The organism is Siphonobacter sp. BAB-5405 (assembly GCF_002872335.1).
Taxonomy (GTDB): domain Bacteria; phylum Bacteroidota; class Bacteroidia; order Cytophagales; family Spirosomataceae; genus Siphonobacter.
In genome coordinates this window covers 115,343-173,013 of sequence record NZ_NJAG01000011.1, presented here as the reverse complement: position 1 = coordinate 173,013, position 57,671 = coordinate 115,343, and the positions used below count along the sequence as shown (strand labels likewise).

Sequence of the window (57,671 nt, the reverse complement as noted above, 5' to 3'; positions counted from 1 at the left end):
GACGCAGGAGTTTGAAATAGCATTAGCGGATTTGCCCATTGCGGGTACCCACAATGCGTTGAATGCAAGTTGTGCTGTTTTGGCCGCTCTTTCGCTGGAGGTCTCCAATGAAGCAATTCGCGAAGGCCTGCGGACGTTTCAAAATGCTCCGCACCGCCTAGAGCCCGTAGGAGAATTGAAAGGTATCCGTTTCATAAATGATTCGAAAGCGACCAATGTTGATTCCGTATTCTTTGCTTTGGGCAGTTATACGGAACCGCTGATTCTAATCATGGGAGGTGTCGATAAAGGCAACGATTACACGCAAATTGAAAGTCTGGTGGTCGAAAAAGTTAAAGTGCTGATTTGTCTGGGTACCGACAATACGAAACTCCAGACATTCTTTAACGGGAAAATACCCTTCATTCTGGAGACGCAACACATCGAACAGGCCGTTGCGTGGGGATATGAATACGGCACTGCTGGCGATGTGGTACTCTTATCACCCGCCTGTGCCAGTTTCGACTTATTTAAAAATTACGAAGATCGGGGTAACCAGTTCCGCTCGCAGGTACAGCAACTGATTCAGAAAAATAGCTAGAAACAATGAAAACATACGGCTGGATTTTCGCCTGCATTTGGGCTGTCCCGGTCTGGGGGCAGGTAAACACCAATCAATTCGGAACTAATCAAATTGAAGGCGGTAACCAGATTGCGGTGGGAGCCTATACCGAGTACGAAAATCAGCCGTATCTACTGGAAGACTGGTCCAAAGGCTACCTGAAGGCAACGACAGGAAAGTGGTATGCGGCTGAAAAGCTGAATTATAATGTATCTACCAATCAGCCGGAGTTTCAGCAGGGAGAAAAGCGGTTCAATCCTAAACTTGATTTAGCCGCTTTTACGCTCGGAGATACCGCCAGTGGCGTATACTTTCAGAATGGCTTTCCAGCCATCGACCAGCAGACAGCGAAGAGTTTCTATCAGGTATTAAGCAAAGGCTCCGTAAAGCTGCTGAAATACACCAAAGCTGCGTTGCTAGACGTAACGAGCTTTAATTCAGCTACAAAAAAGAAACGCTTTGATTTTAATGAGGCGTACTACGTGTACCGACCCGACCAGAAAATCATACGCGTTAAGAAAGATAAAAAATCAGTACTGGAAGCCTTGCCTGAGCAGGCCACCCGAATTGAGGAAATAGCTGGTCAGCGAAAATTGAAACTGAAAAACTGGGAAGAGATTCGGCAGGTGCTGGCCGAACTGTAAACCTGCGTTCGTATCAATAAAATAAACCCCGGCTTGATAAGGCCGGGGTTTTCTATGTAAAGCATACGGGTGTTGTTACAAATTCTTTACCTGAACGACGTAAGCTCCAAATACACCCAGACCATTCTTGATGTTGGAATAAACGGGTACCGCTTCAGCAAACGGATTATCGCCTACTTCTCGCTGTAATTTAACGGTACGGAAGAATTCGTAGTAGTTACGATCTACGTGGTATACAAACGAGTACATAGGGGCCGAACTCGTGATCTTTGGATCAGTTTTGCTGGTGGATTTACCGAGCAGGAAACGCATTGTGCCCGTCGTAAAGTGCTGATCCGTGGTCTTTGAATCATCCAGAAACGCAATGACAGCGGCATTTTTCAAACGAACGCAGGTAGAGTCACCTGCAAGTGTTTTAATTTTAACGTTGGTGCCTTCGCCACTACCCACCATGTAATAATTCGTCTTGTTAGCTTCCGTATTGGTCCAGCTTAAGCTTCTTTTACGATAAACATTATACGTTGAAGCGTCAGCCAGTTCATAACTCAGGTCGCTGTCTGTTGCATCCAGCGTACGGATCATCTTCGGGATTGTGCAGGTAGCTTCCGTTGCAGGCAGTCCCGGAGCCGTTACTTTTAACGTGTATGTACGTCCAGCGACCAGCATAAAGTCTTTAGCCTGAATCTTATACGTACTATTTTTATTATTCGTAAGCTTTACTTCCCTGTTTCCATCGGATAGCAGAACCGTAGCATCCAGTACAGGATTGCTGATACTGCGACTGCCGCTACCTTCACCCGTAATCGGACGATTTTCATTCACAATAGCCGTAATCTCAGTATCTGTAGGGTTTAGGTAGCATTCTACGATCAATTTGGGATCGCTCGTAATCGTAATATCGTCAGATTGTTTAACGCAGGAGGTAAGTCCGAAGACAAGTAGAAGGGCGGACAGGACGGAGAAAGCTTTCATGATTCTGTTTCGACAAATCGTTAACAATGAGCGGTTAGGCACTAGTATTCCTGACAGACTTGTAGGGGAAGTCTGGAGAGTTTTAAATGATTATGAATGACTTGGCGGAATACGCGATCAGCTTCAGTGGTCAGACTGAGGCCGAAACACAACTAGTAGCGAGAGCGTAGCGGTCTCTGGCAGGTAGCAGTTGTTTTTAATCGAAATAAAGCATGGGCATGACTCGCACCGAGACCGTCAGGTCCCTCAGGGGAATCATCACTTGGCGGAGTGTTTGTCGCTTAGTTGGGTGGGATCACCCTGGCGGAGAAAAAAGCGAACGATTTCAAATAATGTGACGCTTCATACTATAGTCTTGAAACGTCCTGACATGGCATCGGTACTGTAGCGGTTACCAATTATCTACTTTAAAAATAGTTGTTGTCGTTTGACATTACAAATATGGCAGATTGTTATGTTTTATATTTTTCAATTCGATCAAGTGTAAAATATAGTCTGTATTTGGTAAATGTATAAGGTTGTTTGAACTTGATATTTATCAAAACTGCCCTGAATGGCTTCAAATGCCCTTTTTTTAACAGGAAAGGAGTAGTGAAAAGTAGAAGTAATACTACACGAGAATTCAAGTATTACTACAAAACTGAGCTATGTTAAGGGCGGATTTGGAGAAGCAGCGAAAAGGTACTACTCGTACCTACGAGTGCTGGATACGTATAAAAACAAAAAAAAGAGAGTGGAATATCCTCTCCCTTTTCCGTAATCTGCTCTATTATTATGAAACTGCTTTTATTAGAATTTGAAGTTGTAGGAAACGCTCGGCAATGCCGGGAACAGCGTAACCTGCTTCAGTGTGTTTACCGTTTTCTTCGCCCCGGCTACGGTAGATGTATTCGTAGCGTCGAAGTAGTAGAAAAAAGGGTTTTGGTGGTTTGTAGCGTTGTACAGGCTAATTTCCCAGATACGCTCGTGGCCGTTTTTAGCTTTATGAAATTGTACGCCTACGTCTAAACGCTGGTAGGCAGCTGCCCGAAAATTATTCCGTTGACCGTATTCATTAAACACCCGTCCGGTGTAGTAATTTTTTGTATCGCCTAACGTTTTCACCGACGAATTTCCCTGAATCCAGTACTGCCCCTGAGGCAACGTCAGAGCCTGACCGGTTCCATAAACGTAGGTAGCGGATACAGTTACCTTACTGTTCAGGTGATAAATTCCTACCAGCGAAACGTCGTGGCGGCGGTCATAGCGAGCCCAGAATTTTTTGCCAAAATTGAGTTCGTCAAATTGCTGCTGCGTCCACGAGAGGGTATATCCTGCCCAGCCCGTAAAACGTCCGGTTTTTTCTGCAGTAAAAACTCAGCACCGTAGCTCCAGCCTTTTCCCTGGGTAATCTGATTTGCCCAGTTTCCTGCATTTGCTGTACCGAACGAAAGCGAGCTGGCTCCTTCTTTGTACGCAACCATATGATCCATGGTTTTATAAAAGCCTTCGGCCGTAAAGCTCAGACCTGAACGCATATCTTTCGCCACACCCAAAGCAACCTGTTGCGAAAACTGAGGAGCGATGTGATCGGAAGCCGGAACCCACAAATCCGTGGGAAGTCCAATTCCTGAGTTTGTCAGCAAATGAACATACTGACTCATGCTGGCGTAGGAGGCTTTTACCGCCCAGTTACGGGGCATGGTATAGGCAATGGCCAGACGGGGTTCGGGCTGTACGTACGTTTTACTTTCACCCTGGAAGCCGCTTACGCGTAACCCTGCATTTATTTTCAGTGCTGGAATGGGGCTGTAGGTGTCTTCTACATAAACGGCCCCTTCTGTACCATTCAGCTGGACGGCGTTTCCAATGATGGGGTCATTTTGGGTGCCTACCGTCGTTTTACTGGAGGGCGTAAACAGGTGGGAAGTCGCCGTTATTCCCGTTTTGATTACGTGTTGAGCACTGGGAATCCAGGTTAGGTCCGATTTAAAAATCAGATCCCGAATATCAGACTGATTATTGAGATGGTACGTCGTGGTTTCCTCGTCATTGACTAGATCCCGATTCATGCGGGCCAGTGAACGGTACTGGGAGTATACCGCCGATGTCGTCAGGGAAAGACCTGGATTGAACCGGTGTTTCCAGCGTAAGGTAGCTGCGGTGTTGCCCCAGTTCAGGCTTCCGCTTTCGTTAGAAAGCTTGCTGTTGGTTTTGTATTTGAAATGATCGTTTCCAGTGTAAGCACTGATGCTTACGTAATCATCGGGCGTTACGTCGAAACTGGCTTTCAGGTTTAGATCGTAGAAATAACCCGTATTGTTTTTCATTTCACTAATGAACGGGCTCAGCACCAGGTCCGCGTAGGTACGGCGTCCGGATACCAGAAAAGAAGATTTTCCTTTTTTGATTGGTCCGTCAAAGGTAAATCGGCTGGAAATCAAACCAATGCCGCCTTCACCGTGTAACTTATGCTGATCACCATCTTTCATTTCCATTTCAATGATGGAAGATAACCGACCGCCCTGATGAGCGGCAAATCCACCTTTGGTCAGGTTAACGGATTTAATGGCATCGCCGTTAAACAGCGAGAAAAAACCAAACAAGTGGGAAGTGTTATAAATCGGAGCGTCGTCGAGCAAAATCAGATTTTGATCGGGTCCGCCACCGCGTACATACATACCCGTCGAACCCTCCGCACCTTTCTGTACACCCGGCATTAATTGCAGGGTTTTAATAATATCTTTTTCGCCTAAAAGCGTAGGAATCTCTTTGATCTGCTGAATGGGTACGGAAACGGAGGACATTTGTACCGATTCAGAAATTTTGCCTGAAGTGCCGGATTGGCTTTTTACAACTACTTCCTTCAAAGTGGTATTTTGAGGCTGCATTTCAATGTTCAAATCCACGTTGGAAGTAATATCGGTAGCCATGCTTTCGGTTTTGTAACCAATAAAGGAGAAAGCGATTTTTACGAACGGCCGACCGGGTAAGGCGATGGAATAATAACCATTCATGTCCGTAATGGTACCGAGGCCTAAGTTGGCAATGGATACCGTTACGCCGGGTAAAGCCGATCCTGTTTGAGCTTCCCGCACGTAGCCCCGAAGCGTCCGCATGTTTCTATCGGTTGAGGCTAATTGCTGTGCGTAAGCAACTCCCATACCAATCCATACAAATAGAGCTATACTTCCAATATGAATACTTGATTGCAGCGGTTTCATAAAAACGATAGAGCAAATGAGCGGTAAAAACGATTGCGTGACTCGTATTTTGACCTTGCGGCCCGGAACGATTTCGCCTGTAAAAGCCGGTGGGGTTCTTGCCGTTTGACTGTACAAAGATGAAGGCAAAATGAAGGGTAGGGGGGCGTAATTCGATCAACCGTACTAAACAGCGGCTGACCTGCAAAAGCAGCGGGATTTTGAAAAAACGGCGTTCGGGAAAGTATTTCTGGACGTTTCTATTTTACGTTTTTTTCGGAAAAAAGGCGGAACAGATCTACGAAGAATGAGCATAAACGGTACCGGTTCAAAACGGAAGATGGGAAAGGAATGGAGCAAAAAAAAGAGGAGCCTTGAAAGGCTCCTCTGGGAGTGGTTAGCAAGCTTTGTGTTTACACATCACAAATCAGGACACCCTGCTTGAGGGACTCCAGCATGCCGGCTTTATCCTTCGGCGTTGGAACGAATTCCTGACCAATATATCCTTTATAACCCGTCGCCACGAGTGCTTTGACGATGGCGGGGTAATAAATTTCCTGTCGATCATCAATTTCCGTACGGTTGGGCATGCCACCCGTGTGGTAATGGCTAATGTACTGTCCGTACCGCTGAATGTTACGAATGTGATCACCGTGCATGGATTGCATGTGGAAGATATCGTAGAGCAGTTTAAAACGCTCGGAACCTACGGCTTCGCATAAGGCCGACCCCCACTGGACGGTATCGCACTGGTAATCCGGGTGGGAGTGGCGGGAACTGAGCAACTCCATGGTAAGGGTGACCCCATTTTTTTCCGCCGTCGGCATGATCCGCTTGAGTACTTTCTGGCAATTCAGAATGCCCTGGTAATCATCCAGACCATTCCGGTTTCCTGAAAAACAGATCAGGTTGGTAACGCCAGCTGCCTTTGCTTCGGGAATAAGCTTTTCGTACAAATCAACCAGCTTATCGTGGTTTCTGAGGTTATTAAAAAAGCTCGTCAGTCCTGTACCGTCGGGCCATTTGTCGGCTTGGCCTAAGGCAGAAGTCAAGCCGTATTTGGCCAGTGTAGGCCATTCACTTGGGCCAGTCAGTTCAATGGATTCAATACCAATGTTTTTACAGGCCTGAGCGAATTCATCGAGTGGAATGGAGCCAAAGCACCACCGCGATACCGAATGTTTAATATTGCCTTTTAACTTAAGCAGGGGTGAGGCCGCTGCCTCCAGAGAAGTACCCAAAGTAGGAAGGGCTGCTACCGTGGCTGCTGAAGCCGTTTTCTTCAGCATGGAACGTCTATTCATAAACAGGTTTTATACAAGAGAGACGACGAATATACAGAAAACCCTAAACAGACCATAGGGTAAGGTAGAAACGATTAGACATCGGCTTGCCGGAAGGGTTTAATTTCAACCCGATCCCAGACTTTCTCCAGTAGGTAAGGTTCAGTTTCCAGCCATTTCATCAACATGAATTCTTCCGGGAAGTCCATAATTACCACCGATCCGATCATTTGCCCGGTATCGGATAAAATGGCTCCACCCATAATGAAGTGACCCGCTTGTTTTAATTCCCGCATGCGTTGCAAATGGGCCGGCCGGGCCTGCATGCGGCGATTGAGGGCGTTTTCGTCCGTAAAGTCATACGCCTGAATGTAGTACTGCATAGCTCACACATTAGCTCTGATGCGACTGGCCGTAGCAGCCAGTTCATCCGGGGAGAACTGTAGTTTGGGGTTCGAAAAATTCATGTCCCGCATGGACTGCATGGGAATCAGGTGGACGTGGGTATGCGGCACTTCCAGCCCAATGACGCTTACGCCAATCCGCAGACAGGGACAGGCTTTCTGAATGGCTGGAGCCAGTTTTTTAGCAACCAGCATCAGGCCCGTCAGTGTGTCATCGTCCAGGTCAAAAATGTAATCCACTTCTTTCTTGGGTACCACCAGGGTATGTCCTTCGGTGAGCGGCGAAATATCCAGAAAGGCCAGATACTGATCGTCTTCGTATACTTTATGAGCGGGAATTTCGCCCTGAATGATTCGCGTGAAGATAGAAGCCATGGTAACGAGGTTTACGTAAAATAGAATAGGTATGCCGTTCAAAAATAAACAGAACAGCGTAAAGTAGCCAAAGGTGACGGTTTGACAAGGGGCGAAGGGCATAAAAAAACGAGGTTTGATACCAGATCAAACCTCGTTTGCAGTAAAAATCAAGTTTTACCTAGCGGGAAATTTCGAGTACTTCAAATTCCGCTTTTCCATTGGGTAATACTACTTCGGCCATTTCGCCCACTTGTTTACCCAGCAAGCCTTTGCCAATCGGTGATTGTACGGAAATCTTACCCGTTTTCACGTCAGCTTCTGTTTCAGCTACTAATGTATAGGTTGCAATCATGTTGTTCCGCTTGTTTTTAATTTTCACAGTTGACATAATCGCTACTTTCGAGCTATCAATAATGGACTCGTCGAGAATACGGGCATTAGCCAGCAATTGCTCAAGTTTTGCAATTTTCAATTCGTGCAAACCCTGAGCTTCTTTCGCTGCGTCATATTCTGCATTTTCGGACAAATCACCCTTATCACGGGCTTCCGCAATCTGATGAGCAATATGCGAACGGCCTTTGGTTTTCAGTTCGTGTAATTCGGCTTTCAGCTTATTGAGACCTTCTTCCGTGTAATAGGCTATATTTCCCATAATCAGTAATCTAATTTTATAGGTTTAACGTTTTTTACTAGCTCTCTGCCAAGAGGCTACTGGTTGAGTTAGAACGAGTAAGCACAGGATAAAAATCAGGCAGTGTAGTGAATAACGGCCTGATCTTCAGTATGCCTGTGCTTGTGACTTCTAACGTAACGACAAAAAAAAAGAACGGTGACAAGATCGTTCTGCTGACAAACCCCCTGGGTTTACTTTACAGAGTCAATCTTCTCGCCGAAGTTCCAACAGCAACCGCTTCTATCTACTACCTAGCAGCTGCTTTGTTATTGGATGAACAAAATTAGCACTTTTATCGCCAAAAGCAAGTGAAATCGTAAGTCTTTTCGGAAGAGGAAGCGGCCCAATAGCGATGCGAAAGCCTGAAGCGGTCCGTTTAAAAGTGCTTATGTTTGTGCAGAAAAAAAGTGTTTTATGCCGACAGGATACCGATTGTCGGGCACTCTTTTAGCTTTTTTGTACTTAGACTTTAAAGACGTACGCACGCATGAGAATTATATTTCTGGGAACGCCCGAATTTGCCGTCGAAAGCTTACGCACCCTGGTGGAAAACCAGTGCGAAGTAGTGGCGGTCGTGACGGCTCCCGACAAGCCCGCCGGGCGGGGCCAGCAATTACAACAATCGCCCGTGAAGCAATACGCCGTATCGGTGGGATTGCCCGTGTTGCAACCCGAGAAGCTGAAAAACCCGGAATTTCTGGAAGAACTCAAAAGCTATCAGGCCGACCTTCAGGTCATCGTTGCTTTTCGGATGTTACCCGAAGTGGTATGGAATATGCCGCCCAAAGGTACGTTTAACCTACACGCCTCGTTATTACCGCAATACCGCGGAGCTGCTCCGATTAACTGGGCCTTGATGAACGGTGAAACGGAAACGGGCGTAACGACGTTCTTCCTTCAACACGAAATCGATACGGGTCCACTGATTTTTCAGGAAAAAGAACCCATTAGCGAGGACGATACGGTGGGATTGGTGTACGAGCGACTGATGAAACGGGGAGGTCAGTTGGTACTGAAAACCGTTCGGGCCATTGAAGCCGGCGAGTATCCGCAGATTCCGCAGCCGGAAGTTGAAGAAATCAAGATGGCTCCGAAGATTTTTAAGGAAACCTGCGAGATCAACTGGCAGCAATCCGCTGCTTCCGTTCGGAATCACATCCGGGGTTTGTCGCCGTACCCGGCGGCCTGGACCACGCTTCTCGGCAAAAACTGTAAAGTATACCGGGCTTCCTTTGCTGAACCAACGGAAGAAGCCGAACTCGGCAGCTACCGTACCGACCACAAAACGTATTTGCAATTCCGGTGCAGCGATGGCTGGCTGGCGATCGACGAGCTACAACTGGAAGGCAAAAAACGCATGGGCATTGAAGAGTTTCTCCGGGGGATGCAGGGCAAGCTTTAGTTTCGGATTCGTACGCAGTTTTACACGTTCTATACTACTTCATCGACATACCTGACGGTATATATGATTACCACCTCTGTATTTGACCTATTTAAAGTAGGACCGGGCCCTTCGAGTTCGCACACGATTGGTCCCATGAAAGCAGCGTACGATTTTCTTCAGGAAATCCGGAAAGAAGAACAGTCCGGAACTTCCGTAGAAATTCATTTATACGGGTCCCTCTCGGCGACGGGCAAAGGACACGGTACGGATCGGGCCATTCTGGGCGGATTGCTGGGCTGGCTGCCCGATACCTGCGATCCGAAAGCCCTGCTGGAACTAATGACCAAGCCGGACCAGACGTATACTTTGCCCGTACCCGGCGAAATTCGGGTAGGGGAAGCCGACTTTATCTACCACCGGGGAAAAACGGACTTTCCGCACCCGAATACGATGATCCTTAAACTGACGGATGCTTCACAGCAGGTGTTGCTGGAACATGAGTACTATTCGGTGGGCGGCGGCTTCATTCAGCGAAAAGGGCAACCGATGGAAGGGACGCGGGAAACCGAAGCCCGTTTTCCCTACGAGCATATGGAAGGCTTGAAAGCACACCTTCGTACGTCGGGATTAACGCTGGCATCGCTGATGATTCAGAATGAAAAATCACTGACGGGGCTAACCGAAAAGGAAATCAACCGGAAACTGGATTTCATTATTGAAGCGATGGAAAAGGCCGTGAAACGCGGCTTACGGGCGAAAGGAACGCTACCCGGAAAAATCAAACTTCAGCGGAAAGCTCCACTGGTGTACGAACAGGCCAAAAAACACTCCCTGACTTCCGATAGCTTTCTAATGTTTCTGAACGCCTATTGTCTGGCGGCTTCGGAGGAGAATGCGGCGGGGAGTATTGTCGTCACGGCTCCTACGTCGGGAGCTTCCGGCGTATTCCCCGGATTGACGTATCTGATGAAACATCACTTTCATTATTCGCCCCAGAAAATGCGGGAAGGCTTACTGGCCGCCGCCGCCATTGGCTTTCTGGTGAAGCACAATGCGAGTATCTCCGGAGCAGAAATGGGTTGTATGGGCGAAATCGGGACGGCTTCGGCGATGGGTGCTGCGATGTTGGTATACGCGGCGGGTGGCAGTATCGGTCAGGTAGAGGCCGCCGCCGAAATTGGGATCGAACACCACCTGGGCATGACCTGCGACCCGATTGGCGGGTACGTACAAATTCCCTGTATTGAACGCAACGCGATGGGAGCCGTAAAGGCTTACAATGCGTATTTGCTAGCGATGGCCAGTGATCCTTCGTACCAGAAAATATCCCTGGATAGCGTACTGAAAGTGATGCGGGCCACGGGCCGCGACATGTCGCAGAAATACAAGGAAACTTCAGAAGCCGGTCTGGCCCTGAGTATGACGGAATGCTGATTGTCGTTGATGGTTTTTAGTTGTTCGTTGATGGAGTATAAGAGAAAGGTATCACAATCTAAAACCAACAACTAAAAACCATCAACCAACAACTAAAAACAAAAATGATACACCTCGTCGTAGCGGTGGCTGAAAATGGAGCCATTGGAAAAGATAATCAACTGTTATGGCATCTGCCGGATGATTTGAAGCAGTTTAAAAAACTCACTTCGGGCCATACCGTGGTGATGGGTCGGAAAACGTATGAATCCATCGGAAAACCGTTGCCCAATCGTACCAATGTGATTATTACCCGGAATGAAAACTACGAGGCATCGGGCTGTATCGTCGTCTCTTCCTTGGAACAGGCGATTCGCACGGAATCCGACGTGTACATCATTGGCGGAGCCGAAATCTATCAGCAGGCGTTACCGTTCACCGATCGGATTCATTTGACGGAAGTACAGGCATCGGTTGAAGGTGATACCTTCTTCCCTAAACTGGATTCAGCGGAATGGCATGAACTCAGCCGGGAGACGCATCCCACGGATGAAAAACATACATACGCCTTTGATTTCGTTGAACTGGAACGGAGTACCATCGAAAAAATAGAGGCTTAGCCAAGCGGCTATTCCCGGAATAAGGCAAAGGCAAATCAACCTTTGTCCCGGAGAATGTCTACTTTTGCAGGCGTACAAATTTCCCCGAAAAAGGGAAGTTTGCTGAACAGTGAAAAACCGTAAAAACAGAAAACAATAGATTATGCCAGGTACCGAACTATACGGAGCAGAAGAACGCCAGGAAATTAATGATGTACTGGAAACCGGAATGTTCTTCCGTTACAACCACGACGCTCAACGCAATAACATCTGGAAAGCCCGCGAATTTGAAGCGGAGGTATGTAAACTCGTCGGAGCCAGGTACGCTCATGCCGTATCTTCCGGCTCAACGGCCGTACAATGTGCCCTGGCGGCGGCGGGTATCGGTGCGGGTGACGAAGTAATCGTTCCGCCCTTTACGTACATCGCCACGGTGGAAGCCGTACTGATTGCCGGAGCTATTCCCGTGTTCGCTGAGGTGGATGAAACGCTGTGTATGAGTGCAGAAGGCATCCGTAAGGCTCTGACGCCGAATACGAAAGCCATTTGTCTGGTACATATGTGTGGTCAGATGGCCGATATGGATTCCATCATGGAAGTGGTAAAAGAGCACAACCTGATTCTGGTGGAAGACGCCGGACAGGCCATGGCCGCCAGCTACAAAGGTGTATCGACGGGCCTGTGGGGGGTAGCCGGAGCCTATTCCTACGACTTCTTCAAAATCGCGACGGCCGCCGAAGGTGGCGTGATGGTCACGAACGATGAGCGGATTTATAAGCTGGCCGACAGCTACTCCGACCATGGTCACGATCACATTGGCAACAACCGGGGGATGGAACAACATCCGGTGATTGGTTTCAACTTCCGCATTTCGGAGTTACACGCCGCCATCGGAAAAGTACAAACCCAGCGGGTACCTTACGTACGCGAAAAAAATAACGAGTACAAAAAATACCTGATGGAGAAACTGGGACAGGTTCCCGGCGTATCCTTCGCCACCATTCCGGACCCTTCGGGCGATTCAGCGACGTTCCTGAACCTGCTGCTGCCCGATACGGAAACGGCGGGCAAAGTAGTGGCTGAACTGAACGCCGCGGGCGTGGGAGGCTTTAACTACTGGTATACCAATATGTACCACTTTATCAACCAGTGGGATCACCTGAAAGAAATGCGTACGGCGGCTCGTCTGGGCGTGGAGAAATTCGGTGCTCCGCAGGACTACGCAAATCTGGACATTCCCAAATCACAGGAAGTCATTGGTCGGCTGATTTCGTTCGGAATCCGCGTTACCTGGACTTACGCAGAAATCGACACGCTGATTGAAAAGGTGTCTGCAGCGGTACAAAAAGTACAGCAGGTAGAAGCCTAAGCAGTGAAGAGTTAGCAACGGAAAGGCATTTAAAGCATATTACGATGTTAAGTACAACCTTGTTATCCGAAATCCGATCCCTCAGTCCTGAATTACAGCAGGAGGTGGAGCACTTTGTCCAGTTTTTGAAAACGAAAATGGACCGGGAGTCTACGCTAAACGAACGGGAGTATGGTTATGCGAAAGGTAAAGTACACCTGAGTAACGACTTTGATGACCCCCTGGAAGCGTTCGAAGAATATTGCTAAAAATGGATGTATTACTGGATACGCATGCTTTACTCTGGTTTTATGGCGGTGATGAATCGTTGCCAGTAAAACTGAGAGAACAAATCAAAAGCTTTGACAACCGATGCTATTTGAGTATGGCAAGCCTCTGGGAAATTACCATTAAGCTGAGTTTGGGAAAGCTTGAGTTAGGCACCAGTCTACGGGAATTTTTCGATTTCATCGATCGGAATAATTTTCAGATCATTCCCATCGAATTTGAACATTTGCTGACTCTTCAACAACTGCCTCTTTTTCATAAAGACCCTTTCGACCGCATCATTATTGCTCAGGCGTTGACTGAACAGCTAACGGTAGCTTCGAAAGATCGTTTTTTCCAGGATTATGCTTTACCTATGGTTTGGGAATAACTTCCCTGAAGCCAGTCCTGAATGATAATTGAACAATAGTACCATGCATAAGAATTTCAAAGGAATTGAAAAAACCGTTTACGGACGGGGCAGTTTCAGTCAGCTGGGAGATATTCTGGCACCCAAGCGGACCGAAAATAATCAGTATTTCGTCTTCATTGTGGATCAGTACTTCAAAGGGAAGGATCTCGAAAACCGCATCCCCGCGGAAGCCAAAGATCTGGTGTACTTCATCGACGTAGACGTTCACGAACCGACTACCGAGCAGATTGATACACTGCGGGACGAAATTCTGGCGAAACAGGGTCTTCCTTCGGGTGTCGTCGGGATTGGCGGTGGTTCGGTCATGGACATTGCCAAAGCTCTGTCGCTGATGCTGACCAACGAAGGTTCTTCGACGCTGTATCAGGGTCTGAATCTGGTGAAAGTACCGGGCGTGTATCACGTCGGAGTACCGACGATTTCGGGTACCGGAGCCGAGGTTTCAATGACGGCGGTACTAACGGGCCCGGTTAAAAAACTGGGTTTGAAGTGTGAGTGGACCGTATTTAACCAGGTGGTACTCGATCCCGAACTGATCGCTACGGTACCAACCGACTGGTGGTTTTATACCGGGATGGATACGTACATTCACTGTATCGAATCCGAAAACGGACACTTCAACAACGCCTACTCACACGCCTACGCCGAGCAGGCCATGAAACTTTGCCGGGATATTTACTTAGGCGAAAATGCCGGACAAACGCCCGAAAACGACGACAAACTAATGGTAGCTTCCCTCATGGGCGGCCTGAGTCTGACGTATTCGGAAGTAGGCGTTTGCCATGCCCTGAGTTATGGCCTGTCGAAAATTCTGGGTACGCGTCACTGCTACGCCAACTGTCTGATCATGAATCACCTGGAGGATTACTATCCCGAGGGGGTTGCCGAGTTTAAGCAGATGGTGAAACGTTTTAACGTAACTTTACCGCAGGGACTGGCCAAGGAATGGGACGACGAAACCATTACCAAAATGGCTCACGTTTCCTACAATCTGCCCCACATGTGGCTGCACGCCATTGGTGAAAACTGGCAGGAAGTGATTACCATTGATGTACTGAAGGATTTATTCAAGCGGCTCTAGTAGTCGTTACCCCTTAAAAATTAAGATTATGTCGCAGAAAATCGTACGGGTTGGCGATATCGAATGTGGATCCGATGAGTTGTTTCTCATCTCAGGTCCCTGCGTTATCGAAGACGAAAAAATCATGATGACCGTTGCCGAAAAACTCAAAGAGATTTCGGAACGTCTCAATATCAAGATGATTTATAAATCATCGTTTCAGAAGGATAACCGCTCGAGTCTGGATTACTATTCTGGCCCCGGTCTGGATAAAGGAATCAAGATTCTGGCGAAAGTGAAGGAACAGTTTGGTTTTCCTCTGCTGACGGACATTCACTACCCCGATCAGGCAGCTCCCGTAGCTGAAGTAGTGGACGTACTCCAAATTCCGGCTTACCTGTGTATGCAAACCATGCTGGTAACGGCAGCGGCCCAGACGGGTCGGGTCGTAAACGTGAAGCACGGTCAGTTCCTGGCTCCGGAAAACATGAAACATCCGGTGAAGAAAATTGAAGATTCCGGCAACGATCAGATCATTCTGACCGAACGGGGGTACACCTTCGGCTACAACGATCTCGTGGTCGATCCGCGTAGCTTCTACCACATGGCTCGTACGAATTATCCCGTGGTGTTCGACGTAACGCACGCCATCCGGAAGTATGGTATTCCTTCCAAAGATTCCAAAGGCGGTGCTCGCGAGTATCTGCCCGTACTGGCTCGGGCTGGTGTGGCTGCGGGTGTAGACGGTCTGTTTGTGGAAGCTCATACCTGCCCCAGCGAAGCTCTGTGCGACGCGGCCAGCCAGCTGGATATTAGCTTACTGGAAGAATTCCTGAAACCCTTACTGGAACTCCACGCCGTAGAAGTGAAGTACCGGAATACGTTAAAGGAGCTGGCTTAAAATCTGGCATAAGAATTTTGGAGAATGGTTGACTTCGAGTCCTGAAGTCAAACTCAGCAAAGCCCTCGGAGCATTCTCCGGGGGCTTTTTCTTTTTTGTCCAGCCAGAGAAATAGACGGAAACGTTACATTTTCTCCAAAAATTGATCAAATTTATGGCTCAACAATCAACCCAACGGCCGGTTATGGAGGAAATCTCCCGCAACCTTACCCCCAATTTTTACATTACGAATAATGACGTTGAAATCATTGATGCCTTAGTTGACAATGGGGAAATGTTCAAAGATTTTTCGCGTAGCCAGGTTACTTCATTTTTGTGGGGAGAAGATTTTGCTCTGGTGTTATTTTTCGCTGACGATTACGATCGCGGCTTTACCATGTACGTAGTGAGGGATTTTTCCGTGAATGTGCGGGACATGGCTCAACTCATCTTTGCTATTGACGAAATTCTAAACCAGGGTTATAACTACCGTCTATTTCACGCGGCCCGTAGTAAAGTAGAAGAAATGCTGTACATGGCCCCGACTTTCCGGGCGATGTGGGATAAAGCCGATCCGGAGGAAGAGGAAGATCAGCAGTATGGGTACTAAAAGCAAAGGTCAGTCGAAACTCGACTGACCTTTGCTGCCTCTATTACTACCGGGAAATCAACCCCACTTGGCCTTTTGAATATTGTCGATACTGGTTTTGATGCATTCCATGGGTGGGCGTTTGCAAACATCCTGTTCCACAAAATACTGCTTCAATCCTGCTTGCTTCGCGTGCTTGAATAAGTCCGCGAAATCAATACTGCCCGTACCTACTTCCGCGAATTCCTGCTGGGGCGTTTTCGCCATGTCCTTAACGTGCCAGAGCGGAAAACGACCGGGATATTTCGCAAAATACTCGGCGGGTTTCTCGCCCGCTTTTTCCACCCAGTACAGGTCCATTTCCATTACTACGGGTGTATTCTTGAGTAACAAATCGTAGGGCTTTTCGCCGTCCACTTTTTGCGTAAATTCAAAATCGTGGTTATGGTAACCCAGTGTTAACCCGGATTTTTTCGCCGTTTCGGAGCTTTTCGTCAGTAGACCGAATAACTGCTTGTAATCGTCCGCCGAGCGTTCGTCGTCCACCAGATAGGCTAGTACTACGTATTTTTGTCCGATCGCCGCTGCATCTTCAACGGCTTTCTCCCAATTGCGGGTCAAACCGTCGCCCGTACCAAACTTCGTGGATCGACCCGTGGTATAGTGTCCACTGACGGCTTTCAGTCCGTTGTCCTTCAGAATTTTGTTATACTCAGCGGGCGTTTTACCAAAAAACTTACCCTGATTATAGCTAAAGTTCTCTACCTGTTTGTACCCTAGCTTGGCTACCTGTTCGAGTACCCGCTCAATGCCCTGCTTCTGAATATCATCGCGAACCGTATAGAGTTGTAATCCAACGGATTTCGCCTGTGTAGCAGCCAGAGCTTCGAGTCCGACTGCGGAAAGAGCACCTATTCCTAAAGATGCCTGAATAAAATTTCTACGGTTCATAAAAAGCAGTGAATAGCTTTCTGTATTAAGTCGAAAAGTAAACGTCTTCAGTGTGTAGACTGAATAAACGAACGAGCTAATGTATGCATCCGTACGTGAAAAATGGAATATGGTAATAATTAATTTGGTTTTAATGCGAAACAGAAGCTCGCTTAAACCTGACCCAAGAGCCGTTTGACGTACTTGCCCACAATGTCGAATTCCAGATTGACCGTATCGCCTTCGGCCAATGCATGAAAGGTTGTATGTTCGTAGGTATACGGAATGATGGCTACGCGAAACGTATTAACGCCGGAATTAAAAACCGTCAGACTGATTCCGTTGATACAAATGGATCCCTTTTCTACAGTTACGTTCCCCAGTGAAGCGTCGTACTCGAAATCAAACAGCCAGCTGCCGTTTTCATCCTGTACCCGCGTACACACGGCCGTCTGGTCTACGTGCCCCTGAACAATGTGCCCATCGAAACGGCCGTTGGCCTGCATGCACCGTTCTAGGTTTACAGTAGATCCGGCCTGTAGACGTCCCAGATTACTTTTTTTCAACGTTTCATCAATCGCCGTCACCTGATGGTAGCCATCGCCTACGGCAATGACCGTCAGACAAACACCATTGTGCGAAACGCTCTGATCTATTTTCAGCTCCTGAGAAATCGGAGACTTGATGCTGAAGGTAACGTTAGTACCTTCAGTGGTAAGTTCGGTGACCGTTCCCAACGCTTCAATGATTCCAGTAAACATATTATTATTGGCTTTTGCCGTTAAGTTGTAGATTTTTGCACTGCTGAGATACAGCAAAGTTGCAATACAATTGGTTCCGAATAGAGCGGAGCTCCGAAAGATTGAAACTTTCATTGTCTAAACGCTAACATTCAGCGTACCGATCGTACTATGTCAGGAAGAAAAATACTCTTATTCGTTGTTGCTGCCGCCATTCTGGGGATTGTGGTCTATTCCTTCAGTAGTAAGAAAAAAGGCTCATACGCCGATGATTTGCGGATGGAGCGGCTGGAGAAGGACCAGAATTACCGGACTTCCAGCGAATCACCCATCAAAGACAAAGCCGGGTTTCAGGGGCTGAAATATTTTCCGGCGGATTCTACGTATGAAGTATTTGCGAAGCTGGAAGAAACTGAAAGCACGAAAACCTTTGCGGTACAGATGACGGGCGGGCAGACCGAGACGTATACGTTATACGGAAAAGTCCGGTTTGAGCTACAGGGAAAATCCTGCGAACTGCTCGTCTTTGAAAGTACGGAGGCGGGTACGCTTTTCATCCCTTTCAAAGATCAGACTTCGGGCAAGGAAAGTTACGGCGGGGGTCGTTACCTGGACATTCCCGAAAGCGACATCACGGGAAATCGGGTTACGATTGATTTTAACAAAGCCTACAACCCGTATTGTGCGTATTCGCCGGAGTATACGTGTCCCATTCCTCCGAAAGAGAATAATCTGCCGATTGCCATACGGGCGGGAGAACTGGCGTACCATGAGTAGTGATTGATTTTAGGAAACTGTTAATGCCTGTATGCGATGAGTTATTTAATTAAGTCAGTGGAATCAGGGTTTGAAATCTACTCGGAGGCTGAAAATCCTGAAGTAACGTTTACCTATGACAGTTGGTTTTCGAGTGTAGGCCAGGCAGAAGTGAACCAGCGGAAATTGAAGATTAAATCCAAAAATGCCTGGGCTTCCAAATTCGACGTGTTTATTGACGGTGTCGATCAGGGGGATATTGTGTTTAACTGGATGGGACAAATCATCATCCGTTTGTCCGTAGATGGTCCCGAAAAGGTATACTTACTCAAAAGCCGGGGGGTATGGAATCACCACTTTATTCTGGAAGATACTGAAGGAATTACGCTCATGCTCATCATTCCGAAGTACAACTGGAGTAATCTGAATTACGAGTACCAACTAAAGATTGAAGGTAACCAAACCGTACCGCTTGAACTGGTGACGGCCTGTCAGTACGCCATTAATTTGTACATGACGATGCTAACCACGGCAGCAGCGACCTAGCAGGATAAGTTGGAAATCGGGCAAAGTAAACCGTTCAAACTTGTTACTTCTCTATAAACTTTAAACCAAAAAAGCGGCCCTAGAAGAGCCGCTTTTTCCATATGCGATAACGTACTTAAACTAATATTTAAAAACTTTAGTACCAGCCATTACTTCCTGGTTTTTCTCATCAAAGGTTACCCGCAGTCCTGTACGGTACGCGGCATTCGACATGATCGTAGCAATGGAGTGTTGGTAACCGGCTTCGATGGGAGCGTTAGGCGTTTTACGGCTGCGTACGCATTCCATCCAGTTTTTGATGTGATTGAACGTCAGGGGATCGCCACCCGTATTCGCTCCCGTTTCGACGCGGGGGCCTTCCAGCTTGCCCGAAGCCAGCAGGTTTGCCTGCATGTTCATTTCAGCGGCTTCGCGGGCCGTTAGGCCTCCGGTGGGCGAAATGTTATTGGTATCCAGATTCAGTTCGCCACCGTTCGAATAATAGATTTCCTTGGTACCGCCCGCTGAGTTACTGAAACGGCTGGCAAAAGATACCTGGAAGCCCGTGGTCGGGTCATTCAGTGGGCCGTAATCAAAGACCACGGTGAGCGTATCGGCGTTTTTACGACCGTCTTTCCACTGATAAATGCCTCCGTTGGCGACGGCCGAACGGGGGTGGGGCAGGCCAGAAAACCAGTGTACCGTATCAATCTGGTGGCTCATCCACTGACCGGGAATGCCTGATGAGTAGGGCCAGAATAAACGGTACTCCAGATATTTACGTGGATCAAACGCTTCGTGCGGACGATTAAGTAGGTAGCGTTTCCAGTCCAGATCCTCCTCTTTACACTGAGCGACCAGGGCCGGACGACGCCAGCGACCCGGCTGGTTTACGTTCCACATCAGTTCTACCATCGTAATCGGACCGAACTTGCCCGATTTAATGAATTCTTCGGCGGCGTGGTAGTTGGCACCACTGCGGCGTTGCGAGCCAATCTGAACGATCTTTCCGGATTGTTTGACCGCTTTCAGTACCGCACGGGCGTCTTCCATGGTTTCGGCCAGGGGCTTTTCCGTGTAGGTATCGCAACCGGCTTTTACCGCGTCGATGGTATGAATGGCGTGCTGAAAATCGGCTGTACTGATGAAAACGGCGTCTACCGATTTGGAATCGTACAGCTCATCATTATTGCGGTAATCTTTAATGGTACCACCTAATTGCTTCTCCAGAAACGCTTTGCCTTCTTCGCGACGGCGTTTCCAGATGTCAGATACGGCCACCATTTCGAAGTTCATTTCCTTAGCCAAAGCCTTGAAGGGAGGTACGTGGGAAGCCCGGAAACGGTCAGAATAACCCACGCAGGCCACACGTACGCGGTCATTCGCACCCACAATTTTGCGGTAGCTGGCTGCCGACATGGCATTCACGCTCAGCATCGATCCGGCTGTAGCCAGCGAAAGTTTACGAAGAAAATCCCTACGGTTTTCCATGAGTTAGAGTTCAGCGGTCCGCCGCTGCGGTTTAGAGTTTGAAACGTTTTCAGTTTGAAGTTTACTGTTTTCAATTCAGAAAATGGATTATTGCTAATTCAGCTACAATGGGTCAAAGCTTTATCGATTCAACCCAACTGAAAACAGACAACCGTAAACTGAAAACTACTTTAGTTCACGAATTTTTATACTGCGGAAACTAACGACATCGCCGTGATCCTGAATGAGGATGGGACCTTTTTCGGCCATGCCAAAACCTTTGTAAGAAGCGTATTTTGAACGTTCCACCAAAGCCTTGAATAAGGGAGAGCCCCGATCGTACTCGACTACTTTAAAGCCATTGAGCCAGTGTTCAACGTGATTGTTGGCATACACAATGACCCGGCCTTCATTCCATTCACCAATCGGCTTCACGGCGGCTTTGTTCGCTCCCGTTTTATCCGCCGGAATCAAGTCATACAAAGAACCAATAGTACGGTTGCCAGCCGCTCCGAGTTTGGCATCGGGGTGACGGGCATCATCCAGTACCTGAAATTCCAGGCCAATGGCGGATCCTTTCTTTACGTAACCATCGGGTACAGTCATCGGTTGACCGGGTTTGAATTCGTGCGTATAGGGTAACCATTCTTTCACGAAATATTTCATTCCCGAGTTGGCTCCTTCCGTAAGTTTAAATTGGAAGGTCAGTTCAAAAGCTCCGTAGGAATCATTGGTCACGATGTCGCCTCCGTTGGTACTTTCGGCTCCGTCGCCTTTATCTACGCTCAGTACGCCATCTTTAATCGTCCAGCCCTTTTCGGGGAAGGCGGTTTTATAAGCACCTCGCCAGCCCGTACTCGTTTTTCCGTCAAAAAGCAGTTTGAAGCCCTGAGCTTTTTCCTGTTCCGTCAGTGTATTAGGAACCAGATTCACGACCGGAGCCTGATCGACGGGAGAAGGTTGAAGGTTTTCGGTTTGAATACGAATATTTTTCCACTGGATGGTTTTCCCTTCCTTACTGGCGTCTTTGCCAATGCTGTGTACCTGCAGTGCAATGTACCCTTTCAGCGTTTGGTCATCGACGACGTTTGAAACGGGAATGCCATTAACGAACGTGCGTAATGAATTGCCAATCGCTTCAATGCGGTACTTATTCCATTCGCCCCGTTTAAAGGCCTTTTTCCCCGCCTCGTAATTCGTGGGCATGGCCAGCCAGCCCCGACGGGCTTCATCATAAATACCGCCACTCCAGCTACGATCCGAGGGGTCAATCTCCATCTGATAGCCGTATACGCGACCATCGTTTTCGCGTTGCAGGCTGCGGAACTGAATACCGGAATTCAGGGAGTTGTCTACCTTAACGTCGCACTCAAAAATAAAATCTCCGTATTGCTGCTCGGTGAGTAAGAAGGTATTGGCGGTATTGGTTTGTGAAATGCCGATAATCTCACCGTTTTTAATTTCATACCGGGCTTTTCCGGAAGCAGAGCCTTCGGCCACTTTCCAGCCCTTCAGGCTTTTACCGTCGAAAAGACTCTTCCAGGAGCCTTTCCCTTGCGGTGGTGTGGCACTGGTAAGCCCGGCAAAAGAGCAGACGACCAGTAGTAAAGGTAATCGTTTCATACAGACTTGTTTAATGATTAGTAAGGCAGAAATACTTTTCGTGTATCCAGTTTACGAAGAGCTTCCAGTAAAAGACCTCTTTTTTAAGCATTACCCTGTAAAAGCGAAAGGATTCCTTCGAAACGTGTCGTACGGCCCGAATCAGCTCATCAGGATTTTCTGATCGAGAAGAAATTTCTTGCTGGTTTCCGCACAGGATAGAGCCGTTTTGCCCGTATCAGGTACGCCGTCAAGTTCAATAATTCCCCAGCCTTTAAACTTGATGTCGTCGAGGGCTTTGAATACGGCGGGTAAGTTGACGTTGCCCTGTCCAAGCTCGACAAACTTGTACGATTTGGGATTCGTGTTGTCGGGGAGGGGACTGCGAACGTCTTTTAAATGCAGGGCGTGAATTCGGTCTTTGTACTGATGGATGGCCTTGGCCGGGTCACCACCGCCCTGGTGGTAATGGGCCACGTCGAGTAATAGCTTCACATACTTGGGGTTCATTTCCTGAACAATGATATCCACTTCTTCCGGTGTTTCCCCGAGTTGGTGCATGTGGTTATGGTAGGCGGTTTGAATGCCTAAATCGGCCGTTTGCTTCCCAATTTCGTTCATCACCTGAGCCAGTCGCTTGAGTTCTTCCGGCGTGGGTTGCCGATCTTTCGGCCGAACATTATTCGTCAGCTGAATGCTCGTTCCGCCCAGGGCTTTCACAAAACTGGCGTGAGCTACGTGCATATTGATGGTACTCTCTTCCTTATCCGGGTCGATTTCTACGTTTCCGCTCGAAAACATAACCAGTTTGAGATGATTGTCATCCAGTAATGCTTTGAGTTCGGAAGGTTTGTTGCGGTACGGACCAAACGCGTTCGCCCGGAGTTGAATGCCTTTAAAGCCCAGCGAAGCAATGTCACGGATGGCGTCGGTGTCTTTTCCGCCCCAGGTAATGGCGGAATAACCAATCTGTAAGCCTGATTTTTTAGCCGCCCAAAGCTCCGTACTACTTAAAAGTGTAGCCGAAGTGAGCAAGCCTGCCTGCTGGATAAAAGCCCGGCGGGAGAGTGAAGATTTCATACGGTTCAGAGTTTAGAAAGAGACGGTAAAAGCCCCTTTTTCCCCTGAAAGGTAATCCGGTTTTAACGAAGATCTACCGTTTCGTTACCCAGTTGCTGACGTTTGGCTTTGCGTTGCCGTACTTTCTGTCCTAGATCCAGCCGAATTTTGGTCTCATTTCCTTCGTCTTTCGCCCGCAGATTGAGCGTCCAGCCCTGAGCTTCTTTGGTGTTCAGACGGGCCAGTTCGTAATCCTTATCCCGTTTCCGAAGGTTAGCGAGCGGAATTTGTACGTACAGGTCCGTTTGATTACCAAAGCTATACGTACCCCCTACAAAGAGCGTCAGAGCGGTCGATTCGATACCCATTTTGTCCATTTCAATTTCACGTCCTTTGAAGCGGAACTGATTGGAGAGGGTGGCAAAACGGATATGATCAAAGTTTCGATTCCTGAATATGAATCGCTGAATACCTTTAATGGGTTTAAAATCAATGAGCTCGCCGTTTCGCAAATTGAAGTTTAAGTAGCCGTCGAACGTACCGGGAATCAGTGTGTAATCGGGTCGCAACCTGACGCTGATTTTTCCTTCGGAGTTCAACAGGCCGCGAAGATTCTGGTGCGTAATTGTCGTTTGCTGAAAATCATCAAAAGCCCGGAAAAGCTCTGGGACATTGGTGTTTTTGAGTACATACGATACATTGACTCGGGAAGGGTTACTGCGGAGATAATCCACCTGACCCGAGAAATTGAAATTGCCCTGGAAGGCATTCATGGCCAGATTCCTGATTTGTAATTTTCGTTGCGTAATTAACATTTCGCCTTTCACCTGCGAGGCTTTGAAATGGCGGTACTGAAATTTGTCGAAGCGTACGGTTACATCGGTTTCCAACTGGTCAATCACCCGATCTACTTTGGCAATCAGGTCCCGACGAGCTTTTTCCCGTAAACGGGGCGACGATTTACGCGAACGCGGCATAAACTGGGTCGCGTTGAAATTCAGATTAGGTGAAGAAATTTCGGCCTTGGCGTACAAACGCGTATTCGGAGAAGTCAGAAAAGGAATTAACTTTTTGATGGTTCCGCGGATCGTAATGGGGCTGGTATTCAACCGGGTCTGGATTTGCTTTACCACCAAATCCCGTTCATTAAACACCGCGTGGACGTTTAACTGGTCAAAATTGAGATGTCTGGTAAGGTATCGGAACTGACCATCTTCTACAATCAGGTTCCCGCGTAGCAAACCCGCCAGTTCGCCCGTTTTGGGGTCAAAGACATTCACAACCCGTCCCCGGTACTGTGCGTTTAATCGCAGTTTGCCGCCGTTCAAAGTATAGCTGGTCGCATTGAGCGTTTCGTTGAGCGTAGACAAATCCGTATCTACCGTAGTGGTTAGAAAGGCTCGCGTGTGCTGCAGGTTATGCAGTACCATCCGGCCGCTGACGGGCAAAGCATCGTCCCAGTCGGCGGAATAATGGCTAAATAGTATTCGGGAGTTGGCATCGCCCGCTGCTAGTTTTGGGTCAAGATGGTTGGTAAAATAGCCTTCTACCCGCAGGTTCGTCAATAAACCCAGTACCGATTCCATCCGGGCGGGACCAGAAGCAAAACGAATATCAAGATGAGGCTCCGAACCGGGAGCCGTTGAACCGCTGATGCGTATGTTCGCTTTTTTGATATCAGGATAGTACTTAAATTTCCCCAGGGCAACGGCTAGCTTCCGAGGCATTAAATCCAGTGTCTTGGAAAAGGCCAGCCCCTGTACCCGCAGGAACAGATTAAGGTCCGGGGGCCGTCGGGTATGGAATTGGAAATGCCCGTGGGCGTGTAACGTATCTTTCTTTTCGAAAACCAGGCGAGAAGGTTGCAGTGTAAGCAGTTTCCGGGCCGTATCAAGCTGAACGTTGAGTTTAAGATCCGTTTCCTGATTCGTACCAAAACTCCCTCTGGAGGAGTTGAAGGCGAGCCCATCCAAATGCAGCGGACCCCGGATGCGGGCTTTGATGCGATTGCCATCCCGGGAGATTTGACATTCTACATCCCGAAATAAACCGCCGTACCATTTATGACGTAGGGAATCACTGAAATGTACCTGAACATTTTCCAGCCGGACTTTCTTGATGTCCACTAAAAATCCATTCGGGTTTTTCTTTTTGCGAATGGAGCGGGTGAGGCTATCCGATTCAAACAAACTCCAGTTGGCGTATCCGGTTTCATCCCGAAATGCCGTTACTGACCCGTCAATTACCCGGATGTGTTTAATCTGTACTTGTCGGCGGAACAAATCAATCAGACTCAGTCGAACCCGTACTTCTCTAACATTCAGGAAATCAGTATGGTGCTGGTCGTGACGGTCATCTTCCAATCGTACATTCTGAAGAATGATCGTCAAGCCCGGAGTGGCTTCTTCCCAGAAAATAACCCGAAAGTTATCCGCCTGAAAATTACCCCGAATCTGGTTACTGATCTGCTGATTGATCTGCCGGAAAAGCCGATCCCGGTACGCATAAATCACAGCCATCAATCCCACTCCCAGCAACAGGCAAAGAATAAGCAAGCGTAAGGATAAGCGTCGGAAGTGATGGAAATTCATACGTAACAAAGATAAAATCGGCGGAAAATGGGGTTATCCAAGCTTCTAAAGATAGCTTAAAAAACGAACTAATTGCTAACCTGGTATGCCCAGTGAATCAGCCGTATAAAGAAAAACGGCAGCAGGATAGTAAAGCTACTGGCGAGGTCGCTGAGAAAACCCGTTTCTGGGCTCTCGTCGCTAAGAATTCACAGAAGATAATTGGAAAAAGACCTTGCCAGTGAAGGAGCACTGGATAAAAAACTTAGAGGAAGGGATGAAGGTTGAGGAAGCTTAAACGTAGGAAGCTTGCCGGGTAAGATTGATAAAATCGGTAGTTTAGTTAAACAAGGGGGTAATTACTCTAGGTGTTTAAAAAGAGGCCGTACGCTGCTTTTTAGTTACGAACGAAGACTGCTTTATTCTTCCCGAAACATTTCATCCAGAATACGGGGAACGTTAGACTCGTGTACTTCGCCCAGCCAGAGGTTACTTGGTTGGATAGCCACGATGGGGCCTTGCTTACAGCGGCTGGTACAGTCCATCTCGACCAGTTCTACGTGTTTTTTCAATCCCCGTTCTTTCAGTTCATGCTTGAAGGTTCGGCGTAAATCATCCTGGCGACGACTGCATTTGCTACCTTCGCAAATCAAAATCATCCAGGGGCAAGTATCGTGTAGTGGTTTCATTACTTATAAGTGCTAAAAAACAAAAGTACAATATAGGGGTTGTCCCACGTAAGGGGTGCCGCTAACTTTTTAAAAGAATCGGGGCGAAGCATCTTTTGTTTTAAAACTAAAATTGTACCAAACGTTAAATGCTTGCCAACGCCCTTTTAACGTTCCGATCGTACTAGTTCAGGTTGTATGAATACAGAAGTAATAATTATGCTGGTCATTGGCATTGTGGCCTTTTTGTATGCTTCGGTGGGGCATGGTGGGGCGAGTGGATACCTGGCCGTACTGGCTATCTTCGGTACGCAGCCCGAATTGATGAAATCTTCCGCACTGGTACTGAATCTGTTTGTATCGATGTCCTCTTTCCTGCAATTTTATCGGAGCGGGCACTTTAGCTGGCCGAAATTCTGGCCTTTCGCTCTGGCCAGTGTGCCGATGGCCTTTGTGGGGGCGGGCATACCCCTGAGTGCGGGATTGTACAAACAGTTACTGGGCGTATGTCTGATTCTGGCCATTGGCCGCATTCTCTGGCGACCTAAAACGACGGAAGATCCGACAGCACCTGTTCCCTTACTCGGTGGATTAGCTGTAGGAGCGGTGATTGGACTGCTCTCAGGGATGCTCGGTATTGGCGGGGGCATCATCCTGAGTCCGGTATTATTGCTGATGAACTGGGCCAAGCTAAAGGAAACCGCGGCGATCTCGGCTTTATTCATTTTTGTGAATTCCGTATCGGGACTGTCGAAGTTACTGACGAAAGGTTACGTACCTGATCAGCAGACCTTGTATTGGCTGGCTTTTGCTTTTGTGGGGGGCTTGCTGGGCGGTTACGCCGGAGCCCGTCGTTTCAACGTGCCCACCTTGCGTTATGCCCTGGCTCTGGGTTTGTTCATTGCTACGCTGAAATTATTGTTTACGTAATCGATACTCTTAAACAAAAACGACCCGTAGCATCTACGGGTCGTTTTTGTTGGGAAAATCGTTTATCCACCGATTGTCGTCATGGATTCATGCACCAGCGACTGGCGGTTGTTTTCGGCTTCGTAGCCGTCTTTCGGTCGTTTCTGGAAGACGTGGATGAATTCCTGTTGTAAGGCTTCGTCGCTGATTCCGCTGCGGATTAAATCCCGAACGTTTAATACGCCATCGTCGTACAGGCAGGTTTTGAGCGTACCCTGAGCAGTCATGCGGATGCGGTTGCACGTGCCGCAGAAGGTCCGCGAGAAGGCGGCAATGATGCCGATATTTCCCAGAAAGCCGGGAATCTGGTAATGATAAGCAGTAGAGTTAAGCGGATCGATTTGCTTCTGAATGTCGGGAAATTCCGTCTGTAAGTGTTCCAGAATCCGGCGGTACGTCCAGTGAAGGGTGGGGTAATGCGAACCTTCCCCATTAAAGGGCATCTCTTCAATAAAACGCACGGATACCGGATACTTTTCCGTGAGTCGGGCCAGCGGAATGAGATCTTCAATATTACGGCCTTCCATTACTACTGCATTCAGCTTCACTTCAAAACCGGCGTCGAGCAGTTCGTAAAGACAGGCTTCCACTTTGGGAAATTCATCCCGCCGCGTAATTTCATAAAACCGCTGCCGATCCAGCGAATCCAGACTTAAGTTGATGGTTTTGACACCAATTTTCTTCAAATCCGGGATGTATTTCTGCGTTAAAACGCCGTTCGTCGTAATTGCGATTTCGTCAATGCCCTCAATAGCGGCGAGCTGGTACAGAAAATTAGGGAGTTGATGCCGTACGAAAGGTTCGCCCCCGGTAATACGCACTTTCCGTACGCCCAGCCCTGCCAACACCGACGTGATGCGAAGCATTTCTTCGTAGGTTAGCAATTGCTTTTTCGGCAGATAGGCAATGCCTTCTTCGGGCATGCAGTAAAAGCAGCGAAGGTTACAGCGATCCGTAACGGCCAATCGCAGATACTGGATGGGCCGTCCGTGATTGTCATAGATTTGTGGGCGATCAATTGGCATGATAAACAAATAAACGAAAAATTTGAACACTTGTTCCGCAAGCTTTATCAACTTTGAAGAATGGAATTAACAATTCATCTGTACGGAATCACCCGTGATATCATCGGGCAGTCGCGATACGTCGTGCAGTTGCCCCCCGGAGCCCGGGTACAGCAACTGCTGGAGTCCGTCCGCACGAGCTATCCGGAGCTGGCGGAGCTGAAGTCGTTGCTCGTAGCTGTCAATGAAGAATATGCCGAGGCCGAAACACCCTTGAGCGAACGGGATGAAATTGCCCTGATTCCGCCCGTGAGTGGCGGTTAATTTTCAACCAAACTTTTACGTATGATTGCTGTCACGGATCAGCCCATTGCTATTGCTGCCTGTATCGACGCGGTACAGGCCGAACGAGCCGGAGCGGTGGACGTTTTTATTGGAACGGTTCGAAATCATAACCAGTCCAAGGACGTGGTACGACTGGAATTCGAGACGTTTGACTCGATGGCTGTTAAGAAAATGAAAGAACTGGCGGAAGAGGCCTCGCGTCGCTGGCCCGTCGAAAAAGTGGCGATGGTACACCGCAAAGGCGTCCTGTCGATCGGTGAGGTGGCCGTAGTCATTGCTGTTTCGACGCCACACCGGAATGATGCCTTTGAAGCCTGCCGCTGGTTGATTGATACCTTAAAACAGGTGGTACCCATCTGGAAGAAAGAAATCTACGAAAACGGCGAGGAATGGCTGGAAGCCCATCCCTAAGTCAGCTTGAAAAAGAATGAGTAACAGGCGTTTTACGCCCTGTGTTTTCTGATGGAAAGTTTATGGATTACCAAGACCGCCCGAAGGCGGTCTTTTTTGGTTTGAAGCCGATCAAAATTTTCGGGCAAAGGCTTGCGGGTTCCGAATCATTTTTACCTTTGTGATTAATTAGATTAAATCTAAATAAATATAACGAAACAGAATTACCCCGTGGCTGTCCTTCGAACCATTAGTGTCGCACTGGCTTTTAGCTTGATTACGAGTTTGTTATGGGCTCAAACGGGTCAGGTGATGGGCAAAGTGACGGATGCACAGGGAGAAGCCGTAGAAGCTGCTTCGTTAGTGATTAAAGGCACAACTTACGGGGTGGCCTCGGATCAGCAGGGTATCTATCGTTTTAAAGAACTAAAAGCGGGTACGTACCAGATTCGGGTGAGTCGGGTAGGCATGGGTAGTCAGGAACTTGCCCTGAACGTAAAGGAAAATGAAACCACAACCCTGAATATTCAGCTTCGGAGTGAAAACAAGGATTTTCAGGAAGTAGTTGTGACGGGTCAGTTTGAACCGCAGTCCCTACGACAATCCGTTTTTCAGGTACGGACGATTGAACTGGAACGCATTCAGGCCCGGGCCGCGACCTCGCTGGTGGGCGTATTGAATACGGAATTAGGCATTCGCTTTTCCAATGATCCCGCTCTGGGCACCTCCGACATTCAACTCATGGGCATGGCGGGCCGCAACGTAAAAATTCTGCTCGACGGCGTACCCATGGTCGACCGCGGTGATACCCGCGAAAGCCTTAACCAGATCGACATTAATACCATCGCCCGCATTGAAATTGTGGAAGGCCCCATGTCCGTTTCCTACGGCTCGGATGCTCTGGCGGGCGTCATCAACATCATCACGAAGAAACCCGGTACCGAACGACTTTCCGTCATGGCCCGTGTACAGGAAGAAAGCGTAGGGGAGGAATATGCTCCTTTTACCGGGAAAGGCTCTCACATCGAAAGTGCTCATGTGACTTGGCAGAAGAAAGGCTGGTCCCTCTCAGCGGGAGGTACTCGTAACGATTTTGGTGGCTGGCAGGGGTACTCGGCTACCCGCACGCAGGACTGGCACGGAAAGGCTCAGGGTTTAGGAAATGGCACCGTAGGTTACACGGGGAAAACCTTCAACATTCGGTATCGGCTTGATGGGCTACACGAAAAAATCAATGCGTTAGGAGCGGTCAATGCCAATACCAATCGGGCTCTGGATCAGAATTTCATTACGCGTCGACTGATGCATCAGGGACAGGCTGAATGGAAAGCAAATGAGCGATTCAGTCTGAATGCGGTAGCCGCGTATACGGACTACAGTCGTCGCACCCAATCGACGGTTATTGATTTGAATACCGGTCGCCGGACGCTCTCGACGGATCCGGGTCAGCAGGATCTTTCGCGTTTCGAAAATGTGATGTTCCGTACGACGGCCCAGTACAAACTTTCATCTGCCGTATCGCTACAACCCGGTCTGGAACTGAACCGCGATCACGCCAGTGGAGCCCGGATCAGCGGAACGCCTTCCATTACGGATGTGGCTCTGTACGTTTCATCCGAAATCCGGCCCGTATCTGGCCTGGTACTCCGTCCTGGCTTACGCTTTATTCGAAATTCGGCGTATGATGCTCCGCCCGTTATTCCTTCGCTGAATACCAAATTTTCACTGACGAAAAAACTCGATGTACGACTCGCGTACGCCCGGGGTTTTCGTTCGCCGGCGTTGCGGGAACTGTACTTCAGTTTCTTCGATGCGAGTCACTCCATTGCGGGGAATCCCAATCTGAAAGCCGAGTACTCCAACAGTTTCAATGGGTCCTTAGCCTGGCTAGCCTTGCAGGAGAAAACCGTATATCTGAGTTCAACGCTTACGGGCTTTTACAACGATTTCCATGATCTGATCGGGTACGGAAACGACCCAACGGACTCCAAGATCATGCGTACCGTCAACATTGATCGGTTCAAAACGGCAGGTTTAACGCTCAACAATGTGCTGCAATGGAAGGACCTTAAAACCAATTTTGGGTATTCCTACATTGGACGCTTTAATCAATTGTCAAGCTCTCGGGATTTGCCGGAATTTGTCTGGTCTTCGGAGATCAATGCCAATGTCATCTATACCGTTAAGCCATCGCGTACGCAGATCAACCTCTTCTATAAATACGCCGGCAAACGCACTTCGTATCAAACGACGGCTGATTTACAGACGCAGCTTGCCGAAACGGCGGCCTACCACTGGCTTGATTTGTCGTTGTCTCAACCCGTATTCAAAATCCTAACCTTACAGGGCGGCATAAAAAATCTGCTGAACGTAACCCGATTAAACAATACGGCTACCGAGGGCGGCAGTGCCCATAGTACCAATGGCCCGATTCCGATGAGTTACGGACGTTCGTATTTCCTGGGACTCACCTTTAACTGGAGTCAACACTAATTCCTTTCCCAATAACCCAATCAAGCAAATCCATGAGTATGCAAAAACTACGCTCTATTTTTCTGCTGTTAAGCTTGACGGCCCTGGTGCCGGCCTGTAAAGACGATGATCCGCCGCTACCCGATAATACGGTACAATTTGAAGCCAGTGAAGTTGGATTTACGGCGAATCAGACCGAGTTAGAGGTGAAAGTAAATCTGGACCGTACGGTGACAGCGGCGACCAATGTTACCGTCGAACTGACCCCCACGGGCGTTGCCTACGGTACGCACTTTACGACGACGCCCGCGGCCACCAACAATACGCTTACGCTGACCGTTCCGGCTAATACCAAGACTACTTCATTCAAAGTAACCAAGGCGGCGAACATCGTACTCAATGGCTCGGAAACGATTGATTTCACGATCAAATCCGTTGGTACGGGACTTGTCGTCGGACAAACGGCTAAGGAGAAACTGAAGTTCTCTTCCATTATTTCCAGCGGTTCTGCCCTGAAACTCAATGGTGGGGCTGGCGGATCGAGTGCTCTGAACTCGGTATTCGTGGATTTCAGCAGCAACAGCCAGACGGCCATTGCCCGGAACAGCTGGGAGTTAGGCTTTTTTGGAGGAAGCGACTTCCGCGTAATCATCAATGCAACGACGGGAGCGGCCGTAAAAGCCCTTACAAAAACGGATCTGGCTCAGGTGACGGCAGCGGATACGGTAGCTCTGGCAAACACGCTGGTTTTGGGTCAGGGTCAGGGAACGTTCGACATTATTGATAATGTCGATGGTGATTTAACCAAGACGGCCATTAAGGAAATCTCAGCAACAGACGCCAACAACCCTGTATACATCCTGAACCCGGGAGCATCGGGTACGGGTCAGAAACCCTGGTACAAAATCCGTATTTTACGCAAGGGAACGGGCTACACTGTACAGTATGCCCGGATTACTGAAACTACGTTTAAAACGCTGGATGTAACCAAAGATGGAAACGTCAATTTCAGCTACGTTTCGCTGCCGCAGGGTAAAGTCGTAGCAGGAGAACCCGCGAAAGCCAGTTGGGACATCGTTTGGGGATTGACGACGTATAAAGCCACCGAAACGATTCCGTATCCATACGCCGACTTTGTACAAATCAACCATTGGGCGGGTGTACAGGCGGCCGAAATGCTAACCAGTACCGTTAGTTACGACGCTTACGCCGAAAGCAACGTGGCGACTACGCCTTTCAAAAGCGATCGTAACGTGATTGGAGGCAACTGGCGTACGTCGGCCGGACCGAATGGAACGCCGGCCGGTGTGAAAACGGATCGTTTCTACGTGATTAAAGACGCTGCCGGCAACGTGTATAAACTGAAGTTCATTAACTATACCTCAACGGACGGTGGTGAACGGGGCTATCCAAATATTGAGTATAAGCTAGTGAAGAAAGGAAGCTAATACGATTCTATCCAAGCGAAAGGCCCGGCTGATCCATCAGCCGGGCCTTTCGCTTAAAGGAATATTCTAATATTCGTAAAGGACCTGTACCGGAAAGTGATCCGATCCCTTAACCTCGCGATGCACCTGGTGACGCAGTACCTTAAAATGATTGCTATGGAACTGATTATCAATGCGAATGAACCAAGGGCTGCGATTGAGCGTGAAACCAAACCCGTTTCCGGCTTCTTCGAAGCTGTTTTTAAGGTACTGACGGGTTTTCCCGTAAGCGATACCCGTGGGTACTTCATTGTAATCACCACAAAGAATAACCGGATACGGACTAGTCTTTACTTCTTTCTGTAGTACTTCTTCAATTTCTTCGTTATGAGCGATAAAACCGGCTTTCAATTGTTGGATAATACTACGCGTTTCAGCCTTGGCGGATTTTGAATTGGCCGCTTTTACCACCTTTCCGACGCGTACTCCCATTGAAAATAAATGGACGCTAATGACTCGGATCGTATCTGCTCCTTTTTTGATGTCGGCTCGCACATAGCCGTTATGCCCTCCAGCATTTTCAAAAACACTGTAACCTTGGTTAATGATGGGATACTTGGAAAAAAGCACAGGTCCCAGATAGCCCGCTTCGCCTGTGCGGGCTTCACCCGTATACCAGTTCAGGTTTTTCAACTGAGCTTTGTATATGAAGCCAGCTTTTTGCAAAAGAGCCGTCGATTTAAACAGATCTGGTAAAGCAGGGTTGTCCCAATTATAGTATTCCTGCATACACAGTAGATCGGAATCGCTGCGTTGAAGCCAGTTCAGCATCGTTTGGGGTAAGCTACGATTTTTAGTATGCCAGTAGGTAGATACAGTAAAAAATGTTGTATTAAAAGTAGTGACGTTGAGTGTTTTATGATTTTTTGAGGCGGCAATAGGGGGCTTAGTGGAAAAGCCAATGGTACGCTGCCAGAAGGGCCAGCCCAGAATCAGGACGAAAAGCGGAAGCCAGGCACGGCGTACGTTTTTAAAAAACCAGAAAAGCGTAAACAGAGCTACCAGAATCATTACCTCGGGCATTCCAATCAGCCAGAATCCTGTAAGCCAGTGCGTCCACCACAGGGTATATCCAAAGAGATAACCAATCAGTAGGAAGGCACACAACACATAGGTAGCTAATGCCAGTAATTTGGTAAAAAATCCTTCAGTGGGATATTGGGAAGCCATTTGGAACTAGACAGGTGTGGGGATGATTCCGTAAAAGACGCAAAATTGTTTCATTTCGCCCAAGCAAAAGCCCTTATTCGGTGAAATACGCGGGGCTGAAGCAACATTATATTGTTTATTATGCGAAAAAAGCTTTATTTTGCATCGGATTTTAACGGAAAGAAGAGGGGCAATAAACTCCTCTTCTTTGTTTATAGACCGTAAGCGAAAATTCCGTACCGCGGTAGTCGTTGATAATTAGGGATTTATCATTAATTTTCAACGCAACTCCTGAAGAGTCGTATGAATGTGAAGGCAAAAATAACAGAGCTGGCTACGGCCTTACTGCCCGATGAAAGTTATTTTCTGGTAGAAGTACAGGTAAGTGAATCCCGTATCAAATCAAAAGTGACTATTTTATTAGACAGCGACGCCGGAATTAGTATTGATGAATGTGCGGTATTGAGTCGGGAATTAGGCCGGCAGTTAGAGGAACTGAATTTGTTCGAAAACGCTTATACATTAGAAGTATCCTCTCCTGGTGTCGATTTTCCACTCACTCAAACTCGTCAATACCAACGAAATGCCGGTCGTAAGCTACGAGTTCAGTTTCTGGATGGTGGGGAAAAAATAGGTACACTGCAGGCAGTAACCGATTCCACCATCACCCTGACTACGGATGGAACCAAAAAGGAACCTTCGGTAGACCTCGTAATACCTTATTCCGAAATTAAGAAGGCACAAGTGCTGGTTTCATTTAAATGATCGCGTAACCGGGCGTTTTTAGCTGACGAGGCAAAGCCTAGCTCCGCAAGTAACCGGATGCCGTGGGCTGGAAAACAACAAAACCAATGACGAACCGATGAACAGTGCAGAACTGATTGCTTCCTTCGCTGATTTCGCGAGAGAGAAGAACATTGACCGTCCGACGATGATCAAAATTCTGGAAGATGTCTTCCGGACCATGATTCGTAAGAAATACGGTACTGACGAGAACTTTGACGTAATTATCAACCCTGATAACGGGGATCTGGAAATGTTCCGGACCCGCGAGATCGTGGATGATGATTCAGAAGATATTTGGGATTACGATAAAATTCCGCTGGCTGACGCTAAAAAAATCGAAAAGGATTTTGAAGTAGGCGAAGAAGTAGTGGAAGAAGTAAAGCTGGAAGATTTTGGCCGTCGGGTTGTACAAACGGCTCGCCAGACCCTGATTCAGAAAGTAAAGGATATGGAGAAGGAATTGCTCTATTATCGCTACAAAGATCAGGTAGGAGAGTTGCTGACGGTAGAAGTGTATCAGGTACTGGGACGGGAAATTATCTGTCTGGATGCTCAGGGAAATGAGTTAAGTTTGCCCCGCGATCAGCAGATTCCCCGGGATCGCTTCAAAAAAGGCGATTCGACCAAGGCCGTGATTCACAAAGTAGAAATGAACAACGGTACGCCGAAAATCACGCTTTCTCGGACGTCCCCAGTATTCCTGGAACGTTTGTTTGAGCAGGAAATTCCTGAAGTAACCGATGGATTGATCATGGTACGCCGCGTGGTTCGTGAACCAGGGGAGCGGGCCAAGGTAGCCGTAGAATCTTACGACGACCGGATCGACCCCGTAGGTGCTTGCGTAGGAATGAAAGGTAGTCGGATTCATACGATTGTACGGGAAATGAACAATGAGAATATTGACGTGATTAACTTTACGGATAATATCGAGTTGTTGATTGCCCGGGCTTTAAGTCCAGCCAAGATTAGCCGCATGAGCATTCACAAGGATGACAAGCGGGTATCGGCCTGGCTCAAGCCCGATCAGATTTCACTGGCTATCGGAAAAGGTGGTCAGAATATTAAGCTGGCAGGAAAATTAGTAGGGATGGAAATCGACGTCTTCCGCGAAACCGAAGGGCCCGTGGACGACGACGACGTAGAACTGAACGAGTTTTCCGACGAAATTGAACAGTGGGTCATTGATGAATTCCACCGCGTAGGTCTCGATACGGCCAAGAGTGTTCTTGCCATGGGTAAGGAAGACTTGGTACGCCGGACGGAGTTGGAGGAAGAAACCATCGATGAAGTACTGGACATTCTGCGACAGGAATTCGATTAATGCAAACGGAGGTTTAACGGTTACGAGCTATGGGATATATAGTGCGTAACCATCTGAACAAGATCCGTTACGCACTATACCGTATTCAAAACACCCTAAACTCTTACTTATAAACCACTCGTTTTGACGAATTCAGACAGTAACATGGCAGAAGAGATCCAAACAATGCGTTTAAATGTGGCGGCACGAAAGATCAACGTGGGCATGGGAACCATTGTGGATCGACTATCGGCCAAAGGATTTAAAATTGACAACAATCCCAATACCAAACTAACCGGAGAACAACTCCAGGTATTGGCGAAAGAATTTAGTGCTCCTGACTTGCTTAAGGAAGGGACTAAGCCTGCTGAACCCGCCGCGACGGCTCGTCCCAAGGCTGATGATGATTTGCCCCTGTATTTCCGTCAGAAGTCGGAAGAAGCGGCCGCTGCTCCCGTAGCTGAAGAAAAGAAGCCTCAGGAGCAGGAGCCAGCCAAAGAAGAACCTCGGCTACAAGGATTAAAAGTGCTGGGTAAGATTGACCTGAGCACGGGTAAACCCGTTGTTCCGGGAGCTTCACCTGTGGAACCTGCGGCACCCGCCGTACCTCCTGCACCCAAGGTGGAAACACCTGCGGCAGAAAAGGTACCGGTCGTAAAACCCGAGGAACCCAAACCACAGCCCGTAGCTGAAAAACCGGTCGTACCTGCCCCCGAACCTGTGGTTGAAAAACCCGTCGTGGCAGAGCCCGTTAAGCCGGAACCTAAAGTGGAAGCAAAGGTGGAAACGCCAGCCCCACAGCCCGTAGTAACTCCTCAACCTGTCGCTGAAATAAAGCCTGAACCTACTGTTGTAGCAACGCCCCCGGTGGCTACGGTGGTAGAGCCTGCCCCTGCTCCCAAGCAGGAGCCTGAAAAGAAAGCTCAAACGCCCGAACGAACGAATAACCCGGCCGGAACGCCTCCGCAAAACCCTCGGTTTGGTGGCGGAAATGAGCGTAAAGATTTTCAGAAGCAAAGGCCAGAAACCAAACAAGAACCAAAGCCAGAGCCAAAACCGGAAGTGAAGACAGAAACACCTCCCGCCACACCGCCCGAATTGATTGAAGCAAAAGCCGATCGATTGAAAGGGTTGACCGTGCTGGGTAAAATCGAATTACCAACGAAACAGGATAACCGCGGCAATAACAACCGTGGCGGCAATTCGAACAACGAGAAAAAGAAACGCAAGCGGATTAAACCCGTCGAGCAGGATCGTAACCAGGCTCGTGGTAATAATACTAATCCGAATGACCCCAACAACCGCCAGAATACTAATCAGAACCGGCAAGGGGGAGGACAAGGCAACCAGAATACTAACAACCAGGATCGGAATCAGGGACAGGATCGCAACAACAATACCAACAACGCTGCGAACAACAACCCGTCTCAGAATAACAACCAGGGCGGAGGTAACAATAACAATAATCGCAACAACAACAACAACCGGAATAATAACAACCGGGGTGGTAACCGTCGCGATGAGCCTTCGAAAACGGAAGTACGTGATAATGTAAAGAACACGATGGCCCAGATGGGCGGTGGTGGTGCCAAAAAGCAAAACTTTGGTGCAGATCGTCGTCGGGAACGTCGTCAGGATCGGGCCCGTCGCCGGGAAGAAGCCGAACAGCACGAACTCGAACAGGAAAAAATCCTGAAAGTAACCGAATTCGTATCGGCCAGCGACTTGGCGTCTTTGATGGACGTTTCGATCAACGACATCATTCAGACGTGTATGAACATGGGGATGTTCGTATCCATCAACCAGCGTCTGGATGCAGAAGCCATCGCGATCATTGCGGATGAATTTGGATTCGATGTTCAGTTCATCTCTGCCGAAGAAGAGGTTGAATCAGCTCTGATTGAAGAAGAAGATGCTCCGGAAAGCTTAGTACCCCGTGCTCCGGTAGTTACGATCATGGGTCACGTTGACCACGGTAAGACCTCTTTACTGGATTATATCCGTAAAACGAAAGTGGCTTCGGGTGAGGCCGGTGGTATTACCCAGCACATTGGTTCGTACAAAGTAAAAACAAACGACGGTCGCGAAATCGCGTTCTTGGATACCCCAGGTCACGAAGCTTTTACCGCTATGCGTGCTCGGGGAGCCAAACTGACGGACGTTGCCATTATCGTAATTGCAGCGGACGACAGCGTAATGCCCCAAACCCGGGAAGCCATCAACCACGCCCAGAATGCGGGTGTTCCGATGGTATTTGCTTTCTCGAAGGTAGATAAGCCCGGTGCGAATACGGAGAAAATCCGTGAAGGCCTGTCGCAAATGAATATTCTGGTTGAAGAGTGGGGTGGACGTTTCCAGACCCAGGAAATCTCTTCGAAAAGCGGTTTAGGTATTGACGAACTGCTGGAAAAAGTATTGCTTGAAGCCGAGTTACTTGATCTGAAAGCCAATCCTAACAAACGTGGCGTAGGTACAGTAGTGGAAGCTTCCCTGGATAAAGGTCGCGGTTATGTCGCAAACATTCTGGTACAGAATGGTACAATGAGTGTGGGTGACGTGATGTTGGCTGGACCGTTCTTCGGTAAAGTGAAGGCCATGTTCGACGACAAAGGCCAACGCGTCAAATCGGTAGGGCCTTCTACACCCGTACAGGTCTTAGGTTTGAGCGGTGCTCCCACGGCTGGTGATAAAGTAAATATGATGGAAACGGAGCGTGACGCCCGTGAAATTGCGAACAAACGTGAGCAATTGCTGCGTGAACAATCCCTCCGTACCCGTAAACACATTACCCTGGAAGAAATTGGTCGCCGGAAAGCGATTGGAAACTTCAAAGAGCTTAACGTCATCGTTAAAGGGGACGTGGATGGTTCTGTGGAAGCACTTTCCGATTCGCTGCTTAAACTCTCGACGGCTGAAGTCAATGTTAACATCATCCATAAGGGCGTAGGTCAGGTAACTGAATCCGACGTAATGTTAGCCTCGGCTGGGGACGCTGTAGTTGTAGCCTTCCAGGTTCGTCCTTCGCTCAACGCTCGTCGTTTGGCCGATCAGGAACAAATCGAAATTCGGAATTACTCCATCATCTACCAGGCAATCGAGGACATCAAGAAAGCCATGGAAGGTCTGCTGGAACCCGAATTCCAGGAAGTGGTTACGGCCAACATCGACATTCGCGAAGTATTCCGGATTTCCAAAATCGGTACCGTTGCGGGTTGCTATGTAACCGAAGGTACGGTGAAACGGAACAACAAAATCCGCGTAATCCGCGACTTCATCGTGATCCACGAAGGAGAGATTCAGGCACTAAAACGTTTCAAAGACGATGTATCCGAAGTGAAATTTGGTTACGAATGTGGTCTGAGCATCAAAAACTTCAACGACCTGGAAGTAGGCGATACCATCGAATGCTTCGAAATGCAGGAAGTAAAACGGAAGTTATAAGGAATCGTTAAGGGTTGTAAGTGATTAGAAGATTCGTCAAAAATTTTCGATCAACGAAAACAAACAACTGAAAACTAGTAACAAAATAAAAGCCTTCATCCAACTTGGGTGAAGGCTTTTTCGTTTATACGCTATATTTTTAGTTATTTCAGGAATCCGACTCTAGGACCTAACATTTCACGGAAGCATCCTCTGGATCGCCTTCCATAGCTGACACGTCGTATTTATGCAGTTTTTGTATCCCGCTTTTCTTTGGGGACTCTTGGCCGCCGCTATTCCGGTACTGATTCACCTGTTTAATTTCCGGCGAGTCAAGCGAGTATATTTTACGAATGTCAGCTTCCTCAAGCAGATCAATACGACGACCAGTAGCTTTCGACGCCTGAAACACTGGCTGATCATGGCGGCTCGTATATTGGCCTTAGTGTGCCTGGCTCTGGCCTTTGCCCAACCCTTTATTCCTGCCAGCCAAACCACGGGCGTGAGCCGGGATGGCATCACCAGCATCTACTTGGATAACTCCTTATCGATGCAGAATTTGGTAGATAACCGACGGCTGCTCGATGTGGCTGCTACCAAGGTAGAAGAGTTATTGGGAAATTTCCCGAATGCTCCCACCTTACAACTAGTGACCAATACGTTTGGGGCGGAAGAACATGCCCTGCAGGGAAGTCAGAAGTTACGGGATCGACTGGCTTCCGTTGATTTTGCTCCGGCGGGTCGCTCGCTCGAAAGCGTGTACCGACGGCAACAGCAATTAGCTTCCGCCCATAGTACGGGTAAAAATCAACTATTCTGGTTCTCGGACTTTCAGAAATCGACTACGGGGGATTTGCAGAAACTAGTACCCGATTCCAGTACCCAGCTTTTTCTGGTGCCCGTGCAGGGAACCGCTACCCAAAACGTCTTTGTAGATACGCTGTGGCTGAATACGCCCTTCATTCGGGAAATGCAGTCTAATGTAGTCACCGTACGCCTGCGTAACTCGGGTACCAGGCCGGTTGAAAATCTGGGCGTTAAACTGTTGCTCGATGAAACGCAGGTAGCTACGCAAATTGTCTCCATTCCGGCTGAAAACTACGTGCAGACTACGTTCAATTTTACTGTACGCGGGAAGGGTTTCAAACGGGGGCGAATCACCTTTGAAGATTCACCCGTGTTGTTTGACAACGATTACTACTTCGTACTCAATGCGGCTCCCCGGATCAATGTGGTTCAGGTATATGGGCAGAAATCAGGCAATTTTGTCGAGAATGTTTTTGCGAACGATAGCCTCTTTCAGCAACAGAATTTTTCCGTAAGCAACGTTGATGTGGGTAAATTTCAGGCCGCCAATGTCATCGTACTCGAAGGCGTAGATCGCGTAGAGGGAAGTCTGCTAACGGAATTGCAGCGGTTTATACAGGGGGGCGGAAGTTTGGTCATTGTACCACCCACCCGGGTCAGCGATGGCTCCTGGCTGAATGGGCTGGGTATTCAGAATGTGGCTTCAATTCAGGGGCAGCCTTCCCTGCCTACTTACCTGGCAGAACCATCCCGGCAGAATCCCTTCTTTAGCGACATTTTTGACGAAACAACCCGCAAGGAACAATTGACCATGCCCACGGCCTCGGCAGTATGGTCCTGGCAAGCAGTAGGAGATAAGCTGCTTAGTTTTAAATCCGGGGAGCCTTTCCTGACGTCTTCCAAATCCGGCAATGGGCACGTGTACGTCCTGGCCGCTCCTCTGGAAGCAACGTATGGCGATTTCGCTCAACATGCTCTGTTTTTACCTGTTCTTTACAAAATAGCAGCCTTAAGTGTACGTCAGGAACCCATTGCCTATTCTTTTGAATCGAAAGATCTTGTACTGGATGTAACCGGCAGCCCCAAGAATGCAGTGTATCAGTTGCGTAAAGACAAACTGGAACTCATTCCGGTACAACGAATGATCGGGACACGAATGCACCTGGAGTTACCGCAGTCGAGCCAAAGTAGTACACCGCTGGAATCAGGCTATTATGAATTGCGACTAAATAATCAACTGGTACGTTTGCTGGCCCTCAACCACGGCCATGAAGAATCGCGGATGCAGGTATATACGCCGGATGAACTGCGAGCCATTTTCAAGAATAGAAAAAATGTACAAGTATTCGACAACGTTACCAGGACCGATGTCGCTACCGCCTATAAAGAGCAACACATAGGAAAAGACCTGTGGAAGTGGTTTATTATTGCGGCTTTAAGTTTCTTACTCACCGAAATTGCTTTAGTACGCTGGATGAAAGGCTAGTAAAGCTCTGATAACTAGTGAATTAAAGACTTGTATAGATTTATATTTTTCCCATACAGAAGGCCTTAATCTGCGGATTGAGGCCTTTTTAATTGTATTATTTTAGCTATTAATTTATTTGATAAGTATTAATATTAAATTTTTTCTTTGAATAGTTTAAAAAATAAGGGTTTGTATAGACAAAAGCGGTCATTTTAGCGATGTAAAGCATCACAGAACCCTTAAACGATAACCTGTACTTTCGTATGAAGAACCTATTACTAAGTCTATTCTTGCTCGGACTTGGTTGGAATGTATTTGCTCAGGATCGTCCCATTAGCGGTCGGGTTACCGGAGACGATACGCAACCCATTCCCGGAGCCAGCGTTTCAGTCAAAGGAACCACGCGGGGAGCCGTAACGAACGCCGAGGGGAGATTCACCCTGAGCGTACCTGAGAATGCTATTCTGGTGGTTTCTTCCGTAGGGTATCTCACGCGGGAGTTTCCGGTGGGAAATCAGAATTCACTGGAACTAGTCATTCCGTCTTCGTCCGCTGAATTATCGGAAGTGGTCGTCGTCGGTTACGGAACCCAGAAAAAGAGCCAGTTGACCGGAGCCATTTCCTCCGTAAGTTCCAAGGAAATTGCTGAACTGCCCATCACTAACGCCCGGCAGGCCTTACAGGGTCGGGCCGCGGGGGTTGATGTCGTGCAATCGGGTAGCCGACCCGGAGCGGGCGTAACGGTACGAATTCGCGGACGTCGTTCGATTAACGCTTCCAATGACCCCCTGTACGTAGTCGATGGAATTCCGTTGGCGGGAGGTATTGACGACCTGAACCCGAACGATATTCAATCGATGGAAGTATTGAAAGATGCGTCGGCAACTGCCATCTACGGGTCTCGGGGAGCCAATGGCGTTGTGATTGTTTCTACCCGTCGGGGAACTACTGGCAAAACCATCGTGAGTTACGATGGGTATTACGGCATTTCACAGGTACTGGGCAAGATCGATGTCATGAATGGTGCTGAGTTTGCCGAGTACAAACGCGAATCGCGGCGGACCTCAGGTCGCTACAATGACTCGGACCCGGCAGCCGATAGTAAAATCTTTGAAGCCGTAGAATTGGATGGTATTGCCAACAATCGCACGACCGATTACCAGTCGTATATTTTCCGTACGGGGCAAATTCAGAGTCACCAGTTAGGGGTACAGGGCGGCAGCGAAAAAACGCAGTTTGCTATTTCGGGCAACTTTTTTCAGGATAAAGGAATCATTAAAACCCAGGATTTTACGCGGTATTCCTTCCGGATCAATCTGGATCACCAGATAACGAAACGGATTAAAGTGGGTACATCTACTTTCGCCGTATACAGCGTTGCGAACGGAAACGATACGTTCTATCCGGGTGGTGGCAATGGCTTTAACCCCCTGGGATTAACCTTACGGGAAAATCCGCTGGGAAAACCCTACGACGAGAACGGTAATCTGATTTTCCTTCCAACGTCCGATGGTTTACAGTCAAACCCGGCGGCGGAAGTAGTACCCGGATCAAACATTGCCGAAACGAAAACGATCCGTATTTTCAACAGCCTTTACGGGGAATGGAACATCATTGACGGACTTAAATACCGACTCAATTTCGGACCAGACTTTACGAACCGTCGCTTTGGCCGTTTCTGGGGTACTTACACGAGTGATCGACGGGGTGGTGATCCCCGGGGTCTGACCGATTACTCGCAGGGCTTTAACTATACGCTGGAAAATATCCTGACGTATCAGAAACAGTTCCGCGAAGTACACGATCTGAATATTACGGCTCTGCACTCCATTCAGCGGGATAACTACGAAACAGCTCGGATCAACGTGAATGGTATTCCCGCTTCTACGCAGGAATTCTACAGTTTGGGCCAGGCATCGACCATTGCCGGCGTGGGTACCGGATTGACTCAGTGGACTTTACTATCGTTCATGGGGCGGGTCAATTATAGTTATAATGATAAATACCTGATCACACTGACGGGTCGGTACGATGGATCTTCGCGTTTTGGTAGAAACAATAAATTCGGGTTTTTTCCCTCGTTGGCCGTGGGTTGGAATATGAGTAACGAAGCGTTCCTGAAAGGCGTAAGCTGGCTCGATCAGTTGAAACTTCGGGGTAGTTGGGGTTCCATTGGTAATACGGCCATTGATCCTTACCAAACGCAAAACCTCCTGTCCCGTACCGTCTACGCCTGGAACACGATCGGGGCGTACGGCTACCGACCCAACGTACTGGGGAACCCCAACTTACGCTGGGAAACGACTACAACGGCAAACGTCGGTTTGGACTACAGTTTCTTCCGGGGACGAATCGCCGGTTCACTCGAAGTCTATCAGGCTGATACCAAGGATTTACTACTCGCCGATCAGTTGCCGTTCACGAGCGGATACGGAAGCGTATTGCGGAACGTAGGCAAAACCCGTAACCAGGGTCTGGAGATTACGCTGTCAACGATCAACATCGATGCGGCGAATGGTTTCCGCTGGTCAACGGATTTGCAGTTCACCAAAAACAAGGAACAGATTCGTGAATTGTTCAACGGTAAAGTAGATGACGTGGGAAATGCCCGATTCATTGGTCAACCGATTACGGCTATCTACGACTTCAAGAAAATTGGTATCTGGCAAACGAGCGAAAGTGAAGAAGCCAAACGCTACGGACAGAACCCAGGCGAAGTAAAACTACTTGACATCAGTGGAAAAGACGGCGTGCCCGACGGGAAGATAGACGCTACGTATGACCGGATGATTATCGGTTCACAGATTCCGAAATTCACCGCCGGTATGACGAACCGCTTCAGCTTCAAGGGCGTTGATCTGTCCTTTTTCCTGTATGCCCGCGTGGGAAGTACCATTACCAGTGGTTTCCACCAGACCTTCAACACGTTAGCTGGCCGTTATAACAACCTGGATATTGATTACTGGACGCCTAACAATCCTACGAACGAATTTCCTCGTCCGAACCAAAACCAGGAATCGCCCCTGTACGCCAGTACTTTACGCTATTTCAGCGGTACGTTCGTAAAAGTTCGTAACATCAATGTAGGATACAACTTCACCGAAGGTATTGCCAGAAAACTGGGGATGAGCAGTTTACGGGCTTATATAGCCGCTCAGCAGCCCTTCATTTTCTCGGAATACCGTTCGAAATACAAGGGTATCGATAATGAGACCGTGAATAACGTGGATGAAAATCAGACGCCTTCGGCCCGTCAGTTCATTTTCGGTATCAACGCGAAATTCTAGCAAACGATTCGGAACGCTGTTCCGGTTTCAACTACAGACATTCATGAAAAAAATAGTATATTCTTTATTGATTGCCAGTCTGATGCTGACCGGGCAATCGTGCAGTAACATGCTCGATGAAAAAGCCATTTCATCGGTAGGCGGTGAGTATTACGACACGTCAGCGGGGTTTGAAGCGGGCGTTCGGGCGGCGTATGCCTCGTTACGGGATTATTACGGTCGCGAAATCGGTACCAACCTGACGGTATTCGGCACCGATACGTTTACGATGGGAGCTGACGGCAGCTACAAGTACATGAACCGTTATACAACCGAATTCAATTCGAATGTGGATCTGCTCCGGGATCTATGGAATAACTTCTACGTGGCGATCAACACGATGAACATTCTCATCGATAAAGCCAACGCGGGTCAGGTTTCCGGTTTGACGGATGCGAATAAAAACTTGCGAATTGCCGAATTACGCTTTTTGCGAGCTCATCATTACTTCATTCTGGTGCAAAACTGGGGACCGGTTGCTCTGACACTAACGGGCAATCTGGAAGCAAAAAAAGATTTTACCCGGGCTCCGGTCAAGGATGTATACGCAGCTATTACTGCCGATCTGGAAGCGGCGTTAACGCAGTTGCCGACGACTACCGCTGATTATGGCCGGGTCACGAAAGGAGCCTGTGAGCATCTGCTGGCTCGCGTGTACCTGACCAAAGCAACGTCAGAGGCTGCTGCGTCAGATGATTATACCAAGGCGGCTACCTACGCTCAAAATGTGATCAAGAATTATACATACTCCTTACTGACCGACTTTGCCAGCGTCTACGATCAGGCCAATCAGGTGAATAGTGAAGTTATCTTCGCGGTGCAGTACACGAACGATGCGTTGACGGACATTGGGCCCAGTTCCAGCAATACGGGAACGATTTACAATGGGAATCAAACCCACTTATTTTTTGGAAATGAGTACGACGTTCAGGCAGGGATGAAACGGGATTTGGCCAATGGTCGGCCCTGGAAACGGTATATGCCGACGAATTATATGCTGAACACCGTTTTCAATCCAGCGGATCGTACGAAAGATTCACGGTACAAGAAAACGTTCAAGGACACCTGGTACTCTAACAATCCGGGCACGTTTACCAACGTGTTCGATAACTCGAAAACGAAAGTAACCTTTGCTGCGGGGGATACGGCCATTTTCATCCCTGGTGTGGAATGGACGCAGGCTCAGCGGGCCGCCAAACCGTATCAGGTGCTGGTACCAAGTCAGTACAGACCTACGTTGTTTCCGCCATTGAAGAAGTTCTTCGATCCACTGCGGCAGGATGTAACGGCGGAGTGGGGCAGTCGCGACTGGTTTGTGATGCGTCTGGCCGAGACCTATCTGATTCTGGCCGAAGCGAATCTGAAGCTGGGTAAAATGCAGGAAGCCACCGATGCCATCAACGTGGTACGGGTACGGGCAGCATGGGCCGGTCAACAGGAAGCCATGAAAATCAAAGCTTCGGATCTAACCATGGAATTTATCATGGAAGAACGCGAGCGGGAACTGGCAGGTGAAATGTTTCGCTGGTACGATCTGAAACGCTGGGGTGTACTGGTCGAACGCGTGAAAAAGTATAACCCTGATATCGTGAATCTTCAGGAGTACCATAACCTGCGACCCATTCCACAAACGCAGATTGACCGAACCACGGGTGGCGTTACGGCTTTTCCTCAGAATACGGGGTATTGAGCAAGCACGGCGATGATCTGGTAGCCACGGACCAACGTCCGTGGCTACCAGATGGATCGAGCCTGCGGCTCTGGTACGCAAAAGGTATCGTAGGTAGAGGATTGTGATCCGAACCATTAAAGCGTACTTCCGAACCAGAGCCGTAAGCTGGACCCTTTTCGTAGGGCTGGACTTTAGTCCAGCCCTACTTTTTTAAAGCCTGTTTAGCTTTCCGCTTCGCCTGTAAACGGAAAAATTCTTCCCGTTTCCGCTGTTCTTTCTTCCGGGCCTCCAGTTGAGACGCTTCGTAGTCGGCGATGGGTTCACCCAGCAAATCCCGAATAACGACCGAAGCACAGACGGCTCCGAACGTAGCGGGAAGGTAGGAGATCGTTCCGTAGGCCGAACGTTTAAAATTCGAACCGTCGGTATGCATGAGCGATTCGGCTCGTACCAGCTCCGTCGAGTATACCGCCTTGATTCCCGATTGCACGCCAAGGCGACGCAGCCGTTTGCGTACGTAGTAGGCGAGGGTACAGGACTTGGTTTGAAACAGGTCCGCCACCTGTACCTGCGTTGGGTCAAATTTTCCACCTGCACCCATCGAACTAATGATGCGATACCCCTTCTGATACGCCGTTTCCAGCAGCGTCAGTTTCGGCGTAATCGAATCGATACAATCCATGACGTAATCAAACGGCTGATTCAGAATGTCGCGGGCGGCTTCGGGAGAAAGAAAATCCTTGCGTACGTGCAGTTTCAATTCCGGATTGATACTCAGCAAGCGTTCGGCCATGAGATCGGCCTTGGAAAGTCCGTGCGTAGTAGCCAGGGCGGGTAATTGCCGGTTTCGGTTGGAAGGATCTACCACATCACCATCCACAATAGTCATTTCACCCACACCCGAGCGGGCGATAAATTCGGCGGCGAAGGAGCCTACACCACCCAGGCCAATCACCAGAACGTGGGCCTTTGCTAACAAATCGAGCCCTTCTGGCCCGATCAATAATTCAGTTCTTGATAACCAACTCATCGCTTTAAGGATACCGCTTCAACAGGCCGTGATCCGCTGAAAATTCTGCCAGATTTGATTTTGTAGCTCATTCACAGAACCATTCAGCTGCCGGGAAGCCTCCACAAAGATACGATCAATGGGGAGTCGCTGATCATCCGTTTCCAGAAAAAGTCGGTCTAACGGAATCATTTTCAGACACTTCGAAGCGTTCGATCCTTCTTTTAGTAAAGCATGACCGAGGGAAAAATAGAAATCGTGCTGGAGCAATTGCCGGGCAATCTGCTCATTGGCATTGAAGCCATGTACAATCAATGGAATCTTCAGTTTCAGTCGCTTGACCAACGCAATCAATTCAGGGAACGCCCGTACGCAGTGAATAATGACGGGCATCTGGTACTGATGGGCCAGTAACAACTGCCGTTCAAATACCGATTGTTGCAGGGAAAGCGGAGCTTCCGTCAGCCGATCCAGTCCGCATTCGCCCACGGCAGTCAACTGTTTTTGCTGAAGAGCCTGCTCGATTAGAGCCAGGTGCGAGTCGATGGCTGCTTCCTGAATATACCAGGGATGAATGCCCAGACTGATGCGTTGCCCGGCAGGCGTTGCTTCCGAAAAATGAGCATTATAAATGCTCTCGGTCCCTTCGTTGGGCTCGATACGGTGGGTATGGAAATTCAAAAAAGATAAATCAGCCATCGTTTGTTGGAAGAAAAGCGAATCGTACGCAAAAAACGAAACACGCCGCCTGGAAAACAAGTACCTTTGTCGCAGCAACTGGAGCGGAGCCAGGTTACGAATCGATCAGACCGTATCGAACGCTCGTACATCCGCCATCCGAAACTATTACTATGTCTACTCAAGTTCGCGTACGTTTTGCTCCCAGTCCCACGGGAGCCTTACACATTGGCGGCGTTCGTACCGCTTTGTATAACTACCTGTTCGCCCGCCAGACGGGCGGAAAGATGCTCCTTCGCATCGAAGATACGGATCAGAACCGCTTTGTACCGGGAGCCGAAAACTACATCCTTGAAGCACTGGCCTGGGTGGGTATCACCATCGATGAAGGCATCGGCGTGGGTGGTCCCCACGAACCCTATCGCCAGTCGGAACGGAAACACATGTACCGCGATTTTGCCGAAACGCTCGTGGCTACGGACAAGGCTTACTACGCCTTCGATACGCCGGAAGAACTGGACGAAATGCGTCAGACGTTTGAAAAACAAGGTTCGGCCTTTCAGTACAACAGCATCACGCGAACTCGTTTAAAAAACTCGCTGACGCTGCCGCTGGAAGAAGTACAGGCCAGGATTGCCGCTGGTGAACCACACGTGATCCGTCTGAAAGTACCAGCCAAAGAAGAAATTCGCTTTAAAGATCTGATTCGGGAGTGGGTAAACGTTCATTCGTCCCAGATTGATGATAAAGTTTTACTCAAAGCCGATGGAATGCCAACGTACCACCTGGCGAACGTGGTGGATGACCATTTGATGGGCATTACGCACGTCATTCGCGGGGAAGAGTGGCTTCCCTCGGCTCCTTTACATGTATTATTATACCAGTCTTTTGGCTGGGAACGTCCCGAATTTGCTCACCTGCCGCTGTTACTGAAACCCGAAGGCAATGGCAAGTTGTCGAAACGTGACGCGGATCTGGGCGGATTTCCGGTATTTCCGCTGGAATGGAAAGATCCGGCAACGGGTACCGTGGCCCGTGGCTTTCGTGAGGACGGGTACCTGCCCGAGGCTGTCGTGAACTTCTTAGCCTTTTTAGGCTGGAACCCCGGTACCGAGCAGGAAATGTTTACGATGGACGAACTGATTACGGCGTTTAGTCTGGATAAGATTCACAAAGCCGGAGCCCGTTTCGATATTGCGAAAGCCAAATGGTTCAACCAGCAGTATTTGCGGCAACGTTCGGATGATTCGATAGCTGAATTACTGAAGGCGTCATTTCCCGCTTCTACAGCGGAACAAGTACAGAGCATTGTTCATTTGTTGAAGGACCGCGTCACGTTTCCGCAGGAAATCGTCGAGCAATCGAAGTTTCTTTTCGAAGCTCCCACGCAGTACGATGAGCAGGTGATGAACAGCAAATGGAATGCGGATGTAGCCGGGGTAGTACAGGCTTATGCCGAGGCTTTGCCCGCCGTTGAACCCTTCACCGCCGAGACGGCCAAGGAAGCCTTGCACAAGGTGACCGATGAGAAAGGCATCAAACTGGGTAAGGTGATGCAACCCCTTCGGGTAGTACTGACCGGAGCCGCTGCCGGGCCGGATTTGATGCTTTCCATGGAAATCATGGGTAAAGCAGAAGTCATTAACCGATTAACGAAAGTCCTGTAGCGTTCGGAGTTTTGGGTGTAGCGTTTGGAGTTGGCCCATCCTTTTTGGCAAAAAGTCGAGAAAGTTAGACTGAACGCTAAACCCGACACGCAAAACTCAAAACATAAAAGCCATGGCTAAGAAATCACCAAAAAAGCCCGTTCAACCCGAAAAGCCGCGAGTTCATAAAGACTTGGAAGGCCTGGATATTACGATTAATAACTTTGGCGAGCTGAATATGTCTCTGCCCATCGACAAGATCAACGAATTCCTGAACCGGACGGTAGATGATAAAAAACTTCGTCATCGGGATGACTTGGAAGCTTTGCCGGGTCGCAAACGTGAGGATGAAGAAGAAGAGGAAGATTTCGATTTGCCGGACGATCTCAAACGGGAATTAGGGGAGTAACTACGTTTGGAACGTTTCAGGTTATGGGGTTTGAGTCATCAGCATAAAGCCGTATTTAGCACATTGAATTTTATATAAGTAGCTGGGAAATAGTAGTTTAAAGCAGTGCTTGTTACTGAAAATATAAACGTTTATTTCAGCTCCTGGCCCTTTATCAAACGACTCAAACGCTTTAAAACCGGAACACTACCATGCGTAGCCACGAGATTGATTACAAAATTATTGGTGAAGATATTCAGATCGTTGAAATCGAACTGGACCCCAACGAAACGGTAATTGCCGAAGCCGGAGCCATGCTCTTTATGGAAGATGGCATTCAGTTCGAAACCAAGATGGGCGACGGCTCGGAACCTGATCGCGGCTTGCTGGGAAAACTCCTGCAGGCCGGAAGCCGGAAGCTGATGGGCGAATCGCTCTTCATGACGCACTTTACCAACCGTGGCTACGGCAAGCGTAAGGTGGCTTTTGCGGCTCCGTATCCGGGTACCGTACTGCCCATCAATCTGGCCAATTTACCGGGCCAGGCCCTCATTACTCAGAAAGATAGCTTCCTGTGTGCCGCCCTGGGAACGAAAGTAGCGATCACGTTCAATCAAAAAATCGGCTCGGGACTATTCGGTGGGGAAGGCTTTGTCCTCCAGCGATTGCAGGGCGACGGACTGGCGTTTATCCACGCCGGAGGGGTCGTCATTGAGCGGTATCTGAATAATGAAACCCTACGGGTTGACACGGGCTGTATCGTAGGTTTTGAGCAGCAAATCAACTATTCCATCCAGCGTTCGGGTGGTTTAAAATCCATGGTATTCGGCGGTGAAGGTATCTTCCTGGCGACCCTTTCGGGTACGGGGCGGGTCTGGATTCAGTCGATGCCGATTGTGAAACTAGCGAACGCCCTGGGTTCCATGACCAGTGTCACGGGTAGTGGTAAGGAAAGTGGTTCGGTACTGGGCGGCCTGGGTAACTTGTTTGAGTAAACGAACATTGGGACTCAACTCCTAGGAAAATAATGATAAATTCGCGGGAATCCATCAGTTGGATTCCCGCTTTTCGTTATAGCGTTTACCGTTTTCCTGAACGTAAGGTTTGAAACAGAAAACGGAAAACAGACTACTAAAAAGATGCTCCGAACTCTTTCTTACAGCTTCCTGACCTTTTTGATGAGTAGTATTTTATGGTCTTGTAGTGAAGATTATACGCCCAAACCCAAAGGCTTTCCCCGGATTGATTTACCCCCGCACGCGTATCAGCCCCTCACGGAAAATCATCCGTATACCTTCGAGTATTCCAAAGCCGCAGTCATCAAACCGGATACGTTCAAAGGAGCCGAGCCCCATTGGATTTTCATTACGTATCCGTCCCTGAAAGCGAATGTTCAACTGACTTACAAGCCCGTACAGGGCAGTAAAGAACGCCTGCGGGGCTTTATTTCCGACGCGTACAAGCTGGCTGCCAAACATCAGGAAAAGGCTTATGCTCTAAAAGATGCTGTCGCCTTGGGCAAGTCCGGACAGACCTTTACTCTGCTGGAAATCGCCGGAGATGTACCCAGTCATATGCAGTTTTATACGACAGATTCCACGAAGCATTTTCTACGCGGAGCCATGTATCTGCAAACGGCTACGGAGAATGATTCCCTGGCTCCGGTGGTCGAGTACATCAAGCAGGATGTAATGCACCTGGTGAACACCCTGAAGTGGAAAAAATAACCAATGAGTAATGCGGCTGGGAGCATAGAACCTGGCCTACAATAGCAGTAGCGAATGTCTGTATCTTTTGAATTGATAAATGCCCGCATCGGTTGGGAGCGAGAAACCCTGATCGAAAACTTAAACTGGACGCTGGAAAAAGGCCAACACTGGGCCTTGGTAGGCCCTACGGGTTCGGGAAAGTCTTTGCTGTTATCCATACTGGCCGGAAAACGATCCGTACTGGGAGGCGTATTTCATTCCGATCTGCCGAAAGAAAGCGTCGAATTGGTCCCCAACGATTTCAGTTTTAACCGAAATATTGCGGCTTCGGCCACCTTCTATCAGCAGCGTTTCAATAGTTACGCATCGGTGGAAAGTCCAACGGTATGGGAAGTCCTGCAAAACCAAGTGAAACCCGTAGGTACCGTCGACGCTCACTCGATACAGCTACCGCCGCTGGCTTACGAGGAAGCGTATGTGCAGGAAGTGGCTACACGGTTACGGGTTAGTCATTTGCTGGATCGGCACGTTACCTCGCTTTCCAACGGCGAAACCCGGCGTACGTTGCTCACGCTGAGCTTTCTGAAAAATCCGCAGGTACTTTTACTGGATAATCCTTTTGTCGGACTGGATGTAGCGAGCCGGGCCGCTTTGCACGATATTCTCACGCACATTGCCGAAACGGGTACGACGCTGATTCTGGTCGCTCCGCCGACGGATATTCCCAACCCCATTACGCATATACTTGAGTTACCCGAAGGCAAGTCCCTACTGCGATGGAACTATGTACCTCCTGCGGCAGCCAAGCGGCGGGACCAGATTCAGTTACCCGAACCGCTGACGCCCGCGGCGGCTTTCTCGTATGCCATCCGTATGCGAAATATCTCGATTTGCTACGGAGAAACCCAAGTACTGGACGGAATAAACTGGGAGGTGAAACGGGGCGAAAAATGGGCTTTGCTTGGCCCGAATGGCTCCGGAAAATCTACCTTACTGAGTTTGATTACGGGCGATAACCCGCAAGCGTACGCCAATGATTTTGACTTGTTTGACCGGAAACGGGGTACGGGCGAGAGCATCTGGGATATTAAGAAAAACATCGGATTCGTATCACCCGAACTGCATTTGTACTTTCCCCGCGATCAAAACGTCTGGAAAGTGGTAGCTTCCGGCCTATTTGATACCATGGGTCTGTTTAAAAAACTCAAAGACGATCAGGCCGCTTACGTCGAACAATTCCTGACGGCGTTTGAACTGCAAGCTTATCACGATAAACGACTGGCTCAGCTTTCCACCGGGCAGCAGCGGCTGGTATTGCTGGCTCGGGCCTTGATCAAAAATCCGCCTCTGCTCATTCTCGATGAACCCTGTCAGGGATTGGACACGGATCAGATGGTTCGTTTTCGGGATACGGTTGATAGTTTGTGTGAAAATACGGACCGTACCTTGTTGTACGTTTCGCATTACACGGAGGAAATCCCTGAATGTGTAACCCGTATGCTTCAGCTGAATGGCGGAAAAGTAGCGGAAATGGAGTAGGCTTTTGAGCGAGTAGTAGGGTAGGAAGCGAGAAGCGGGCCTTGGCTGATTTGTTCAGCCAAGGCCGATCATTTTTCGGACCGTTTGAAGCGAAGAGGTATCATTTTTTTGAGAACATGCGTTGTAAACGTACCCAAGCTGGCATTTTATGAGAAAAAGTACCTTCCTGACCACTGCGATACTCGGTTCACTCCTGACGTTTTCCGCCCGGAGCCAGGATTATCCGATTCAACCCGTACCCTTTACGAACGTTAAAATTACTTCGGCTTTCTGGCAGCCCCGGATTGAAACTAATCGTACCCAAACCATTCCTTTTGCTTTTCAAAAATGTGAGGAAACGGGTCGGATTGACAATTTTGCTATTGCGGGGAAGTTGAAGAAAGGAGAATTTCAGGGGCAGCGATTTGATGATTCCGACGTGTTCAAAGTGGTCGAAGGAGCTTCGTACTCGCTGGCCAGTCATCCCGATCCGAAACTGGAGGCGTACCTGGATACGGTCATCACTAAAATCGCGGCGGCTCAGGAACCCGATGGATACCTGTACACAATTCGTACCATTTTGGGCGATAAAATAATGGACCGGGACTGGCGATCCGGCTATACCCGGTTTAATTTCTTAAATGGCTCGCACGAACTATACAACGTAGGCCATTTGTACGAAGCCGCCGTGGCTCACTACCAGGCTACCGGAAAGAAAACCTTACTAAACGTAGCCACCAAAAACGCCGATTATTTATTGAAGGTATTCGGTCCAGAAAAATTAATTGAGGTACCCGGCCACGAAGAAATTGAGTTGGGGCTGGTTAAACTCTACCGGGCAACTAAGAAGAAAGAATACCTGGATCTGGCCAAATTTTTCATTGATATGCGGGGCCGTAAAGACCTTCGCCGGATTCTCATCGTGCAACAACCCGACGGTAGTGCTTCGCACGCCGATAGTTTGTACTTCCAGGATCACATTCCTGTAACGGAACAAACCGAAGTAGTGGGCCATTCGGTACGTGCAGGATACCTGTACGCGGGTATGACCGATGTAGATGCCGTAATGGGAGCCAAAACCTATGGCAAAGCCCTCAATAAACTCTGGCACAACGCCGTAGATCAGCGAATGTTCTTGACGGGCGGGGTAGGAGCTAATCGGACGAACGAAGGATTCGGTGAAGATTACGAATTACCCAATCAGGAAGCCTACGCGGAAACCTGTGCTTCCGTAGCTCAGATGCTCTGGAATTACCGGATGTTTCTGGAGTCGGGCGATGCCGCTTATCTGGACGTCTTCGAGCGAATCATGTACAACGGCTTTCTGTCGGGGGTCTCGCTGGACGGTACGCACTTCTTCTATCCCAACCCACTGGCTGCCGATGGCGTAACCAAGTTCAATGGCGAAGCAACCCGAGTCGAATGGTTTGCGACCTCGTGTTGTCCCACCAATGTTACCCGCGTCATGCCTTCTCTGCCGGGCTACGTGTATGCCGTTCGAAATAATGATCTGTACCTGAATCTGTTCATGGCCGGTACCGCTAATTTGACCCTCAACAATCAGCCGATTACTGTAACGCAGGAGACCAATTACCCCTGGAATGGCTTTCAAAAACTGACGCTCATGCCCGAAAAAACTACCGACTTTACGGTACGAATTCGAATTCCCGGCTGGGCTCAGGGCAAACCCATGCCTGGCGATCTGTACCGGTATCAGAACGCCGAAGCTCAGCCCATCACGATTAAAGTCAACGGAAAAAAAGCTGCGTATCGGCTCGAAAAAGGCTTTGCCGTATTGCAGCGTACCTGGAAGAAAGGGGATGTCGTAGAAATGGAATTACCAATGCCCATTCGCAAAGTACTGGCTCACGAAAAGGTGAAAGCAGATCAGGGTCGGGTCGCTCTCGAACGCGGCCCGATTGTATACTGCGTGGAGGGCGTGGATAATGGTGGTGAGGTCGAGCAAATCTCCGTTAATGAGCAGACGAAACTAAAAGCCATTAACGCTCCGGATTTCATCACCACGAGTGTACTCATCAAAGGGGAAAACCCCGGCGGAGCGAAATTTACAGCTATTCCGTACCACCTCTGGAGTCATCGGGGTGTGGGGAAAATGGCCGTTTGGCTACACAATCGCTAAACTAAAAAGGTTCATCTTCGGATGAGCCTTTTTAGTTTTGAAGGATGCGTTCGTAAAAATCCAGCAGCCGCTGTTGTTCGTAAGCCCAATTGTAACGTTGCCGGACGGCCCGTTTGCCGCGTTCACCCATCTGTGTTCGGACGGCAGGTTGCTCAATTAAAATCTTCAGGGATTCGTACAACTGCTCCGCGTCAGTAGGATCGATACAAAAGCCGCATTCGTTTTCCTCAACTACCGATTGATACAAAGGAAAGTTGGACGTAACCACGGGCAAACCCAAGGCCATGTACTCAAAGATTTTACTGGGATACGATCCGGGGAAATCGCCGATGGGTCGTAGCAGGGCGACCCCACCCAGACATCCAGCTCCCGTTCGATACGCTTCCGGAGCTGGTGTATGTCCGTGAAAAATCAGGTTTTCTTTGACCTCCTCATAGCCGGGTAACTGTTCAATTTCTTCAAAGGAGCGAAGATCGAATCCCGGTTTTCCGAAAATATGCCAGCGAAAATCCGGGTACTCCTTCCGAAGAAGGCGGGACGCTTCAATCATGACATCCAGGCAACGGGCCTTACTGATTTGTCCCAGATAAAAAAAGGCGGGCGGCCCACCTGTCGTTGAAGGAGCAGACGAAGGAAATAAAGAAAGGTCCGGAAAATTATGCAGGACGATGGACGGCTTCTGTACGTCCGTATACGATTCCAGGTACGAATCTTCCGCAAAAATGAAGTAAAACTTCCGGCGAGCGATACGGTCGAAGAGTCGGAAAAACCAGCGAAACAGCCGACCATTGTTGATCTGCTTCCCATCGAGTTGCTTCGCCATATTTTCGTATGCATCGAAAATGACTTTTGACCCCAACCACTGATTCAGCAACGCAATGGGTAAGGCTTCGGGGGCGTGTACGTGTACAATGTCTGCTCGTACTCGTAAACTGTGCCACAAAACCTGTGGATGTACAAACAGCAACCGTTTCAGTAACGAAGATTCGTAGGGAATCGGAAGGAACGTAATGGAAGTATCGGAGTTCAGCGGTGGCGTCGCTAGTACAGTAGTCGGGTAACGCAGGGCCGTACTAACCGCCATCTTCAGGACCATTCGCGAATCATCCCCCCGATGCAGGGTACTCAGGTGTAGTACGTTAGGTTTCATGCAGAAATAACTCCGTTTCTAAAGCAGGCCGGAAAGCTACTAACTGTACGTTCAGGAAATGCATTGCGAACGACTGTTTCCGACAAAGATACTACGGATGCTTTTGTTCTACGGAGGCTAATGCGGAATCTAGAGCGATGAGATTATCTGGGAAATCGTATAAAAATAAATTATAGTTAATTCCTGAAAAATAACATAGGATGCTGCCAGTTTTGTTATTTTTGTGGTAATTTATTGTAATAAAATAATACGTATAGTAAGTTCGAATGAAGCAACTTTTCCTCATCTTACTTCTTCCTATTCTGATTCTTAGTAGTTGTCAGAAAAATAAGCAGGAATATACCCGTCTTACCAATAATCCTGAATTTTTACGAAAGGCTGAACGCAAACTCACGCAGGTAATCATCCACGATGTATTTGGGCCACCCG

General features: G+C 48.6%; 50 protein-coding genes (2 of these 50 running past the window's edge). 31 read left to right on the top strand and 19 right to left on the bottom strand.

Going from position 1 to position 57,671, the window contains the following annotated elements:
* Together murD and BWI97_RS10845 are read left to right on the top strand one after the other, a co-directional pair.
* Positions 1 to 580, top strand: partial view of a UDP-N-acetylmuramoyl-L-alanine--D-glutamate ligase gene (gene murD / locus BWI97_RS10850; protein ID WP_102201015.1) — the 3' end only. It extends 776 nt beyond the left edge of the window; the window shows 580 of its 1,356 coding nt (coding positions 777-1,356); its start codon lies off the left edge, out of view; its stop codon occupies positions 578 to 580.
* 5 nt (positions 581 to 585) lie between these two features.
* Positions 586 to 1,245 carry a hypothetical protein gene (locus BWI97_RS10845; protein ID WP_094809398.1) on the top strand — a complete coding sequence of 220 codons (660 nt, stop codon included), beginning with the start codon at positions 586 to 588 and terminating at the stop codon, positions 1,243 to 1,245.
* 75 nt (positions 1,246 to 1,320) lie between these two features.
* Here BWI97_RS10845 and BWI97_RS10840 read toward each other — a convergent pair whose 3' ends face one another.
* The 7 genes from BWI97_RS10840 to greA all read right to left on the bottom strand — a co-directional run bounded on the left by BWI97_RS10840 (position 1,321) and on the right by greA (position 8,095).
* On the bottom strand, positions 1,321 to 2,217 hold the full coding sequence (locus tag BWI97_RS10840; protein WP_102201014.1) for a DUF4249 domain-containing protein: 897 nt from the start codon (positions 2,215 to 2,217) through the stop codon (positions 1,321 to 1,323).
* 789 nt (positions 2,218 to 3,006) lie between these two features.
* Positions 3,007 to 3,360, bottom strand: a complete 354-nt coding sequence (locus tag BWI97_RS28310) for a hypothetical protein (RefSeq protein WP_233207808.1) — start codon at positions 3,358 to 3,360, stop codon at positions 3,007 to 3,009.
* Positions 3,361 to 3,431: 71 nt separating this feature from the next.
* The gene (locus tag BWI97_RS10835) at positions 3,432 to 5,315 is read right to left on the bottom strand and encodes a TonB-dependent receptor (protein ID WP_233207807.1); all 1,884 of its coding nucleotides are present in this window, start codon (positions 5,313 to 5,315) and stop codon (positions 3,432 to 3,434) included.
* A 497-nt stretch (positions 5,316 to 5,812) separates the two neighbouring features.
* Positions 5,813 to 6,703, bottom strand: coding sequence for a hydroxypyruvate isomerase family protein (locus BWI97_RS10830; RefSeq protein WP_094809402.1), 891 nt, complete (start codon positions 6,701 to 6,703; stop codon positions 5,813 to 5,815).
* 74 nt (positions 6,704 to 6,777) lie between these two features.
* A complete protein-coding gene (locus BWI97_RS10825; protein ID WP_102201013.1) occupies positions 6,778 to 7,065 on the bottom strand; it encodes a YciI family protein in 288 nt (95 codons plus the stop codon).
* 3 nt (positions 7,066 to 7,068) lie between these two features.
* Positions 7,069 to 7,461 carry an HIT family protein gene (locus BWI97_RS10820; protein WP_094809406.1) on the bottom strand — a complete coding sequence of 131 codons (393 nt, stop codon included), beginning with the start codon at positions 7,459 to 7,461 and terminating at the stop codon, positions 7,069 to 7,071.
* A 160-nt stretch (positions 7,462 to 7,621) separates the two neighbouring features.
* Positions 7,622 to 8,095 (bottom strand): transcription elongation factor GreA, encoded by a 474-nt coding sequence (gene greA, locus BWI97_RS10815; protein WP_094809408.1) that lies wholly within the window; start codon positions 8,093 to 8,095, stop codon positions 7,622 to 7,624.
* Positions 8,096 to 8,603: 508 nt separating this feature from the next.
* On the opposite strand from greA, the gene fmt reads away from it, so the two are divergent.
* The 9 genes from fmt to BWI97_RS10765 all read left to right on the top strand — a co-directional run bounded on the left by fmt (position 8,604) and on the right by BWI97_RS10765 (position 16,110).
* Positions 8,604 to 9,518 (top strand): methionyl-tRNA formyltransferase, encoded by a 915-nt coding sequence (gene fmt, locus BWI97_RS10805; RefSeq protein WP_199182004.1) that lies wholly within the window; start codon positions 8,604 to 8,606, stop codon positions 9,516 to 9,518.
* A 63-nt stretch (positions 9,519 to 9,581) separates the two neighbouring features.
* The gene (locus tag BWI97_RS10800) at positions 9,582 to 10,934 is read left to right on the top strand and encodes an L-serine ammonia-lyase (protein WP_102201012.1); all 1,353 of its coding nucleotides are present in this window, start codon (positions 9,582 to 9,584) and stop codon (positions 10,932 to 10,934) included.
* Between the two features lie 104 nt (positions 10,935 to 11,038).
* Positions 11,039 to 11,533, top strand: a complete 495-nt coding sequence (locus BWI97_RS10795) for a dihydrofolate reductase (protein ID WP_102201011.1) — start codon at positions 11,039 to 11,041, stop codon at positions 11,531 to 11,533.
* Positions 11,534 to 11,675: 142 nt separating this feature from the next.
* Positions 11,676 to 12,881, top strand: coding sequence for a DegT/DnrJ/EryC1/StrS aminotransferase family protein (locus tag BWI97_RS10790; protein ID WP_094809416.1), 1,206 nt, complete (start codon positions 11,676 to 11,678; stop codon positions 12,879 to 12,881).
* Positions 12,882 to 12,925: 44 nt separating this feature from the next.
* Positions 12,926 to 13,129, top strand: a complete 204-nt coding sequence (locus tag BWI97_RS10785) for a DUF2281 domain-containing protein (protein WP_102201010.1) — start codon at positions 12,926 to 12,928, stop codon at positions 13,127 to 13,129.
* Between the two features lie 2 nt (positions 13,130 to 13,131).
* Complete coding sequence (locus tag BWI97_RS10780; RefSeq protein WP_102201009.1) at positions 13,132 to 13,518, top strand: type II toxin-antitoxin system VapC family toxin; 387 nt, start codon at positions 13,132 to 13,134, stop codon at positions 13,516 to 13,518.
* 43 nt (positions 13,519 to 13,561) lie between these two features.
* Positions 13,562 to 14,641, top strand: coding sequence for an iron-containing alcohol dehydrogenase family protein (locus BWI97_RS10775; protein WP_094809422.1), 1,080 nt, complete (start codon positions 13,562 to 13,564; stop codon positions 14,639 to 14,641).
* Positions 14,642 to 14,669: 28 nt separating this feature from the next.
* Positions 14,670 to 15,521 carry a 3-deoxy-8-phosphooctulonate synthase gene (gene kdsA / locus BWI97_RS10770; RefSeq protein ID WP_094809424.1) on the top strand — a complete coding sequence of 284 codons (852 nt, stop codon included), beginning with the start codon at positions 14,670 to 14,672 and terminating at the stop codon, positions 15,519 to 15,521.
* Between the two features lie 154 nt (positions 15,522 to 15,675).
* Positions 15,676 to 16,110 carry a hypothetical protein gene (locus BWI97_RS10765; protein WP_141217379.1) on the top strand — a complete coding sequence of 145 codons (435 nt, stop codon included), beginning with the start codon at positions 15,676 to 15,678 and terminating at the stop codon, positions 16,108 to 16,110.
* A gap of 57 nt (positions 16,111 to 16,167) precedes the next feature.
* On the opposite strand, the gene BWI97_RS10760 is transcribed toward BWI97_RS10765, so the two are convergent.
* Positions 16,168 to 17,040 (bottom strand): sugar phosphate isomerase/epimerase, encoded by an 873-nt coding sequence (locus BWI97_RS10760; RefSeq protein WP_094809428.1) that lies wholly within the window; start codon positions 17,038 to 17,040, stop codon positions 16,168 to 16,170.
* A 152-nt stretch (positions 17,041 to 17,192) separates the two neighbouring features.
* Positions 17,193 to 17,780 carry a riboflavin synthase gene (locus tag BWI97_RS10755; protein ID WP_102201107.1) on the bottom strand — a complete coding sequence of 196 codons (588 nt, stop codon included), beginning with the start codon at positions 17,778 to 17,780 and terminating at the stop codon, positions 17,193 to 17,195.
* A 150-nt stretch (positions 17,781 to 17,930) separates the two neighbouring features.
* Between BWI97_RS10755 and BWI97_RS10750 the strand changes: the two genes are divergently transcribed.
* A complete protein-coding gene (locus tag BWI97_RS10750) occupies positions 17,931 to 18,536 on the top strand; it encodes a DUF1684 domain-containing protein (RefSeq protein ID WP_102201008.1) in 606 nt (201 codons plus the stop codon).
* A gap of 36 nt (positions 18,537 to 18,572) precedes the next feature.
* Positions 18,573 to 19,061, top strand: coding sequence for a hypothetical protein (locus BWI97_RS10745; RefSeq protein WP_094809432.1), 489 nt, complete (start codon positions 18,573 to 18,575; stop codon positions 19,059 to 19,061).
* A 120-nt stretch (positions 19,062 to 19,181) separates the two neighbouring features.
* Here the strand turns inward: BWI97_RS10745 and BWI97_RS10740 are convergent, their stop codons facing one another.
* From BWI97_RS10740 to BWI97_RS10720, 5 genes are all read right to left on the bottom strand, one after another.
* Complete coding sequence (locus tag BWI97_RS10740; RefSeq protein ID WP_102201007.1) at positions 19,182 to 20,531, bottom strand: Gfo/Idh/MocA family protein; 1,350 nt, start codon at positions 20,529 to 20,531, stop codon at positions 19,182 to 19,184.
* Positions 20,532 to 20,696: 165 nt separating this feature from the next.
* On the bottom strand, positions 20,697 to 22,133 hold the full coding sequence (locus BWI97_RS10735) for a DUF1080 domain-containing protein (protein ID WP_102201006.1): 1,437 nt from the start codon (positions 22,131 to 22,133) through the stop codon (positions 20,697 to 20,699).
* Between the two features lie 141 nt (positions 22,134 to 22,274).
* Entirely contained in the window at positions 22,275 to 23,192 is a 918-nt protein-coding gene (locus BWI97_RS10730; RefSeq protein ID WP_102201005.1) for a sugar phosphate isomerase/epimerase, read from the bottom strand.
* 62 nt (positions 23,193 to 23,254) lie between these two features.
* Complete coding sequence (locus BWI97_RS10725) at positions 23,255 to 25,762, bottom strand: AsmA family protein (protein WP_094809440.1); 2,508 nt, start codon at positions 25,760 to 25,762, stop codon at positions 23,255 to 23,257.
* A 398-nt stretch (positions 25,763 to 26,160) separates the two neighbouring features.
* Positions 26,161 to 26,430: a ferredoxin gene (locus BWI97_RS10720; RefSeq protein ID WP_133163357.1), complete on the bottom strand. Its 270-nt coding sequence runs from the start codon at positions 26,428 to 26,430 to the stop codon at positions 26,161 to 26,163.
* A 177-nt stretch (positions 26,431 to 26,607) separates the two neighbouring features.
* Between BWI97_RS10720 and BWI97_RS10715 the strand changes: the two genes are divergently transcribed.
* A complete protein-coding gene (locus BWI97_RS10715) occupies positions 26,608 to 27,339 on the top strand; it encodes a sulfite exporter TauE/SafE family protein (protein ID WP_102201003.1) in 732 nt (243 codons plus the stop codon).
* Between the two features lie 62 nt (positions 27,340 to 27,401).
* Here BWI97_RS10715 and moaA read toward each other — a convergent pair whose 3' ends face one another.
* Positions 27,402 to 28,403 (bottom strand): GTP 3',8-cyclase MoaA, encoded by a 1,002-nt coding sequence (gene moaA, locus BWI97_RS10710; protein WP_102201106.1) that lies wholly within the window; start codon positions 28,401 to 28,403, stop codon positions 27,402 to 27,404.
* A gap of 60 nt (positions 28,404 to 28,463) precedes the next feature.
* Here moaA and BWI97_RS10705 point away from each other — a divergent pair, with 60 nt between their 5' ends.
* From BWI97_RS10705 to BWI97_RS10690, 4 genes are all read left to right on the top strand, one after another.
* Positions 28,464 to 28,706, top strand: coding sequence for a MoaD/ThiS family protein (locus BWI97_RS10705; protein ID WP_102201002.1), 243 nt, complete (start codon positions 28,464 to 28,466; stop codon positions 28,704 to 28,706).
* A 21-nt stretch (positions 28,707 to 28,727) separates the two neighbouring features.
* Positions 28,728 to 29,138: a molybdenum cofactor biosynthesis protein MoaE gene (locus BWI97_RS10700; RefSeq protein ID WP_094809448.1), complete on the top strand. Its 411-nt coding sequence runs from the start codon at positions 28,728 to 28,730 to the stop codon at positions 29,136 to 29,138.
* A 210-nt stretch (positions 29,139 to 29,348) separates the two neighbouring features.
* Positions 29,349 to 31,610, top strand: a complete 2,262-nt coding sequence (locus BWI97_RS10695; protein WP_233207806.1) for a TonB-dependent receptor — start codon at positions 29,349 to 29,351, stop codon at positions 31,608 to 31,610.
* A 38-nt stretch (positions 31,611 to 31,648) separates the two neighbouring features.
* Complete coding sequence (locus tag BWI97_RS10690; RefSeq protein ID WP_102201104.1) at positions 31,649 to 33,037, top strand: HmuY family protein; 1,389 nt, start codon at positions 31,649 to 31,651, stop codon at positions 33,035 to 33,037.
* Between the two features lie 66 nt (positions 33,038 to 33,103).
* Here the strand turns inward: BWI97_RS10690 and BWI97_RS10685 are convergent, their stop codons facing one another.
* The gene (locus BWI97_RS10685) at positions 33,104 to 34,246 is read right to left on the bottom strand and encodes an endonuclease/exonuclease/phosphatase family protein (RefSeq protein WP_102201001.1); all 1,143 of its coding nucleotides are present in this window, start codon (positions 34,244 to 34,246) and stop codon (positions 33,104 to 33,106) included.
* Between the two features lie 282 nt (positions 34,247 to 34,528).
* Here BWI97_RS10685 and rimP point away from each other — a divergent pair, with 282 nt between their 5' ends.
* The 6 genes from rimP to BWI97_RS10655 all read left to right on the top strand — a co-directional run bounded on the left by rimP (position 34,529) and on the right by BWI97_RS10655 (position 47,022).
* Positions 34,529 to 34,990: a ribosome maturation factor RimP gene (gene rimP / locus BWI97_RS10680; RefSeq protein WP_094809454.1), complete on the top strand. Its 462-nt coding sequence runs from the start codon at positions 34,529 to 34,531 to the stop codon at positions 34,988 to 34,990.
* 97 nt (positions 34,991 to 35,087) lie between these two features.
* Complete coding sequence (gene nusA, locus BWI97_RS10675; protein WP_094809456.1) at positions 35,088 to 36,332, top strand: transcription termination factor NusA; 1,245 nt, start codon at positions 35,088 to 35,090, stop codon at positions 36,330 to 36,332.
* 165 nt (positions 36,333 to 36,497) lie between these two features.
* Entirely contained in the window at positions 36,498 to 39,752 is a 3,255-nt protein-coding gene (gene infB / locus BWI97_RS10670; RefSeq protein WP_233207805.1) for a translation initiation factor IF-2, read from the top strand.
* Positions 39,753 to 39,978: 226 nt separating this feature from the next.
* Complete coding sequence (locus tag BWI97_RS10665) at positions 39,979 to 42,024, top strand: BatA domain-containing protein (protein WP_102200999.1); 2,046 nt, start codon at positions 39,979 to 39,981, stop codon at positions 42,022 to 42,024.
* Positions 42,025 to 42,269: 245 nt separating this feature from the next.
* A complete protein-coding gene (locus BWI97_RS10660; protein ID WP_102200998.1) occupies positions 42,270 to 45,293 on the top strand; it encodes a TonB-dependent receptor in 3,024 nt (1,007 codons plus the stop codon).
* Positions 45,294 to 45,336: 43 nt separating this feature from the next.
* Positions 45,337 to 47,022 (top strand): RagB/SusD family nutrient uptake outer membrane protein, encoded by a 1,686-nt coding sequence (locus BWI97_RS10655; protein ID WP_102200997.1) that lies wholly within the window; start codon positions 45,337 to 45,339, stop codon positions 47,020 to 47,022.
* A 184-nt stretch (positions 47,023 to 47,206) separates the two neighbouring features.
* Here BWI97_RS10655 and BWI97_RS10650 read toward each other — a convergent pair whose 3' ends face one another.
* Both BWI97_RS10650 and BWI97_RS10645 read right to left on the bottom strand, forming a co-directional pair.
* Entirely contained in the window at positions 47,207 to 48,034 is an 828-nt protein-coding gene (locus BWI97_RS10650) for a ThiF family adenylyltransferase (protein WP_094809464.1), read from the bottom strand.
* 18 nt (positions 48,035 to 48,052) lie between these two features.
* Entirely contained in the window at positions 48,053 to 48,712 is a 660-nt protein-coding gene (locus BWI97_RS10645) for a TatD family hydrolase (protein WP_102200996.1), read from the bottom strand.
* Between the two features lie 152 nt (positions 48,713 to 48,864).
* On the opposite strand from BWI97_RS10645, the gene gltX reads away from it, so the two are divergent.
* From gltX to BWI97_RS10615, 6 genes are all read left to right on the top strand, one after another.
* Positions 48,865 to 50,358, top strand: a complete 1,494-nt coding sequence (gene gltX, locus BWI97_RS10640; protein WP_102200995.1) for a glutamate--tRNA ligase — start codon at positions 48,865 to 48,867, stop codon at positions 50,356 to 50,358.
* Between the two features lie 112 nt (positions 50,359 to 50,470).
* Positions 50,471 to 50,746, top strand: coding sequence for a hypothetical protein (locus BWI97_RS10635; RefSeq protein ID WP_102200994.1), 276 nt, complete (start codon positions 50,471 to 50,473; stop codon positions 50,744 to 50,746).
* A 191-nt stretch (positions 50,747 to 50,937) separates the two neighbouring features.
* Complete coding sequence (locus tag BWI97_RS10630; protein ID WP_094809470.1) at positions 50,938 to 51,720, top strand: TIGR00266 family protein; 783 nt, start codon at positions 50,938 to 50,940, stop codon at positions 51,718 to 51,720.
* A gap of 144 nt (positions 51,721 to 51,864) precedes the next feature.
* Positions 51,865 to 52,452 carry a gliding motility lipoprotein GldD gene (gene gldD, locus BWI97_RS10625; RefSeq protein ID WP_094809472.1) on the top strand — a complete coding sequence of 196 codons (588 nt, stop codon included), beginning with the start codon at positions 51,865 to 51,867 and terminating at the stop codon, positions 52,450 to 52,452.
* Positions 52,453 to 52,506: 54 nt separating this feature from the next.
* Positions 52,507 to 53,973 carry an ATP-binding cassette domain-containing protein gene (locus BWI97_RS10620; RefSeq protein ID WP_102200993.1) on the top strand — a complete coding sequence of 489 codons (1,467 nt, stop codon included), beginning with the start codon at positions 52,507 to 52,509 and terminating at the stop codon, positions 53,971 to 53,973.
* A 148-nt stretch (positions 53,974 to 54,121) separates the two neighbouring features.
* Entirely contained in the window at positions 54,122 to 56,092 is a 1,971-nt protein-coding gene (locus BWI97_RS10615; protein WP_102200992.1) for a glycoside hydrolase family 127 protein, read from the top strand.
* A gap of 31 nt (positions 56,093 to 56,123) precedes the next feature.
* Here the strand turns inward: BWI97_RS10615 and BWI97_RS10610 are convergent, their stop codons facing one another.
* On the bottom strand, positions 56,124 to 57,242 hold the full coding sequence (locus BWI97_RS10610; protein ID WP_102200991.1) for a glycosyltransferase: 1,119 nt from the start codon (positions 57,240 to 57,242) through the stop codon (positions 56,124 to 56,126).
* Between the two features lie 266 nt (positions 57,243 to 57,508).
* Here BWI97_RS10610 and BWI97_RS10605 point away from each other — a divergent pair, with 266 nt between their 5' ends.
* Positions 57,509 to 57,671 carry the beginning of a vanadium-dependent haloperoxidase gene (locus BWI97_RS10605; RefSeq protein WP_102200990.1) on the top strand. 1,157 nt of this gene lie beyond the right edge of the window, so the window shows 163 of its 1,320 coding nt (coding positions 1-163); the start codon lies at positions 57,509 to 57,511; the stop codon falls past the right edge of the window.

Coding starts and splice junctions, on each gene's coding strand:
- BWI97_RS10655 (WP_102200997.1), top strand. CDS start 45,337: ATGAAAAAAATAGTATATTCTTTATTGATTGCCAGTCTGATGCTGACC.
- BWI97_RS10845 (WP_094809398.1), top strand. CDS start 586: ATGAAAACATACGGCTGGATTTTCGCCTGCATTTGGGCTGTCCCGGTC.
- BWI97_RS10720 (WP_133163357.1), bottom strand. CDS start 26,430: ATGAAACCACTACACGATACTTGCCCCTGGATGATTTTGATTTGCGAA.
- nusA (WP_094809456.1), top strand. CDS start 35,088: ATGAACAGTGCAGAACTGATTGCTTCCTTCGCTGATTTCGCGAGAGAG.
- BWI97_RS10735 (WP_102201006.1), bottom strand. CDS start 22,133: ATGAAACGATTACCTTTACTACTGGTCGTCTGCTCTTTTGCCGGGCTT.
- fmt (WP_199182004.1), top strand. CDS start 8,604: ATGAGAATTATATTTCTGGGAACGCCCGAATTTGCCGTCGAAAGCTTA.
- BWI97_RS10780 (WP_102201009.1), top strand. CDS start 13,132: ATGGATGTATTACTGGATACGCATGCTTTACTCTGGTTTTATGGCGGT.
- BWI97_RS10660 (WP_102200998.1), top strand. CDS start 42,270: ATGAAGAACCTATTACTAAGTCTATTCTTGCTCGGACTTGGTTGGAAT.
- BWI97_RS10645 (WP_102200996.1), bottom strand. CDS start 48,712: ATGGCTGATTTATCTTTTTTGAATTTCCATACCCACCGTATCGAGCCC.
- moaA (WP_102201106.1), bottom strand. CDS start 28,403: ATGCCAATTGATCGCCCACAAATCTATGACAATCACGGACGGCCCATC.
- BWI97_RS10665 (WP_102200999.1), top strand. CDS start 39,979: ATGCAGTTTTTGTATCCCGCTTTTCTTTGGGGACTCTTGGCCGCCGCT.
- BWI97_RS10820 (WP_094809406.1), bottom strand. CDS start 7,461: ATGGCTTCTATCTTCACGCGAATCATTCAGGGCGAAATTCCCGCTCAT.
- gldD (WP_094809472.1), top strand. CDS start 51,865: ATGCTCCGAACTCTTTCTTACAGCTTCCTGACCTTTTTGATGAGTAGT.
- BWI97_RS10775 (WP_094809422.1), top strand. CDS start 13,562: ATGCATAAGAATTTCAAAGGAATTGAAAAAACCGTTTACGGACGGGGC.
- BWI97_RS10835 (WP_233207807.1), bottom strand. CDS start 5,315: ATGCGGACGCTTCGGGGCTACGTGCGGGAAGCTCAAACAGGATCGGCT.
- BWI97_RS10635 (WP_102200994.1), top strand. CDS start 50,471: ATGGCTAAGAAATCACCAAAAAAGCCCGTTCAACCCGAAAAGCCGCGA.
- kdsA (WP_094809424.1), top strand. CDS start 14,670: ATGTCGCAGAAAATCGTACGGGTTGGCGATATCGAATGTGGATCCGAT.
- BWI97_RS10795 (WP_102201011.1), top strand. CDS start 11,039: ATGATACACCTCGTCGTAGCGGTGGCTGAAAATGGAGCCATTGGAAAA.
- BWI97_RS10750 (WP_102201008.1), top strand. CDS start 17,931: ATGTCAGGAAGAAAAATACTCTTATTCGTTGTTGCTGCCGCCATTCTG.
- BWI97_RS10615 (WP_102200992.1), top strand. CDS start 54,122: ATGAGAAAAAGTACCTTCCTGACCACTGCGATACTCGGTTCACTCCTG.
- BWI97_RS10740 (WP_102201007.1), bottom strand. CDS start 20,531: ATGGAAAACCGTAGGGATTTTCTTCGTAAACTTTCGCTGGCTACAGCC.
- BWI97_RS10610 (WP_102200991.1), bottom strand. CDS start 57,242: ATGAAACCTAACGTACTACACCTGAGTACCCTGCATCGGGGGGATGAT.
- BWI97_RS10725 (WP_094809440.1), bottom strand. CDS start 25,762: ATGAATTTCCATCACTTCCGACGCTTATCCTTACGCTTGCTTATTCTT.
- BWI97_RS10700 (WP_094809448.1), top strand. CDS start 28,728: ATGATTGCTGTCACGGATCAGCCCATTGCTATTGCTGCCTGTATCGAC.
- gltX (WP_102200995.1), top strand. CDS start 48,865: ATGTCTACTCAAGTTCGCGTACGTTTTGCTCCCAGTCCCACGGGAGCC.
- BWI97_RS10840 (WP_102201014.1), bottom strand. CDS start 2,217: ATGAAAGCTTTCTCCGTCCTGTCCGCCCTTCTACTTGTCTTCGGACTT.
- rimP (WP_094809454.1), top strand. CDS start 34,529: ATGAATGTGAAGGCAAAAATAACAGAGCTGGCTACGGCCTTACTGCCC.
- BWI97_RS10755 (WP_102201107.1), bottom strand. CDS start 17,780: ATGTTTACTGGAATCATTGAAGCGTTGGGAACGGTCACCGAACTTACC.
- BWI97_RS10825 (WP_102201013.1), bottom strand. CDS start 7,065: ATGCAGTACTACATTCAGGCGTATGACTTTACGGACGAAAACGCCCTC.
- BWI97_RS10830 (WP_094809402.1), bottom strand. CDS start 6,703: ATGAATAGACGTTCCATGCTGAAGAAAACGGCTTCAGCAGCCACGGTA.
- BWI97_RS10790 (WP_094809416.1), top strand. CDS start 11,676: ATGCCAGGTACCGAACTATACGGAGCAGAAGAACGCCAGGAAATTAAT.
- BWI97_RS10620 (WP_102200993.1), top strand. CDS start 52,507: ATGTCTGTATCTTTTGAATTGATAAATGCCCGCATCGGTTGGGAGCGA.
- infB (WP_233207805.1), top strand. CDS start 36,498: ATGCGTTTAAATGTGGCGGCACGAAAGATCAACGTGGGCATGGGAACC.
- BWI97_RS10760 (WP_094809428.1), bottom strand. CDS start 17,040: ATGAACCGTAGAAATTTTATTCAGGCATCTTTAGGAATAGGTGCTCTT.
- BWI97_RS10705 (WP_102201002.1), top strand. CDS start 28,464: ATGGAATTAACAATTCATCTGTACGGAATCACCCGTGATATCATCGGG.
- BWI97_RS10800 (WP_102201012.1), top strand. CDS start 9,582: ATGATTACCACCTCTGTATTTGACCTATTTAAAGTAGGACCGGGCCCT.
- BWI97_RS10690 (WP_102201104.1), top strand. CDS start 31,649: ATGCAAAAACTACGCTCTATTTTTCTGCTGTTAAGCTTGACGGCCCTG.
- BWI97_RS10630 (WP_094809470.1), top strand. CDS start 50,938: ATGCGTAGCCACGAGATTGATTACAAAATTATTGGTGAAGATATTCAG.
- BWI97_RS10650 (WP_094809464.1), bottom strand. CDS start 48,034: ATGAGTTGGTTATCAAGAACTGAATTATTGATCGGGCCAGAAGGGCTC.
- BWI97_RS10730 (WP_102201005.1), bottom strand. CDS start 23,192: ATGAAATCTTCACTCTCCCGCCGGGCTTTTATCCAGCAGGCAGGCTTG.
- BWI97_RS10785 (WP_102201010.1), top strand. CDS start 12,926: ATGTTAAGTACAACCTTGTTATCCGAAATCCGATCCCTCAGTCCTGAA.
- BWI97_RS10745 (WP_094809432.1), top strand. CDS start 18,573: ATGAGTTATTTAATTAAGTCAGTGGAATCAGGGTTTGAAATCTACTCG.
- BWI97_RS10715 (WP_102201003.1), top strand. CDS start 26,608: ATGAATACAGAAGTAATAATTATGCTGGTCATTGGCATTGTGGCCTTT.
- BWI97_RS10685 (WP_102201001.1), bottom strand. CDS start 34,246: ATGGCTTCCCAATATCCCACTGAAGGATTTTTTACCAAATTACTGGCA.
- BWI97_RS10765 (WP_141217379.1), top strand. CDS start 15,676: ATGGCTCAACAATCAACCCAACGGCCGGTTATGGAGGAAATCTCCCGC.
- greA (WP_094809408.1), bottom strand. CDS start 8,095: ATGGGAAATATAGCCTATTACACGGAAGAAGGTCTCAATAAGCTGAAA.